This is a genomic window from Pseudomonas viridiflava (assembly GCF_003702045.1).
GTDB classification, from domain to species: Bacteria; Pseudomonadota; Gammaproteobacteria; order Pseudomonadales; family Pseudomonadaceae; genus Aquipseudomonas; species Aquipseudomonas viridiflava_C.
On sequence record NZ_RBTP01000033.1, the window covers coordinates 115,116 to 170,492 of the forward strand.

General features: G+C 58.6%; 55 protein-coding genes, 1 tRNA gene and 1 pseudogene (1 of these 57 cut by a window edge). 30 read left to right on the forward strand and 27 right to left on the reverse strand.

Going from position 1 to position 55,377, the window contains the following annotated elements; translation table 11 throughout:
• From ALP40_RS11595 to ALP40_RS11610, 4 genes are all read left to right on the forward strand, one after another.
• Nucleotides 1-817 carry the 3' portion of a DUF748 domain-containing protein gene (locus ALP40_RS11595; protein ID WP_122208409.1) on the forward strand. 254 nt of this gene lie to the left of the window's left edge, so the window shows 817 of its 1,071 coding nt (coding positions 255-1,071); its start codon lies beyond the left edge, outside the window; it ends in the stop codon at nucleotides 815-817.
• Nucleotides 818-970: 153 nt separating this feature from the next.
• A complete protein-coding gene (locus tag ALP40_RS11600; RefSeq protein WP_025994938.1) occupies nucleotides 971-1,816 on the forward strand; it encodes a MoxR family ATPase in 846 nt (281 codons plus the stop codon).
• Between the two features lie 39 nt (nucleotides 1,817-1,855).
• A complete protein-coding gene (locus ALP40_RS11605) occupies nucleotides 1,856-3,034 on the forward strand; it encodes a VWA domain-containing protein (protein ID WP_122208410.1) in 1,179 nt (392 codons plus the stop codon).
• Between the two features lie 195 nt (nucleotides 3,035-3,229).
• Nucleotides 3,230-3,949: a WbqC family protein gene (locus tag ALP40_RS11610; RefSeq protein WP_122208411.1), complete on the forward strand. Its 720-nt coding sequence runs from the start codon at nucleotides 3,230-3,232 to the stop codon at nucleotides 3,947-3,949.
• Between the two features lie 67 nt (nucleotides 3,950-4,016).
• On the opposite strand, the gene ALP40_RS11615 is transcribed toward ALP40_RS11610, so the two are convergent.
• The 3 genes from ALP40_RS11615 to ALP40_RS11625 form a co-directional block, all read right to left on the reverse strand.
• Nucleotides 4,017-4,541, reverse strand: a complete 525-nt coding sequence (locus ALP40_RS11615; RefSeq protein ID WP_122208462.1) for a DUF2937 family protein — start codon at nucleotides 4,539-4,541, stop codon at nucleotides 4,017-4,019.
• Nucleotides 4,542-4,580: 39 nt separating this feature from the next.
• Nucleotides 4,581-5,369, reverse strand: coding sequence for a class II glutamine amidotransferase (locus ALP40_RS11620; RefSeq protein ID WP_122208412.1), 789 nt, complete (start codon nucleotides 5,367-5,369; stop codon nucleotides 4,581-4,583).
• 76 nt (nucleotides 5,370-5,445) lie between these two features.
• Nucleotides 5,446-5,928 carry an MFS transporter gene (locus ALP40_RS11625; protein WP_122208413.1) on the reverse strand — a complete coding sequence of 161 codons (483 nt, stop codon included), beginning with the start codon at nucleotides 5,926-5,928 and terminating at the stop codon, nucleotides 5,446-5,448.
• 132 nt (nucleotides 5,929-6,060) lie between these two features.
• Here ALP40_RS11625 and ALP40_RS11630 point away from each other — a divergent pair, with 132 nt between their 5' ends.
• From ALP40_RS11630 to ALP40_RS11660, 7 genes are all read left to right on the forward strand, one after another.
• Entirely contained in the window at nucleotides 6,061-8,121 is a 2,061-nt protein-coding gene (locus ALP40_RS11630) for a S9 family peptidase (protein WP_122208414.1), read from the forward strand.
• A gap of 82 nt (nucleotides 8,122-8,203) precedes the next feature.
• Complete coding sequence (locus ALP40_RS11635; protein WP_122208415.1) at nucleotides 8,204-8,680, forward strand: cyclic nucleotide-binding domain-containing protein; 477 nt, start codon at nucleotides 8,204-8,206, stop codon at nucleotides 8,678-8,680.
• A 66-nt stretch (nucleotides 8,681-8,746) separates the two neighbouring features.
• Entirely contained in the window at nucleotides 8,747-9,121 is a 375-nt protein-coding gene (locus ALP40_RS11640) for a YajD family HNH nuclease (RefSeq protein ID WP_024686287.1), read from the forward strand.
• A 238-nt stretch (nucleotides 9,122-9,359) separates the two neighbouring features.
• Complete coding sequence (locus ALP40_RS11645) at nucleotides 9,360-11,093, forward strand: copper resistance system multicopper oxidase (protein WP_122208416.1); 1,734 nt, start codon at nucleotides 9,360-9,362, stop codon at nucleotides 11,091-11,093.
• Entirely contained in the window at nucleotides 11,090-11,983 is an 894-nt protein-coding gene (locus tag ALP40_RS11650; protein WP_122208417.1) for a copper resistance protein B, read from the forward strand. The genes ALP40_RS11645 and ALP40_RS11650 overlap by 4 nt, the downstream gene beginning before the upstream one ends.
• A gap of 49 nt (nucleotides 11,984-12,032) precedes the next feature.
• On the forward strand, nucleotides 12,033-12,533 hold the full coding sequence (locus ALP40_RS11655; protein ID WP_122208418.1) for an RNA methyltransferase: 501 nt from the start codon (nucleotides 12,033-12,035) through the stop codon (nucleotides 12,531-12,533).
• A gap of 79 nt (nucleotides 12,534-12,612) precedes the next feature.
• Nucleotides 12,613-12,993, forward strand: a complete 381-nt coding sequence (locus ALP40_RS11660; RefSeq protein WP_122208419.1) for a DUF2892 domain-containing protein — start codon at nucleotides 12,613-12,615, stop codon at nucleotides 12,991-12,993.
• Between the two features lie 2 nt (nucleotides 12,994-12,995).
• Here ALP40_RS11660 and ALP40_RS11665 read toward each other — a convergent pair whose 3' ends face one another.
• Complete coding sequence (locus ALP40_RS11665) at nucleotides 12,996-13,445, reverse strand: YcgN family cysteine cluster protein (RefSeq protein ID WP_122208420.1); 450 nt, start codon at nucleotides 13,443-13,445, stop codon at nucleotides 12,996-12,998.
• A 212-nt stretch (nucleotides 13,446-13,657) separates the two neighbouring features.
• Between ALP40_RS11665 and ALP40_RS11670 the strand changes: the two genes are divergently transcribed.
• Nucleotides 13,658-14,251 carry a nitroreductase family protein gene (locus ALP40_RS11670; protein WP_122208421.1) on the forward strand — a complete coding sequence of 198 codons (594 nt, stop codon included), beginning with the start codon at nucleotides 13,658-13,660 and terminating at the stop codon, nucleotides 14,249-14,251.
• Nucleotides 14,252-14,414: 163 nt separating this feature from the next.
• Here ALP40_RS11670 and ALP40_RS11675 read toward each other — a convergent pair whose 3' ends face one another.
• From ALP40_RS11675 to ALP40_RS11695, 5 genes are all read right to left on the reverse strand, one after another.
• On the reverse strand, nucleotides 14,415-15,347 hold the full coding sequence (locus ALP40_RS11675) for a D-2-hydroxyacid dehydrogenase (protein WP_122208422.1): 933 nt from the start codon (nucleotides 15,345-15,347) through the stop codon (nucleotides 14,415-14,417).
• Nucleotides 15,348-15,417: 70 nt separating this feature from the next.
• Complete coding sequence (locus ALP40_RS11680; protein ID WP_004879251.1) at nucleotides 15,418-15,711, reverse strand: YcgL domain-containing protein; 294 nt, start codon at nucleotides 15,709-15,711, stop codon at nucleotides 15,418-15,420.
• Entirely contained in the window at nucleotides 15,708-16,841 is a 1,134-nt protein-coding gene (rnd, locus tag ALP40_RS11685; RefSeq protein ID WP_122208423.1) for a ribonuclease D, read from the reverse strand. Before rnd ends, ALP40_RS11680 begins: the two co-directional genes overlap by 4 nt.
• A gap of 140 nt (nucleotides 16,842-16,981) precedes the next feature.
• Nucleotides 16,982-18,622, reverse strand: coding sequence for a phosphoethanolamine transferase (locus ALP40_RS11690; protein ID WP_122208424.1), 1,641 nt, complete (start codon nucleotides 18,620-18,622; stop codon nucleotides 16,982-16,984).
• A gap of 236 nt (nucleotides 18,623-18,858) precedes the next feature.
• Nucleotides 18,859-20,550 (reverse strand): NAD-dependent malic enzyme, encoded by a 1,692-nt coding sequence (locus ALP40_RS11695; protein ID WP_122208425.1) that lies wholly within the window; start codon nucleotides 20,548-20,550, stop codon nucleotides 18,859-18,861.
• A 301-nt stretch (nucleotides 20,551-20,851) separates the two neighbouring features.
• On the opposite strand from ALP40_RS11695, the gene ALP40_RS11700 reads away from it, so the two are divergent.
• Both ALP40_RS11700 and ALP40_RS11705 read left to right on the forward strand, forming a co-directional pair.
• The gene (locus ALP40_RS11700) at nucleotides 20,852-21,499 is read left to right on the forward strand and encodes an HAD-IA family hydrolase (protein ID WP_122208426.1); all 648 of its coding nucleotides are present in this window, start codon (nucleotides 20,852-20,854) and stop codon (nucleotides 21,497-21,499) included.
• A 100-nt stretch (nucleotides 21,500-21,599) separates the two neighbouring features.
• Nucleotides 21,600-22,166, forward strand: coding sequence for a manganese catalase family protein (locus tag ALP40_RS11705; RefSeq protein WP_122208427.1), 567 nt, complete (start codon nucleotides 21,600-21,602; stop codon nucleotides 22,164-22,166).
• A gap of 68 nt (nucleotides 22,167-22,234) precedes the next feature.
• On the opposite strand, the gene gvpU is transcribed toward ALP40_RS11705, so the two are convergent.
• A complete protein-coding gene (gvpU, locus tag ALP40_RS11710; RefSeq protein WP_122208428.1) occupies nucleotides 22,235-22,705 on the reverse strand; it encodes a gas vesicle accessory protein GvpU in 471 nt (156 codons plus the stop codon).
• A gap of 338 nt (nucleotides 22,706-23,043) precedes the next feature.
• Here gvpU and ALP40_RS11715 point away from each other — a divergent pair, with 338 nt between their 5' ends.
• Complete coding sequence (locus tag ALP40_RS11715; RefSeq protein ID WP_122208463.1) at nucleotides 23,044-24,414, forward strand: gluconate:H+ symporter; 1,371 nt, start codon at nucleotides 23,044-23,046, stop codon at nucleotides 24,412-24,414.
• 3 nt (nucleotides 24,415-24,417) lie between these two features.
• On the opposite strand, the gene ALP40_RS11720 is transcribed toward ALP40_RS11715, so the two are convergent.
• Nucleotides 24,418-25,611, reverse strand: coding sequence for a XylR family transcriptional regulator (locus ALP40_RS11720; protein ID WP_122208429.1), 1,194 nt, complete (start codon nucleotides 25,609-25,611; stop codon nucleotides 24,418-24,420).
• A gap of 164 nt (nucleotides 25,612-25,775) precedes the next feature.
• Here ALP40_RS11720 and xylA point away from each other — a divergent pair, with 164 nt between their 5' ends.
• The 4 genes from xylA (at nucleotide 25,776) to ALP40_RS11740 (ending at nucleotide 31,051) form a co-directional block, all read left to right on the forward strand.
• Entirely contained in the window at nucleotides 25,776-27,092 is a 1,317-nt protein-coding gene (gene xylA, locus ALP40_RS11725) for a xylose isomerase (RefSeq protein WP_122208430.1), read from the forward strand.
• Nucleotides 27,093-27,260: 168 nt separating this feature from the next.
• On the forward strand, nucleotides 27,261-28,259 hold the full coding sequence (gene xylF / locus ALP40_RS11730; RefSeq protein ID WP_122208431.1) for a D-xylose ABC transporter substrate-binding protein: 999 nt from the start codon (nucleotides 27,261-27,263) through the stop codon (nucleotides 28,257-28,259).
• 98 nt (nucleotides 28,260-28,357) lie between these two features.
• On the forward strand, nucleotides 28,358-29,914 hold the full coding sequence (gene xylG, locus ALP40_RS11735) for a D-xylose ABC transporter ATP-binding protein (protein ID WP_122208432.1): 1,557 nt from the start codon (nucleotides 28,358-28,360) through the stop codon (nucleotides 29,912-29,914).
• A complete protein-coding gene (locus ALP40_RS11740; protein WP_122208433.1) occupies nucleotides 29,915-31,051 on the forward strand; it encodes a sugar ABC transporter permease in 1,137 nt (378 codons plus the stop codon).
• Between the two features lie 15 nt (nucleotides 31,052-31,066).
• Here ALP40_RS11740 and ALP40_RS11745 read toward each other — a convergent pair whose 3' ends face one another.
• The 7 genes from ALP40_RS11745 to dapA all read right to left on the reverse strand — a co-directional run bounded on the left by ALP40_RS11745 (nucleotide 31,067) and on the right by dapA (nucleotide 35,709).
• The gene (locus tag ALP40_RS11745) at nucleotides 31,067-31,468 is read right to left on the reverse strand and encodes a type II toxin-antitoxin system MqsA family antitoxin (protein ID WP_073164218.1); all 402 of its coding nucleotides are present in this window, start codon (nucleotides 31,466-31,468) and stop codon (nucleotides 31,067-31,069) included.
• Between the two features lie 2 nt (nucleotides 31,469-31,470).
• Nucleotides 31,471-31,773, reverse strand: coding sequence for a type II toxin-antitoxin system MqsR family toxin (locus ALP40_RS11750; protein ID WP_122208434.1), 303 nt, complete (start codon nucleotides 31,771-31,773; stop codon nucleotides 31,471-31,473).
• 240 nt (nucleotides 31,774-32,013) lie between these two features.
• Nucleotides 32,014-32,103, reverse strand: a tRNA-Ser gene (locus ALP40_RS11755).
• 92 nt (nucleotides 32,104-32,195) lie between these two features.
• Entirely contained in the window at nucleotides 32,196-32,906 is a 711-nt protein-coding gene (gene purC / locus ALP40_RS11760; RefSeq protein WP_122208435.1) for a phosphoribosylaminoimidazolesuccinocarboxamide synthase, read from the reverse strand.
• Nucleotides 32,907-32,934: 28 nt separating this feature from the next.
• Nucleotides 32,935-33,693 (reverse strand): MBL fold metallo-hydrolase, encoded by a 759-nt coding sequence (locus tag ALP40_RS11765; protein ID WP_122208436.1) that lies wholly within the window; start codon nucleotides 33,691-33,693, stop codon nucleotides 32,935-32,937.
• On the reverse strand, nucleotides 33,694-34,812 hold the full coding sequence (bamC, locus tag ALP40_RS11770; RefSeq protein ID WP_122208437.1) for an outer membrane protein assembly factor BamC: 1,119 nt from the start codon (nucleotides 34,810-34,812) through the stop codon (nucleotides 33,694-33,696). It abuts the gene before it with no gap.
• An 18-nt stretch (nucleotides 34,813-34,830) separates the two neighbouring features.
• Nucleotides 34,831-35,709 (reverse strand): 4-hydroxy-tetrahydrodipicolinate synthase, encoded by an 879-nt coding sequence (gene dapA / locus ALP40_RS11775; RefSeq protein WP_122208438.1) that lies wholly within the window; start codon nucleotides 35,707-35,709, stop codon nucleotides 34,831-34,833.
• Nucleotides 35,710-36,034: 325 nt separating this feature from the next.
• On the opposite strand from dapA, the gene ALP40_RS11780 reads away from it, so the two are divergent.
• Both ALP40_RS11780 and ALP40_RS11785 read left to right on the forward strand, forming a co-directional pair.
• Nucleotides 36,035-36,598, forward strand: a complete 564-nt coding sequence (locus ALP40_RS11780; protein WP_122208439.1) for a glycine cleavage system protein R — start codon at nucleotides 36,035-36,037, stop codon at nucleotides 36,596-36,598.
• Nucleotides 36,599-36,607: 9 nt separating this feature from the next.
• A complete protein-coding gene (locus ALP40_RS11785; RefSeq protein ID WP_122208440.1) occupies nucleotides 36,608-37,081 on the forward strand; it encodes a peroxiredoxin in 474 nt (157 codons plus the stop codon).
• Between the two features lie 51 nt (nucleotides 37,082-37,132).
• On the opposite strand, the gene ALP40_RS11790 is transcribed toward ALP40_RS11785, so the two are convergent.
• Together ALP40_RS11790 and ALP40_RS11795 are read right to left on the reverse strand one after the other, a co-directional pair.
• Nucleotides 37,133-38,203, reverse strand: a complete 1,071-nt coding sequence (locus ALP40_RS11790; protein ID WP_122208441.1) for an AI-2E family transporter — start codon at nucleotides 38,201-38,203, stop codon at nucleotides 37,133-37,135.
• Between the two features lie 33 nt (nucleotides 38,204-38,236).
• Nucleotides 38,237-38,488, reverse strand: a complete 252-nt coding sequence (locus ALP40_RS11795) for a sulfurtransferase TusA family protein (RefSeq protein ID WP_122208442.1) — start codon at nucleotides 38,486-38,488, stop codon at nucleotides 38,237-38,239.
• 140 nt (nucleotides 38,489-38,628) lie between these two features.
• Here ALP40_RS11795 and ALP40_RS11800 point away from each other — a divergent pair, with 140 nt between their 5' ends.
• The gene (locus ALP40_RS11800; protein WP_122208443.1) at nucleotides 38,629-40,062 is read left to right on the forward strand and encodes a M48 family metalloprotease; all 1,434 of its coding nucleotides are present in this window, start codon (nucleotides 38,629-38,631) and stop codon (nucleotides 40,060-40,062) included.
• Nucleotides 40,063-40,139: 77 nt separating this feature from the next.
• Here ALP40_RS11800 and nadA read toward each other — a convergent pair whose 3' ends face one another.
• The 3 genes from nadA to ALP40_RS11815 all read right to left on the reverse strand — a co-directional run bounded on the left by nadA (nucleotide 40,140) and on the right by ALP40_RS11815 (nucleotide 43,346).
• Nucleotides 40,140-41,198 carry a quinolinate synthase NadA gene (nadA, locus tag ALP40_RS11805; protein WP_122208444.1) on the reverse strand — a complete coding sequence of 353 codons (1,059 nt, stop codon included), beginning with the start codon at nucleotides 41,196-41,198 and terminating at the stop codon, nucleotides 40,140-40,142.
• A gap of 252 nt (nucleotides 41,199-41,450) precedes the next feature.
• Nucleotides 41,451-42,674: a lipase family protein gene (locus ALP40_RS11810; RefSeq protein WP_122208464.1), complete on the reverse strand. Its 1,224-nt coding sequence runs from the start codon at nucleotides 42,672-42,674 to the stop codon at nucleotides 41,451-41,453.
• Nucleotides 42,675-42,710: 36 nt separating this feature from the next.
• Nucleotides 42,711-43,346: a LysE family translocator gene (locus tag ALP40_RS11815; RefSeq protein WP_122208445.1), complete on the reverse strand. Its 636-nt coding sequence runs from the start codon at nucleotides 43,344-43,346 to the stop codon at nucleotides 42,711-42,713.
• Between the two features lie 471 nt (nucleotides 43,347-43,817).
• Here ALP40_RS11815 and ALP40_RS11820 point away from each other — a divergent pair, with 471 nt between their 5' ends.
• The 6 genes from ALP40_RS11820 (at nucleotide 43,818) to ALP40_RS11840 (ending at nucleotide 49,686) form a co-directional block, all read left to right on the forward strand.
• Nucleotides 43,818-44,900, forward strand: coding sequence for a nitronate monooxygenase family protein (locus tag ALP40_RS11820; protein ID WP_122208446.1), 1,083 nt, complete (start codon nucleotides 43,818-43,820; stop codon nucleotides 44,898-44,900).
• 11 nt (nucleotides 44,901-44,911) lie between these two features.
• On the forward strand, nucleotides 44,912-45,301 hold the full coding sequence (locus tag ALP40_RS11825) for a tautomerase family protein (RefSeq protein WP_122208447.1): 390 nt from the start codon (nucleotides 44,912-44,914) through the stop codon (nucleotides 45,299-45,301).
• A gap of 206 nt (nucleotides 45,302-45,507) precedes the next feature.
• Nucleotides 45,508-46,401, forward strand: coding sequence for a DUF1460 domain-containing protein (locus ALP40_RS11830; RefSeq protein WP_259640700.1), 894 nt, complete (start codon nucleotides 45,508-45,510; stop codon nucleotides 46,399-46,401).
• A 377-nt stretch (nucleotides 46,402-46,778) separates the two neighbouring features.
• On the forward strand, nucleotides 46,779-49,049 hold the full coding sequence (gene katG, locus ALP40_RS11835; RefSeq protein ID WP_122208449.1) for a catalase/peroxidase HPI: 2,271 nt from the start codon (nucleotides 46,779-46,781) through the stop codon (nucleotides 49,047-49,049).
• Nucleotides 49,050-49,186: 137 nt separating this feature from the next.
• Nucleotides 49,187-49,354, forward strand: a complete 168-nt coding sequence (locus ALP40_RS25550; protein WP_181113495.1) for a hypothetical protein — start codon at nucleotides 49,187-49,189, stop codon at nucleotides 49,352-49,354.
• A gap of 83 nt (nucleotides 49,355-49,437) precedes the next feature.
• The gene (locus ALP40_RS11840) at nucleotides 49,438-49,686 is read left to right on the forward strand and encodes a hypothetical protein (RefSeq protein WP_122208450.1); all 249 of its coding nucleotides are present in this window, start codon (nucleotides 49,438-49,440) and stop codon (nucleotides 49,684-49,686) included.
• Nucleotides 49,687-49,719: 33 nt separating this feature from the next.
• Here the strand turns inward: ALP40_RS11840 and deoC are convergent, their stop codons facing one another.
• Nucleotides 49,720-50,400, reverse strand: a complete 681-nt coding sequence (gene deoC / locus ALP40_RS11845) for a deoxyribose-phosphate aldolase (RefSeq protein ID WP_122208451.1) — start codon at nucleotides 50,398-50,400, stop codon at nucleotides 49,720-49,722.
• A 101-nt stretch (nucleotides 50,401-50,501) separates the two neighbouring features.
• Here deoC and deoR point away from each other — a divergent pair, with 101 nt between their 5' ends.
• Nucleotides 50,502-51,272 carry a DNA-binding transcriptional repressor DeoR gene (deoR, locus tag ALP40_RS11850; RefSeq protein ID WP_181113497.1) on the forward strand — a complete coding sequence of 257 codons (771 nt, stop codon included), beginning with the start codon at nucleotides 50,502-50,504 and terminating at the stop codon, nucleotides 51,270-51,272.
• A gap of 5 nt (nucleotides 51,273-51,277) precedes the next feature.
• On the opposite strand, the gene ALP40_RS11855 is transcribed toward deoR, so the two are convergent.
• From ALP40_RS11855 to rbsK, 3 genes are read right to left on the reverse strand one after another with little or no spacing between them, the layout of a single operon-like run.
• On the reverse strand, nucleotides 51,278-52,345 hold the full coding sequence (locus ALP40_RS11855) for an aldose 1-epimerase family protein (protein ID WP_122208452.1): 1,068 nt from the start codon (nucleotides 52,343-52,345) through the stop codon (nucleotides 51,278-51,280).
• On the reverse strand, nucleotides 52,342-53,673 hold the full coding sequence (gene fucP, locus ALP40_RS11860; RefSeq protein WP_122208453.1) for an L-fucose:H+ symporter permease: 1,332 nt from the start codon (nucleotides 53,671-53,673) through the stop codon (nucleotides 52,342-52,344). Before fucP ends, ALP40_RS11855 begins: the two co-directional genes overlap by 4 nt.
• Before the next feature lie 29 nt (nucleotides 53,674-53,702).
• A complete protein-coding gene (rbsK, locus tag ALP40_RS11865; RefSeq protein WP_122208454.1) occupies nucleotides 53,703-54,629 on the reverse strand; it encodes a ribokinase in 927 nt (308 codons plus the stop codon).
• 196 nt (nucleotides 54,630-54,825) lie between these two features.
• On the opposite strand from rbsK, the pseudogene pilV reads away from it, so the two are divergent.
• Nucleotides 54,826-55,360: pseudogene (gene pilV, locus ALP40_RS11870) on the forward strand (shufflon system plasmid conjugative transfer pilus tip adhesin PilV); the annotation flags it as partial.
• Between the last annotated feature and the right edge of the window lie 17 nt (nucleotides 55,361-55,377).

Genomic DNA, 55,377 nt, shown 5'->3' on the forward strand with positions numbered 1-55,377 from the left:
GATAGCGGTCAGCTGGCATTCACTCTGGTACGACCACGCCGTTGTCGCAGAGGTTTTATTTGTCGACCCGGAAATCAACTTCGTGGACGGCGGCAATAACAAGCAGGCCTCCCAGACCGGTCAGGGCACGGACTGGCGCACTCAGTTGAACAAGCTTTTGCCGATCACCCTCAACGAAGTCCGCATCGGCAACGGACGTATCACCTTCAACAACTTCAACTCGACGCCCAAGGTAAAAATCGAAGCGGACCGGGTTAACGCCAGCTTCTACAACCTGACCAACGTGGTAGACGTCGAAGGCAATCGCGACGCCAGCTTCGAAGGCAAGGCGCGGCTGCTGGGGCATGCCAATCTGGAAAGCACCGCCCGTTTCGATCCGTTCAACAACTTTCAGGATTTCGACTTTCGCCTCCGGGCCACGGGTATTCAGCTAAAACGGCTCAACGACTTCTCATCGGCGTACGGCAAGTTCGACTTCAATGCGGGCAACGGCGACCTCGTGATCGAGGCTCAGGCAGACAAAGGCCAACTCAGCGGCTACATCAAACCCCTGCTGCGCAATGTCGACGTCTTCAACTGGAGACAGGACGTGGAAGACAAGGACAAAGGTGTGTTTCGCTCGATCTGGGAAGCGCTGGTCGGCACCAGCGAAACCGTACTGAAAAACCAGCGCCAGAACCAGTTCGCCACCCGAGTCGACCTGAGCGGCAGCGTCAATCAGCAGGACATCAGCGGCTTTCAGGCGTTTTTGCAGATTCTGCGTAACGCATTCGTTCAGGCGTTCAATGCGCGCTATGAGAGCAACAAGGACTCCTGATTCACCCCGGTCAAACCGTGACGCCCCATTCAAGAACTGAATGGGGCGTCTGCGTTCACAGGGGTCCGGTGCGCACGTTATAGTCGGGGCATTATTGGCCACTATTACAGCGTGCGGGCACCGCGCCCGCATGTCCTGCGAGAGGATTCATCCATGAAGTTTGAAGGCACCCCGGCCTACGTCGCCACCGACGATCTGAAGCTTGCGGTCAACGCGGCAATCACGCTGGAGCGCCCACTGCTGGTCAAGGGCGAGCCTGGCACGGGCAAGACCATGCTGGCCGAGCAACTGGCCGAGTCCTTTGGCGCCCGGTTGATTACCTGGCACATAAAATCGACCACCAAGGCGCATCAGGGGCTCTACGAATACGATGCCGTCAGCCGCCTGCGCGACTCGCAACTGGGCGTGGACAAGGTCCACGACGTGCGCAACTACTTGAAGAAAGGCAAGCTCTGGGAGGCCTTCGAATCCGAAGAGCGTGTCATTCTGCTGATCGACGAAATCGACAAGGCCGACATCGAGTTTCCCAACGACCTGTTGCAGGAACTCGACAAGATGGAGTTCTACGTTTACGAGATCGATGAAACCATCAAGGCCAAGCAGCGCCCGATCATCATCATTACCTCCAACAATGAAAAAGAGCTGCCCGATGCATTCCTGCGCCGCTGCTTTTTCCACTACATCGCCTTTCCAGACCGCGCGACGTTGCAGCGCATCGTCGACGTCCATTACCCGAACATCAAGAAAGACCTGGTCAGCGAAGCGCTGGACGTGTTCTTCGACGTGCGCAAAGTGCCGGGACTGAAGAAGAAACCCTCGACCTCCGAACTGGTGGACTGGCTCAAGCTGCTGATGGCCGACAACATTGGTGAGGCCGTGCTGCGCGAGCGCGATCCGACCAAGGCCATTCCGCCGCTGGCCGGCGCGCTGGTCAAGAACGAACAGGACGTGCAATTGCTGGAGCGGCTGGCGTTCATGAGCCGCCGCGGCAATCGCTGATCCTCTTCATTCACCCTGCTATGAAAAAGGGCGACAGCCATGCTGCTCAACCTGTTCAACGAAATGCGTGCAGCCAAAGTGCCGGTGTCCCTGCGCGAATTGCTGGACCTGATCAACGCGCTGAAACAGCGGGTGATCTTTGCCGACATCGATGAGTTCTACTTTCTGGCGCGCACCATTCTGGTTAAGGACGAGCGCCATTTCGACAAATTCGACCGGGCATTCGGTGCCTACTTCAATGGCTTGGAAAAACTTGACGATCATCTTCAGGCGCTGATCCCGGAAGACTGGTTGCGCAAGGAGTTCGAGCGCTCGCTAAGCGATGAAGAGCGGGCGCAGATCCAGTCGCTCGGTGGCCTCGACAAGCTCATCGAAGAATTCAAGAAACGTCTTGAGGAGCAGAAGGAACGCCATGCTGGCGGCAACAAATGGATCGGCACCGGCGGCACCAGCCCGTTCGGCTCGGGCGGCTACAACCCCGAAGGCATCCGTGTCGGCGATGCAGGTGAGCGCAAGGGCAAGGCCGTTAAGGTCTGGGAGCAGCGCGAATACAAAAACCTGGATGATCAGGTGGAACTGGGTACGCGCAACATCAAAGTCGCGTTGCGGCGCTTGCGCAAGTTTGCCCGCCAGGGCGCAGCCGATGAACTGGACATCGACGGCACCATCGATCACACCGCGCGCGATGCAGGGCTTTTGAACATCCAGATGCGGCCTGAACGGCGCAACACCATCAAGTTGCTGCTGTTGTTCGACATCGGCGGCTCGATGGATTCACACGTCAAGGTCTGCGAGGAACTGTTCTCGGCCTGCAAGACCGAGTTCAAGCACATGGAGTATTTCTACTTCCATAATTTCGTCTATGAATCGGTCTGGAAAAATAATCTGCGCCGCGGCTCGGAGCGGACATCGACCCAGGATGTGCTGCATAAATACGGCGCGGACTACAAAGTGATCTTCATTGGCGACGCGTCTATGGCGCCGTACGAAATCACCCAGCCGGGCGGCAGTGTCGAGCACTGGAACGAAGAAGCAGGTTATGTGTGGATGCAGCGCTTCATGGCCAAGTTCAAGAAGATTATCTGGATCAACCCGTACCCGAAAGATGCCTGGGACTACACCACCTCCACCCACATCGTGCGTGATCTGATGGAAGGCCAGATGTACCCCTTGACGCTGCGCGGCCTCGAGGAAGGCATGCGTTATCTGGCCAAATGACCCGGACATGCGCCTGACCAAGCCAGTCATCGACTGGCTTTCTTCATGCCGACCAACAGCACGTTGATTGTGTAACTCCGAACTACGCTCAGGTTTCCAATCACCCTTCAGACGGTCAAGTGCTGACTGAGTAAGAAGTTCTGCCGTTACTCCATCGTTTTGCCTGAGCAACCGTCGCGACCTCGCGGGTTACTTATGAACGAAACGCTCGGGATCATGCAGCCGTATTTTTTTCCCTACATCGGTTACTTTCAGCTCATTGCGGCGGTAGAGCGTGGGCTTGTTTTTGATATCGTCAAATACAAACGCAAGAGCTGGATGAACCGCAATCGCGTGCTGGATGGCTATGGCGGCTGGCAGTACATCAAGGTCCCGGTCTGCGCCAAGGACGGCACACTGATCAAAGACGCACGGATCCTTGACTACACGGGCGCACATCGCCGGATCAAGAATCAACTGGAGCACTATCGAGGCAAAGCCCCCTACTTCAAAGAGGTCCTGGCGTTACTCGACCTGACGTTCGCCCATCCAGACACCACTCATCTCTGCGAATTGAATACTCGCTCATTGAAAGTCGTCTGTGATTATCTCGGCCTGCCCTTCAACTGGACCAACTGCTCGGACATGAAGTTTGACCTGCCGCCCATTCAACACGCAGGACAGTGGGCGCTGGAAATCAGCACACGGGTGGAGGCCCGGCAGTACATCAATGCCACGGGTGGCCGCGATATATTCGTCACGAGCGAATGGCAGGAGCGCGGTATTGAACTGCGCTTTCTGGAACCGTCTTCACTGCACTATTGCGCCGAGCCACTCACTTTCATCGAGAACCTGTCGATACTGGACGTCCTGATGTGGAACACGCCGAAGACTGTGCTGGCCTATATACGCAATGAAACAAGGGCCATTGCATAAGTGGTGACCAAACAAGGCTCATCCGACGGCGCGTTCACGGCCGCCGGATGTGCCGGGCGTCTGGAACTCAGCGGTAGTCCCTTTCAAGCTGCGGCTTGCGACGCCCGCCATGCACGACCCAGCCGAGCAGCAGCACGAAACTTTCAATCACCAGCGCCAACAGCAATGCACTGATGATGCCCCAGGCGATGACTTCCGGTGCCAGCAGAACCTGCCAGGTGTAGCCATTGAACGTCTCGCGGCGGATGTCCGGATCGGATGAAGTCGCGACGTAAAACGCTCGGGAATACCAGGGACCTTGCAGACCGAGCCATTGGCGCTCCAGCACATGGGTGCGGGTCAGCAAGGTATCGATGTTATCGGCGTCACTGCGAAACACCGGGTCTTCGCTGTTGCGGTAGTGCTGGATCAGCGCCTGGATATCGCCCTTGAAGAACTGCGCGGCCGTGTTGTTGTAACCCTTGATCGCCTGCTGGGCTTCGATCAGGTGCGCCTCTACACGTTTGCTGTAGTCGCTGATGAAGCCGGGCACCTGAACGCCGAACAGCAAGCCCACCGTGAACAGGACCAATCGCAGATAACTTCGCAGCATGAACATCCCTCTTTCATTGAATTGCGTGTCAATGCGCGCTTACGGCGTAACCGTTTCAGTCGAACCCTTGGCAACGCACTCACCCTTGCGCCACAGACTCCACTGGCCCGGCTCATAGGCGTTCCAGTTTTCGTTTGCGGTTAAAGGCTCGGTGGCAATAACTGTGACCACATCGTGGGGCGTGGTTTCCGCCTGAAAATCAACGATCACGTCAACGTCCTTCAAGCGAGCCGGACCGAAAGGTGCGCGCCGGGTGATCTGTACGAGTTTGGTGCTGCAAAAACAGAACAGCCAGTCGCCGTCACTCAGCAGACAGTTGAATACACCCTTGCTGCGGTATTCGCTGCAGGCCTGGATGAGTGTCGGCAACAACTGCTCGACCTCGACTGGTTCTGGAAAGGCTTCACGCACGCGGTTGAGCAGGTCACAGAATGCCGCTTCGCTGTCGGTATCGCCCACCGGACGATAGAACGTAGCACCAGGGCTGAAGTCGGCCAGTTGACCGTTGTGGGCGAAACACCAGTTACGGCCCCACAACTCGCGCACGAAAGGATGGGTGTTGGACAGACAAACCTTGCCGACATTGGCCTGACGAATGTGGCCAATCACGACTTCGCTCTTGATGGGATAACGCTGCACCAGTTGCGCGACTTGCGATTCACAACTGGCGGCCGGATCCTGGAACAGACGCAGGCCGCGGCCTTCGTAGAACGCGATGCCCCAGCCGTCACGATGCGGGCCGGTATTGCCGCCACGCTGCATCAGCCCGGTAAAGCTGAAAACGATATCGGTCGGGACATTGGCGCTCATGCCCAGTAGTTCACACATGCTCAGGTTCTCGCTTCAAGACATTGTGCAGCGGGTCATGCGCTGCACACGGCAGCGCAGGCCAACGAAGCGGGACTTACAGACGCGGCTCGACCCGTTCGCCACGTGCCGACGCGGCCGGAGCCGGCACAGCCGGCTTGCGGCCATAGCCGTCGTCACGGGCGAACGGTTCGTCCTCGGCATCCACTTCGGCAGGTTCGGCGGCGGGCTGTGGTTGACGGGCCTTACGGTTTTTCTCGATCGGCCAGCGAATCAGCACGAACAGCAGATAGGCGCCGAAGGCGAACATGCCGTACATCGCCAGATCCGAAACGGCGGTCCATACGTTGCTGCCAACCTTGAACATCAGGTCCAGCGCAGTGATCGCCACGGCAGGTGCGTAGGCATCCTTGACAGGGTCAACCAGGGTGGGAGTCAACAGCAACACGGCAGCGATGACTCGCAGCGGCTCCTTGAGGTAGCGCCACATCCAGCCGGTCATCAGAAACCACACCAACAGGCAGCCCAGCGCAGCGAAGGCGTACAGGCTCCAGGCGATCAGATAGTCGTTCTCGGTCATGTCGTCCGTGGTAAGGGAGGTAAAGAGGCGCTTATGATAACGGCTTTTCACTGCCCCGGCTTGCCTGGGTTGTTCAATCGGCGCAGCGTGTCCCGATATTTACTTGATTGACGCCTCTAGAGAGAGCCCCGCATGTCCTTTTCGAATGCAACCTCCAGCGCCCCTGTCGCTCGCAAGGCCGACGGCCCCGACCCCTACGCCTGGCTGCAAAACCGCGACACGGATGAGGTGCTTGATTACCTGAAAGCTGAAAACAGTTATCAGGAAGCACAACTGGCAGACCAGCGCGAATTGCGCGAAACGCTGTTTCAGGAGATCAAGAGCCGCATCCTTGAAACCGACCTGTCGCTGCCCTCGCCTTGGGGCCCCTACCTGTATTACACCCGCACCACACAGGGCGATGAGTACGCGCGGCATTACCGCTGCCCGCGTCCGGCGGACGATTCGAACACCGTGGACGACAGCCACGAAGAACTGCTGCTGGACCCTAACGTACTGGCCGATGGCGGGTTCTTCTCGTTGGGCGCGTTCAGCATCAGCCCTGATCACCAGCGGCTGGCCTACAGCCTGGACACCAGTGGCGACGAGGTTTATCAGCTTTACGTCAAAGAATTGAGCACTGGCCAGGTCAGCAGCCTGCCTTTCAAGGATTGCGATGGCAGCATGACGTGGGCCAACGACAGCCAGACGCTGTTCTTCGGTGAACTGGACGACACTCACCGTCCGCACAAGCTCTATCGCCACACGCTGGGTCACGAGACTGCCGATCAGGTGTTTCACGAGCCGGATGGCCGCTTCTTCCTGCATTGTTTTCGCACCAGCTCCGAACGCCAGCTGGTGCTGTTGCTCAATAGCAAAACCACCAGCGAAGCCTGGGTGCTGGACGCCGAAAGTCCCGAGCAGGCCTTCACCTGCCTGGCGCCCCGTGTAGAGGGGCATGAATACTTTCCCGATCACGGCCTGCTGAATGGCGTCTGGAGCTGGTTCATTCGCAGTAACCAGAGCGGCATCAACTTTGCGCTGTATCACGCGCCCGAACAGACGAGCAGCGTACCGACCCGCGACGACTGGCAGACGCTGATCCCGCACAGCGATTCGGTGATGCTTGAAGGCGTCGGCCTCAACGCCAAAGGTCTTAGCCTGAGTTTGCGCGAAGGCGGCCTGCCGATCATCGAGGTGCGCCCCCAGGACCTGCCGGCCTATCGCGTCCAGTTGCCTGACGCCGCGTACAGCCTGTATGTACAGGACTCGCTGGAATTCGACAGCCCGCGGATTCGCCTGCGCTATCAATCATTGAACCGTCCACCTCAGGTTCGGCAGCTGGAACTGGCGACCGGTGAGCAAGTGGTGCTCAAGGAAACCCCCGTGCTCGGCACGTTCGATGCCGACGCCTATGTCAGCCAGCGTCTGTGGGCGACGGCCGCTGACGGAACGCAGGTGCCTATCAGTCTGGTGGTCAAACGTGAACTGGCCGGTCAGCCGACGCCGCTTTATCTGTACGGCTACGGTGCCTACGGCGAAAGCCTGGATCCGTGGTTTTCCCACGCACGCTTGAGCCTGCTGGACCGTGGCGTAGCCTTTGCAATTGCGCATGTTCGCGGCGGTGGCGAGTTGGGTGAAGCCTGGTATCGCAACGGCAAGCAGGAACATAAGCAAAACACGTTCGGCGACTTCATCGCTTGCGCCGAACACTTGATTGCCGAAGGGCTGACCCGCTCCGAACAACTGGTGATCAGCGGCGGCAGCGCTGGCGGCCTGTTGATGGGCGCAGTGCTCAATCAGCGTCCCGACCTGTTCAAGGCGGCGATTGCCGAAGTGCCTTTCGTCGACGTGCTCAACACCATGCTCGATCCCGAGCTGCCGCTGACCGTCACCGAGTATGACGAATGGGGCAACCCGCAAGAGCCTGAAGTTTACGCGCGCATCCAGGCTTACGCGCCTTACGAGAACGTCAGCGCTCAGGCGTATCCGGCCATGCTGGTGATCGCTGGCTACAACGACAGCCGCGTGCAGTACTGGGAAGCCGCCAAATGGGTCGCGAAATTGCGTGCAACCAAGACCGATGACAACCTGCTGCTGCTCAAGACCGAGCTGGGCGCCGGTCACGGCGGCATGAGCGGACGCTATCAAGGATTGCGTGACGTGGCGCTGGAATACGGCTTCATCTTCAAGGTATTGCAACTGGGCGAATGAACTTGGCTTCAAACGCCTGTCTTACTAGCATCGGGGGCAAGGATATGCCCCCTTCTCTGTAGCCTGATCACAAGACCGAACCATGTCAGAACAACTGTCCAACCTGAATAACGCCATACGCGACATGCTGCTGGACTGCGGCCTGTTCGATACCCTGCTGCCGGGCGATTTCCTGGCGGTGTCCGGTTACTTCAACATCACCGATATTGAAAAAGGCGAGACGATTTTTGCCGAGGGCGACGCCGGAACCTTCATGTGCATCATTCATCAGGGCACGGTGTCGGTGCAGAAGCTCAACAGCGAAGGTCAGCAGGTCGAGATCGCCACATTGCGCCGCGGCCGCGCATTCGGCGAGATGGCGGTACTGGATGGCGAGCGTCGTTCGGCCAGTTGCATCGCTTCGACCAGTTGCCAGTTACTGAACCTGGGGCGTGACTCGCTGGACAAGATGCTGGATGAAGCCCCCAAGGTCGCGGCCAAGATCATCCGTGCGCTGGCCATTTCGCTGTCGCGACGCCTGCGCATGGTCGACGGCCAATTGCTTTCGCAACAGGTGTGAGTTTGCTCATCTGGCGCTAAACTCGCTGACATCTCGCTTTCAACGCGCACACGAACAGGTGACACCATGAGCACGGCCAACCCTCCTTCCAACACTGCCAAGCTGGACCGCATTCTGGCCGACGCCCAGCGCGACCGGGAAATGGGTTACCGCGACAAGGCCCTGCGCATGTACCCGCACGTTTGCGGCCGCTGCGCCCGCGAGTTCGCCGGCAAGCGTCTGAGCGAGCTGACCGTGCATCACCGCGACCACAATCACGATAACAACCCGCAGGACGGTTCGAACTGGGAACTGCTCTGCCTGTACTGCCACGACAACGAACACTCCCGTTATACCGATCAACAGTATTTCTCCGACAGCTCCCTCAGCTCGCCGAAAGCCTCCAAGGCCACGCACAACCCGTTCGCTGCGCTGGCAGGGTTGATGAAGAAGGATGAGTGACGGGCCTCGCTGACCGTTGAGCTCACGAAGGCAATGGTGCGAACACTCTATTTTGCAGCGCTGTATGGGGCTCTTCGCGAGCACGCTCGCTACCACGACGTAGAACGTGGCGCTTCGGACTGGAGCCCGCCTGCAACCTGACTGAAATGTAGTCCCCTCGCCCTCCGCCTTGTGGCCTCCTCCTGCCAATTCGCAGGCATTCTGGCCTGCGACGAACCGACCGAACGGATACGCCATCATGCTTCCCGGAACATCAAGACGAACCTTCGTGAAAGGACTCACCGCAGGCGGATTGCTGGGCGGGCTGGGGCTTTGGCGCAGCCCGGCATGGGCTGCCGCGAGATCCGGTGAACAGCTGGAATTGTCGGGCACAGAGTTCGACCTGTTCATCGGTGAAACGCCGGTCAACTTCACCGGCAACCCGCGCACCGCCATGACCGTCAACGGCGGCGTCCCCGGGCCTCTGCTGCGCTGGCGAGAAGGCGACACCGTCACGCTACGCGTAAAGAACCGGCTCAAGGACACCACGTCCATACACTGGCACGGCATCATCCTGCCCGCCAACATGGACGGCGTTCCGGGCCTGAGCTTCGACGGTATCGCCCCGGACGGTCTGTACGTCTATCGCTTCAAGGTCAAGCAGAACGGCACTTATTGGTATCACAGCCATTCGGGCTTTCAGGAGCAGTCCGGGGTCTACGGGCCGCTGATTATCGACGCCAAAGAGCCGGAACCCTTCAGCTACGACCGCGAGCACGTTGTGATGCTGACCGACTGGACGGACGAAGACCCGATCCGGTTGATGAAAAAGCTCAAGAAACAGTCCGATTACTACAACCAGAACAAACGCACCGTGGGCGACTTCATCAACGACGTCAGCGACAAGGGCTGGAGCGCGACCGTTGCCGACCGCGCCATGTGGGCGCAGATGCGAATGGACCCGACCGACCTGGCGGACGTCAGCGGCGCCACGTACACCTACTTGATGAACGGCCAGGCACCGGACATGAACTGGACCGGCCTTTTCAAACCGGGCGAGCGAATCCGCCTGCGTTTCATCAATGGCTCGTCCATGACCTACTTCGACGTGCGCATCCCCGGTTTGAAGATGACGGTCGTCGCCAGCGACGGCCTGCACGTCAAACCGGTGAGCGTCGACGAGTTCCGCATCGCAGTAGCGGAAACCTTTGACGTGATCGTTGAGCCTGCCGACGGTGCCTACACGGTGTTCGCCCAATCGATGGACCGCACCGGCTATGCGCGAGGCACACTCACCAGCAGGCCCGGTATGAAAGCAGAGGTGCCGCCCCTTGACCCGCGCCCGTTGCTCAGCATGGACGACATGGGCCACGGCGGCATGACTCACGACAGCATGCAGGGCATGGAACACAGCCAGATGGGCCATGACATGCCAGGCATGAATCACAACGCTTCGTCCACAGGCAACAGGCAGTCGCACCCGGACAGCGAGATCGCCAACCCGCTGGTCGACATGCAGGCCATGAGCACCTCGCCCAAACTCGACGATCCTGGCATCGGCCTGAGGAACAATGGCCGCAAGGTGCTGACCTACGCCGACCTGCACAGCGCCTTCGACGACCCGGACGGTCGCGAGCCGAGTCGCACGATCGAGTTGCACCTCACCGGCCACATGGAAAGATTTGTCTGGTCATTCGACGGTGTGAAGTTCTCCGATGCAGAGCCCCTGAAGCTCAAATATGGCGAACGAGTTCGTGTGGTGCTAGTCAACGATACGATGATGACTCACCCGATCCACCTGCACGGTATGTGGAGCGATCTGGAAGACGAGAACGGCCGGTTCAAGGTGCGCAAACACACCATCGACATGCCACCGGGCTCAAAACGCAGCTATCGCGTGACCGCCGATGCCCTCGGGCGCTGGGCGTATCACTGCCATATGCTTTACCACATGGAAATGGGCATGTTTCGCGAAGTGCGGGTAGAAGAATGAAGACTTACGTATTGACCCAGGGCCGGGGCTACCCTCGCCTGCCAATGGCGCTAATGGGCCTCGGAATGATTGTCACGGCGCAGATCAGCGCTGCCGAGATGCAGGGCATGGACCACGGGATGGATCACACAAGCCACGCCATGCCGGAAACGCAGCAGCCCCAGTCCACGCCCGACCAGAGTCGCACGCCGATTCCGGCCCTCACCGATGCAGACCGGGCGGCGGTCTACACCAGTCATGACGGGCATCAGGTTCACGACGCGGCCATCAATTCCTATTTTCTTGCCGAGAAGCTGGAATGGCAGAACGCGAACGACGGCAGTGCGCTGGCCTGGGATCTGTCCGGCTGGATCGGTGGCGACATCGACAGACTGGTGCTGCGCTCGGAGGGCGAACGCGTGAACGGCAAGACCGAGGAAGCGGAAATGCAGGCGCTTTGGGGACATGCTGTCACCCCGTCGTGGGACGTGGTGGTCGGTGCGCGCCAGGATTTCAAACCCGGTGCTCCACAGAGCTGGGCTGCGTTTGGCGTACAGGGTACGGCGATTTCCGATCTCGACGTCCAGGCTACCGCCTTTCTGGGTGAAGCCGGTCAGACCGCTGCGCGGCTAGAGGGCGATTACGACCTGACGCTGACCAATCAACTGATCCTGCAACCCACTGCCGAAATCAATGCCTACGGTAAGGACGACCCGCAACGCGGCATCGGCTCCAGCCTCTCGAGCACTGAAGTCGGGCTCCGGCTGCGCTACGAACTGCGTCCTGAGTTTGCGCCTTACGTGGGCGTGACCTGGAATCGTACGTACGGCAAGACGGCCGACTATGCCCGGGAAGAAGGCGAAGACGTCAACGATGCGCGGCTGGTGGTGGGTGTCCGCATGTGGTTCTGACCTCCGGCAGTCTTGTATACTCGGCGGTTTTCCCCAGAGCACCCTTCCCGTGGCCAACAAACGTTACGCCTGCATCGGTCTGTACAACCCCAAGTCCCCGAAAAACGTCGGCTCCGTCATGCGCGCCGCTGGCTGCTACGGCGTGGCTTCGGTGTTCTATACCGGCAAGCGGTACGAGCGGGCACGGGATTTCGTCACCGACACCAAAAAAATCCATCAAGACATCCCACTGATCGGCATTGAAGACCTCAAGAGCATTCTGCCGCTGGGCTGCATCCCGGTGGCCGTCGAACTGGTTGACGGCGCCAGAGCCCTCCCCGAGTACACCCACCCGGACCGTGCGCTGTATATCTTCGGCCCGGAAGACGGCTCGCTGGATCAAGAGATTCGTGACTGGTGCGAAGACGTGGTCTACATCCCGACCGAGGGCTGCATGAATCTGGCCGCCACGGTCAACGTCGTGCTGTACGACCGCATGGCCAAAGGCATCAATACCCGCTCGGGACCTCAGTTCGGCCGGGAAAAGGTTGAGCCGACTACCGAGCGTTAACCTGAAAATGCATTGAACCAGTCTCAAGGACGGGCAGTCAGTTTCTCTGAACCGAGTGACTACCTTCTGGAGAGCTATCATGCGCGACACCCCAATCATCGAGCGTATCGACACACCCGAGGCTTTTCAGCCGCATCCCGATCAGAACGTCCAGGGCTGGGAGCGCATCGGCTCACTGGCGGGCGGCGTGCTGATGATGGGCAAAGGCGTACGTCGTGGCGGGTTTCTGGGCCTGATTCAACTGGCCCTGGGCGGCGCCGTTCTGGCACGCGGCATTACCGGTCACTGCTCGGCCAAGAGCCTGATGGAAAAAGGCCGTAGCGACTTGCAGAGCGCACGCTCCACCATCGAACGTGCAGGCGCGGAGCTGAGCGAGCTGCAAGCCAATGCCGAGAAAGCGGTGAAGACCGCCACCGTCAACGGCATCGACGCACTGACCGAGCCCAAGGCTGGCATCTAACCTCAGCCGGCACGAAAGATCAGGTGATCCTCCCAGTCGTCCTCGGACACGTTCAGTTCACTGAGCATGCGTCCGGACTGGGAGATACGCTCGTGGTGCACCGCATCACGATCACCGCATACCAAGTGATGCCAGAGCGGCAAGTCCTTGCCTTCGCTCACCAGCCGATAGCCGCAGGTCGGCGGTAACCATTTGAATTCGTCTGCCTGACCGGGCGTAAGCTGAATGCAGTCCGGCACAAAAGCGCGGCGGTTTTGATAGTCCGAACACTGGCAGGTCTTCAGGTCCAGCATCTTGCAGGCGATTCGCGTGTAATACACGGCGCTGTCTTCTTCGTCCTCCAGCTTTTGCAGGCAGCACAGTCCGCAGCCATCGCAGAGCGACTCCCACTCGGTGCTGTCAAGCTGATCGAGGGTCTTGCGGATCCAGAAGGGTTCTACTTTGGCGGCCATGATTCGGACAACGGTATCGGCTATGGAAAAGGCCGCCAGTCTAGTGGCACATCGAGTGCGGGCCAAGCACTTGCGACTGCCGGTATCTGAGCCCTTGTCAGCAAGAAGGCAAAACAGTAGCGTTAGGGCGCTTTCAGTGCGTTTAAAGCGATGCCTGCCGACAACGGCCCATCGAGACTCGCTCCCCTTGCCCTTCGATTTCCAGGACTTTTATGAGCACACACTCTCGCGTCGCAGATCATGCCATCGACCCGCAGTTCATCCAGCGCTGGTCGCCACGTGCCTTTACCGGCGAAAGCATCCCCGAAGAAACCCTGCTGAGCTTTTTCGAAGCGGCGCGCTGGGCACCGTCAGCGTATAACTCGCAGCCTTGGCGGTTTCTGTACGCACGTCGCGACACGCCGAACTGGGAACGATATCTGGGCTTGCTGAACGAGTTCAACCGCAGTTGGGCACAGCATGCTTCGGCGCTGGTGATCGTCATTTCCAAGACCACCTTCACCGCCCCCGGCGCGACCGAAGAAGGCCCGGCCCTGTGGCACACCTTCGATACAGGTTCGGCGTGGGGTTACCTGGCCCTGCAGGCCAGCCTGAGCGGCTGGTACACCCACGGCATGGCGGGCTTCGATCAGGATCTGACGCGCAAAGAACTGAACATCCCTGAAGGGTATGCCCTGCATGCCGCCGTTGCCGTTGGCAAACTGGGCGACAAATCCACCCTGCCGGAATACCTGCAAGGCCGCGAAGCGCCAAGCCCGCGCCTGCCGGTTGCACAACTGGCGGCCGAGGGTGATTTTTCGCTGTAGGGGGACCTGGGGGTTATAGACGTGGGAGTGAGCTTGCTCACGAAGACTGAGTATCAGACGATACAAATGTGCCGTATCTGCCTGAGTCTTCACGAGCAAGCCCGCTCCCACTTACGATGTCATCGCTTGAAAATGAGCGGGCTACCAGGCTCGATTGCGCCCATCAATACCCGCGTGAAAAATCCACTTCTCCGCGTAACGCCTCACCGGCGTTGAACGCTTTCAGGTTCTCGACAAACAGTTCAGTCATGGCCACCGGTGACGTCGGGGCAGAGCTGTGTCCGGTCAGCAGCAGACCGTAAGCAGTCCAGAACGGGTGACGTTGCGGTAAAGGCTCTTGACGGCACACATCGATCACAGCCCCTGCCAGATGGCCTTCCTTCAAGGCTTCGACCAAATCTGCGTCCACCACGGCGGCTCCACGCCCCACATTGATGAACAACGCCGACGGTTTGAAGCTGGTAAACAGCTTGAGGTCGTACAGGTCTTGGGTATCGGGCGTATTCGGCAGCAGGTTGATCACGTAATCCATGTCGCCGACCTGATCGTCGATGTCCGTCAGCGCCGACACCTTGATGAATGGTGCCTGAGTGCGCGCCGCTGAAGCGACGCCGTAAACCTGAACACCAAAGGGCACCAGAAACTCGGCGACTTTCTGCCCGATATCACCGGCACCGACGATCAACGCCTTGCGACCGGACAGGCTCTGGCCTGGGCGGTTATCCCACTTGCGCTCGACCTGACTCATCAGCCGCGCCAGCACCTCGCGCTCGTGGCCTAGCATGTAGGTCAGCAGAAATTCGGCCATGACCTGACCGAAGATGCCCACTGCACGGGTGAGACGATAATCACGGTACAGCCCCGCAGCCAGCAACGGCGTGATCCCCGCCCACGTGGACTGCAACCATTGCGGCTTGTGGCCTTGACGCAACAGGTTGGCCATCAGGTCCGGTTGTCCCAGCCAGACCGGACAGTCGCTGGCCATTCGAGACAGTTCGGCCGAATCGCCGCTGCTCAACACGTCCAGATCAGGCGCGGTCTTGCGCAGCAACTGGGTGTAAATGGGGTAATCGTGCTCGGCAATCAGGACGCGCATGCTTCAAAAACCTTAAAAACGGGACAGACAACCCACGTCAGGCGTGGGCCGCTTTACACATGAAGACCGATTACATCGGATCGTTGCGACGCAGCAGCTCTTCCGGCAAATGCTCGATGTATTCATCTTCGGCCGGTGGCATCTGCAGGTGATACCCCTGGGCGTCGAGGTTCTCCAACACTTTGTGGATATCCTCACGCGCCAGTGCCCGCTCGGGGCTGAGGACCAGATCGAACGCGTGATAGGGGGTGCCGAATGCGGCCAGAAGTTCGGGCGGCACGCGTTTGAGTACGTCACTTTTCAGGACGTACAGGTACATTTCATTCTTCTTCGGGCTGCGATAGATCGAGCAGATGCGCTTCAAGGCTGTTCTCCCGGGGTCGCCAGGCAGTCGAGCAAGGCTTGCCCCATAATTTCACGACGCCAGCCGCGCAGCGAATCAGGCAATTGGTAAGGACCGTCGGGATAACCGCTCTTGAGCAGCGCTTCCAGGGTCTTTTTGCGCAGCATCAGCTCAGGTGCCATGTCCAGCTTTTCGGCGTACTGCTGTCCGATGGCACGCAGACGCTTGAGCGCACCCGCAGCATCGACAGGCAATGGCTCAGGCAACGCGGGCGGCCACTCTTCAGGCGGCACGCTGGCGGCTGTCTTGATCAGCTCAAGCAGAAACTCGCCGTCCTGACGGACCGTGCGTGGATGCATGTCTTCGATGCGGGCCAAGGCCCCAAGGTTGTCCGGTTGAGTCTTGGCCAACGGCCAGAGCGAATGCTCACGCACGATGCGGTTGCGCGGCACATTGCGCGCACGGGCCTGTACCTCGCGCCAGGCGCACAGCCCGCGCAGTACGGCCAGTTGAGCACGAGACAGTTTCCAGGCCAGCTTGGCGTCGCGGTAGACCTCGTACGGGTCAACATCGCGACGCAGGTTGGCAACCAGTTCTGCGCCGTCTTCCAGCAGCCAGGCGAACTTGTCGTCAGACAGGCGCGGACGCAGAAGTATAAACAGCTCGGCCAGGTGAACCGCATCTTCGGCGGCGTAACTGATTTGAGTCTCGGACAGCGGACGCTGCAGCCAGTCGGAACGGGTCTCGCCCTTGGGCAGGTCGATGTTGAGCACCTCCTGCACCAGACGCGAGTAACCCATAGAAAAGCCGAGGTTGAGGTAAGCGGCTGCCAGCTGGGTGTCGAACAGCGGAACCGGCAGGCTGCCGGTCAGGCGCAGCAACACTTCAAGGTCTTCACTGCACGCATGCACAACCTTGATGACATCAGGGTTTTCAAGCAGCGCAGCCAGCGGGCGCCAGTCGTTGATCAACAGCGGGTCGATCAGCCAGGCCCGTGAACCGTCGCCAATCTGCAGCAAGGCGGCAATCGGGTAAAACGTATCAACCCGCATGAACTCGGTGTCGAGCGCAACGAATGGCAGAGACTGCCACTGAGCGCACTGCAGGGCGAGGCTGTCGTCGTCGCGAATCCAATGAATATCGATGGCCACACGGCTCTCCCTTCAACAATGGCGCGCAGTATATATCGCTACAGCGTGTTATCGCGCATCTGTCGTCCCTGTCTTGGGCATCTTCCTGCAAATGGATGATAGACAGGCCTGATTTGCGGGGTGACGACAGTGCGCCCCTTTCACTGAGCGCCGCTCCCCGCTTCACTGCGGCAGCCGGCAAACATGTCCAGGCCCGGGTTATAGACCTTGGTGTCGACTTTCAACAAGCCCAGCATGGAATGGAACAGGTTGTCCTGGCTCAGGGGCGCGTTGCGCTCTTTTGCCAGGCATTGCGGGGTAACGGCAAACGAGCGTTGATAGCTTTCCGACAGCCAGATGAGCATGGGCACGTGTTTCTGCTGATCCGGAGCCAGCAGGTAGGGTGTGCCATGCAGGAACAGGTTGTATTCGCCCAACGATTCGCCGTGGTCGGACAGGTAAATCATTGCAGTGTCGACCTTGTCCTGATGCGCACGCAGGACATCAATCAGGCTCGATAACACGTGATCGGTATACAGCAGCGTATTGTCGTAACCATTGACGATACTGTCCCGGCTGCAATTGTTCAGGGCATTGCTTTCACACACCGGCGTAAACTTTTCATATTCCTTTGGATAACGCTTGAAGTATTCGGGACCGTGGCTGCCCATTTGGTGCAAGACCAACACGGTGTCCTTGTCCAGGCTATTGATAAACCCTTCCAGCCCTTGCAACAGAATCTCGTCCCGGCACTCATGGTTATTGCACAGCAGCGGGTCCTTCAGGTTGCTGACGTCCTGAAAGGCAACCCGGTCGCAGGTGCCTTTGCAGCCCGCCTGGTTGTCACGCCATACCACCTGAATACCGGCACGCTGCAGTACATCCAGTAACCCTTCCTGATTACGGGCTTTAGTGGCGTCGTAGTTTTTGCGGCCCATGTTGGAAAACATACAGGGCACCGACACGGCAGTTTCGGTTCCGCACGAATAAACGTCGGTAAACGCCACCAGACCACTTTCCTTGTTCAAGTTTGGGGTGGTATTGCGTCCATAGCCTAAAATGCCGAAGTTCTCTGCCCGGGCGCTTTCACCCACGACGAGCACCGTCAGTGATTTTCGCGTGTGCGCCGCCCAGTCAGGGGAGCGCCGAGCGTCTTCACCGAGCGTCACGAACGGACGTCGGGCCGACATGATCTGTTCGCTCAAATACCCCACCGACGCACCGATATAATTGCTCGGCACCACCATCAGTCGCAGCTCGTGGTGATTGCGAAACAGCGAAGACAGCCCCTGATAGTTGGCCAGCGCAGCACCGCCGATCACCAGGCAGCAGACAATACCCACCAGCAGTTTGCTGAACAGTTCTCGGTGCCAGCGGCGATAATTGATCGGCGTTTTCCACAACAGCAAAGATGGCAGCACGCCCAGCAGAAGGATGTAGGCAATCAGCTTCAGGGACAGCAGCCCCTGTACCTCGGTGACATTGGTTTCCGCAAAGTTGCGAAACATCCCTGCGTCGATCATTACGCCATATTCAGTCATGAAATAGACCACGCCCGCACTGATCATGAACATCAGGATCAATACCGGCTTGAGCACGCGTTTGAACGCCAGAAGTGTGAGCACAATATTGAAAATGCAAAAAATCATGATGCCGAAGGCCGCGCGCATGGCGATGCCTTTGGGGTCGGAACTGGTAATTGCAAAAAGATGCTGCCAGAGATTGAGGTTGAACCCTAGTAACAAAAAGCCGCTGGCCAGTAACGTCACACTCTCTGGTCGAACACTTCTAATGGTCGGCATCGCAGTCTGCTTATCAAATTAATATGCATCGGGTCCCGCACGAGTCAGGCAACTCCCCCGATGACGCGGACTGTAAGCAGCGCCTTATCAATTTTATGTGAAAAACATGCGACAGCAGGGTTGGATTAATTTTATTTCATCGCGAGACAGTCGGTATTCAGGCAACCCGCTGAAAAGACACGTAAAAAAACCCCGCAAGCATGCTTGCGGGGGCTGTGTCGGCGCGCGTCAGTCAATCAGACCGAGCGGCGGCGATAGGCACGGTAATCGGGCAGCCAGAAGTTACGCTCAATCGCTGCCAGCAACACCTCTTCAGTGGTGTCCAGCGCCAACCCTTCGGCCTGGGCCTCTTTGGCAACGGCCAAGGCGATTTTACGGCTGACCTGCTGGATTTCCTTGAGCGGCGGCAGAACCGCATCGCCCTGCCCTGTCACCATCGGCGAACATTCGGCCAGTGCATTAGAGGCGGCCATCAACATGCGGTCGGTGATGCGCGAGGCCTTGCATGCCACTACACCAAGGCCAATGCCTGGGAAAATGTAGGAGTTGTTGCACTGGGCGATGTGCACGGTGCGGCCGTTGATCTCGACCGGCGCGAACGGGCTGCCGGTGGCTACCAGCGCGTTGCCGTCAGTCCAGCGCAGGATCTCTTCCGGCGTTGCCTCGACCTTGGAGGTGGGGTTGGACAATGGCATGACCAAGGGCTTGGCACAGTGTTTGTGTACTTCACGAATGACCTGCTCGGTGAACAGGCCGCGCTGGCCGGACACACCGATCAGTACGGTAGCGCCAGCGTGCGTCACGACATCAAGCAAGGTCGGGAACGCTTCCGAACCGGCAGTCCAGCCGGCTACGTCAGCGGTTTTCTGTGCCAGACGCTTCTGGAAATCCAGCAGGTTATCCATGCTTTCTGTCAGCAGGCCGAAACGATCAACCATGAAAATCCGCTTGCGCGCTTCGCTCTCGCTCAACCCTTCGATCTGCATGGCCGCGATAATGTGTTCGGCAATGCCACAACCGGCGGAACCTGCGCCGACGAATACGACTTTCTGCTGCCCAAGGGTTTCGCCCTTGGCCTTGCAGGCCGCCAGCAAAGTGCCCACGGCAACCGACGCGGTGCCCTGGATGTCGTCGTTGAAGCAGCACAGTTCGTCGCGGTACTTTTCCAGCAACGGCATGGCGTTGGACTGAGCGAAATCTTCGAACTGTAACAGCACGTCCGGCCAGCGACGCTGCACAGCGTCGATGAACAGGGCGATGAAGTCATCGTATTCCTTGCCCGACACGCGTTCGTGACGCCAGCCCATGTACATCGGGTCATCGAGCAATTCACGGTTATTGGTGCCAACGTCCAGCACGATCGGCAGCGTATAGGCCGGGCTTATGCCGCCACAGGCGGTGTAGAGCGACAGCTTGCCGATCGGGATGCCCATCCCGCCGATACCCTGGTCGCCCAGACCAAGAATGCGCTCGCTGTCAGTAACCACGATGATCTTGATGCGGTCCTTGGTGGCGCTGCGCAGGATGTCATCAATGCGGTCGCGTTCCGGGTAGGAGATGAACAGACCACGGTGCGTGCGGTAAATCTTGGAGAATTCCTGGCACGCCTGGCCGACCGTTGGCGTGTAGATGATCGGCAGCATTTCGTCCAGGTGCGAGTCCAGCAACCGGAAGAACAACGTTTCGTTGTTGTCCTGAATCGAACGCAGGTAGATGTGTTTGTCCAGGTCCGTCGCGCACTGCTTGTACTGACTGTAAACCCGGGTGACTTGCTCTTCGATCGTCTCTACGTTCTGCGGCAGCAGCCCGATCAAATTGAATTCGACCCGCTCTTGCGGGGTAAAAGCACTGCCCTTGTTCAATAGGGGCATTTCCAGCAGTGAAGGTCCTGCGTAGGAAATATACAAAGGTCGCGAAGTGTTGGTCATTTTTTCTAATCGCCTTTTTCGTCTACTCGTTGATTCTGTGCGTCGACCGGGGCGGGCAGCCTGGCTTTTTCTTCTTTTTTTGTTTATATGCCAGTTCTTTCAGGCCATACCGGACAAGATTCGGTGATCTAAGTCAGGGCCACATCTTACTCGCCTGAAGGCGGATTGCGGCATTTTGTCACGCATAGAATGGCAAGATGATGCTACCGATTCGGCAACCGATGCGTTGAGTACCTTGCATCAGGCACGTAGGGCCGGGCATCTTTACCGCTCTCTGCCAACTCATCCTCGCGAGACCAATATGCCTTATCAGAAGCCCTTCGCCGCCTTTCTGTTCGATATGGACGGGACCCTTCTCAACTCCGTGATTGCCGCCGAGCGGGTGTGGGCGAAATGGGCGCAGCGGCATGGGCTGGATGTAGGGACATTTCTTCCGACCATTCATGGCGTCAGGAGCATCGACACAGTTCGTAACCAAAATATCCCGGGCATTGATGTACAGCAGGAAGCCGATGCCATTTCACAGGCTGAAATCGAGGATGTGGACGGTGTGGTTGCGATTGAAGGCGTGGCCGACTTCCTGGCCTCGTTACCCGCTGATCGCTGGGCAATGGTGACTTCCGCGCCCCTCGCTCTGGCCCAAGCGCGCATGAAAGCGGCAGGCCTTACCCTGCCTGAAATCGTGATCACGGCTGAAGACGTAACCCGCGGCAAGCCCGCACCCGACGGTTTTTTGCTGGCCGCACAACGATTGGGCGTCGAGCCTGGGCAGTGTCTGGTGTTTGAAGATGCACCGGCGGGCATCGCGGCCGGCAAGGCCGCAGGCGCAAGCGTCGTAGTGATAACGGCCGCTCATCTGCACCCTTATGACAGGCAGGAACCAACGCTGACCAACTACCTGGATGTGAGCGTTAGCGTCGAAAGCGGGCTTCTCACGCTGGTGGGCTGATGGATCACAGGTCGGTTCACCTGTCCAAAACACTGAACCATGACTTTCCTTTCAGGTTCAGAACTACCGAACAGAGGGTATATGTTTACTGGAGACAAGCATGACCGACCCGACGAACAATACAGTTATGTCCAATCTCGCGTTCTTCGACCTCCTGCTTGAGCAGTTCAGAGGCGCTGAAGGCGAGCTGCCGATGGCAACGGCTTATCTGAGTCAGGCTATCACCGAAGAAGATCCTGCTCACAAGGCGGCGCTCATCCGGATAGCCAAGGAAAAGATCAAGAATGCAAGGGTTCTTGCCTCGATCTTGCTGGAGTTGGCGAAAGGCAGCACCACTAGCCTTTCCGGGATGCCTGACCATAGTGAGTTCAGTACGCTGCTTAAAGGCAAAGGCATTACCAGCAACACCCTGGAAATGACAGAAGCCTCAGCCGAGCAAATGAAGGACAGTCCTCAGCAATCGCCCCCCAAGGTGCGCGACGCAACACAGCTGGATCATTACCTGCGCTCGAACATTGCCACGGAAGAAAAGCAGATAGCCGTGTATAAGCAACTCACATCGCTGACTTCAGACAACCACTTCATCAGCGCGTTGAATCAAGCCAAACGGCGTCAACTCAAGCACTTGAATGAGTTCGAAGCGATGCTGAAAAAAGTCAAACGCTGAACGATTTCCCATCAGAAGCCCCGGCGTTACCGGGGCGTCACGTTCTGTCTGGCAACGCCTTGAAAGCGCTACTTTTTCGCGATCAAGCCAATGGTGAATCCATCTACCGCAGCGATTCTGCCGCGCCAAAGAACACCGGCCTCACAGATTGGGCTTCCATCGTTTGAGTACGTCCGACAGTCTTTCAGGTGGATGAAATGAAAGGCTGGCGTGTCCTGGGCTGAGTCCCCCGGTTTGAACGACAGAATCATCTCCTTCATGGCCTCATCGGTGCCGTTTGAGAACTGGGTAAACGGTGCAGAGATATCTTCGGCCAGTTGTTCGAAATAAGTGTCATGGGAAATCAGATGCCCCGACACCAGATTACCGCCCACCGACAGCGTGACCCCCATTTCCACTTTGGTATTGGCGACGAATTTGACCAGCCATTGCAGAAGCCAGTCAATTTGCTTGCCCTGCCATTGGATATGAGCAATGACATCGTCATGGCTCTCATTGGGAGACGGTTGCGATTGTTGCGTTTGATCGACGTCCGACATCTGAAAGCTCCTGGCTTCACAACACGTGAACCCTAGGTATAGATCAGGTCCGCCGAAAGCGAAACCCGATTGCACGTAATCCGTTTTGAACGACCGGACATCGCACTGAAGATCTGGAATACGGTAACCGGATATTTTTCAGATGATCAGTAAACCTCCCGCTTCAATTTACAGCCCTCTTTAACAACCATTCACGCCGATACCTGTGAAAAATTAACTGCGACACAATGTCGCAATCGGGTATCGTTTGATAAATTGCAACAAATTGTATCAGCTCCTCCGTAAAACGAGCCTTTGCAAACGCCTGAATTGAACCCGAAATCGTAAGGGGGTCCATGTTGGATCTGTCGTCCGCTGCCTGGGTGTTTCACGATACCCGTTTGATTGTCTGCTGCCTGATTGCGATCGCCACCATTATCGTGCTGATCAGTGCCACCAAACTCCCACCCTTTCTGTCGATCCTTGTGGGCACGTTCATCGCGGGGATAGGCGCCGGGCTGCCTGCCGAAGCCGTTGCGAAAGCGTTCAGCAAAGGCGCAGGCGGTATTTTGGGTGAAGCCGGAATCATCATTGCGCTGGGCGCGATGCTTGGGGCATTGATGGCAGAATCCGGCGCTGCGGATCGGATCGCGTCGAACCTGCTGGGGCTAGGCAAGGGCAAGACGCTGCCGTGGGTCATGGCGCTGGTGGCGATGGTCATCGGGCTGCCGCTGTTCTTCGAAGTGGGCCTGGTGATGATGGTGCCTATCATCTTTGTCATGGCGCGCCAGTCCGGTCAGCCCTTGCTGAGGATCGCCATCCCCGCGCTTGCGGGCATGACCACCCTGCACGCCCTGATGCCTCCGCACCCAGGCCCTCTGATCGCGGTCAGTGCGCTGCATGCCGATCTGGGGTTGACCATGCTGTTGGGGCTTTGCGTCGCAATACCTGCCGTGATACTTGCTGGCCCGATTTACGGCAACTGGCTTTCGAAACGCATGCACATCGAAGAGCCTGCCGAACTGGGGCAACTGTTCAGCGCCAAACCCGACGTCAGCCGCCAGCCGAGCTTTGGCATTTCGCTGCTGATCATTCTATTGCCGGTGATTCTGATGCTCGGCAGTACGCTGGCCAAAGTGGCGATGGCCCCTGAAAGCAGTGCTGCGCTCACCCTCAAGTTCCTAGGCGAGCCGCTCGTCGCACTGGGCATCGCAGTGTTGGCTGCGACGGTGTGCCTGGGCTGGGCCAACGGCCTTTCCCGCGAGCACGTCGGCGGGACCCTGCGCAAAAGCCTGGCACCGATTGCCGTGCTGCTGCTGACCATCGGCGCAGGCGGCGGTCTCAAGCAGACGCTACTGGATGCCGGGGTCAGCCAGACCATCAGCAAGGTGGCGGAAGGCGCACACATGCCCTATCTGCTGCTGGCCTGGCTGATCGCCGTAGCGCTGCGTCAAGCAACGGGGTCGGCCACCGTAGCGACCACCACGACGGCAGGCATTCTCGCACCGATGATGGCCGGTCTGGCCCCGGTCGAAGCCTCCTTGGTGGCGCTGGTGATTGGCGCAGGCTCGGTGTTCTTCTGCCACGTCAACGATGCCGGGTTCTGGATGGTGCGTGAATATTTCGGCCTGCAACTGAAGCAGACGCTCTGGGTATGGTCGGTGTTGCAGACCATCGTGTCGGTGGTCGGGCTGGTGGGCACGTCGTTGCTGTGGCATTGGTTGACGTGAGGCTCAGCGGCATGCCCGCCTCTCGCTCCCGCCCTGCTGATACGCCCTGGGCGTGCAACCGAACTCGCGGCGAAATACGGTGTGCAGGTATTGCGCCGAGGTGAAGCCGCATTCGCGGGCGATGTCGGCAATGGCCGAGTCGGTGTTTTCCAGGCCGCTGGCCGCAGCAGCCAGTTTGAAGCGCAGGATCTCGTCGTGAACGCTGCAGCCCCGCACCTTGCGAAAATGCGACTCCAGTGAAGAACGTGACACGCCCACGTAATTTGCCACCTGCGCCGTTTTGATCCCCTGACACGCATACTGGCGAATGAACAGCAGCGCCTGCATCACGTAAGGATCTCCCAACGGTTGGTGCAGACTTGAAGCTTGCACGTTAATCGCATCGGGCGGGATCAGAACCTGTGTGCCGGTGGACGGCATGCCGTGCAACATTTGGTGCAGCAGGTGCGCAGCCGTGCGCCCCATCGTTTCAGTGCCCTGGATCACCGAACTCAAGGGCACACGGGTCAGGGTTCGGGTCAGCGGATCGTTGTCGATGCCGATCAGCGCCACCTGCTCCGGCACGGCAATGCCCGCCGTCAGACAGGCTTGCAGCAACTGCCTGGCCCGGGCGTCGCTGACGGCGATGATGCCAATGGGTTTGGGCAGGCTCTGCAGCCAGGCGATCTGTTGCTCGACGGCGCTGTCCCAGAGCGGCGCGCTGGTCCCCATCCCTCGATAGATATCGACAGGCAAACCATCGCGTTGCAGCAACCTGCGAAAGGCTTTCTCTCGCTCCTGCGCCCAACGATTGGCTTGTGATTCCGGCAGGCTGAAACAGGCGAAGCGCGTCAGTCCGGCCTCGATCAGATGCTCATAGGCCAGGCTTATCAACGCATCGTTGTCCGTGGCCACGTAGGGGATGCCTTTCGGATAAGCCCGCGCATCCTGATAGGAACCGCCCACCGCGACGACCGGCAGTTTGATTCCGGCCAGGGCCTCACCGATCAGGGGATCATCGAAGTCGGCAATGATGCCGTCGCCCTGCCAGCGCTCGATGCCTCGCAAACGACAAAGAAAATCTTCCTCAAGAAACAGGTCCCAGGACGCCCGGGTGCTGCTCAGGTAATTGCCGATGCCGCTGATAATGCCGCGGTCGTAGATCTTGCTGCCGTTGAACAGCAAGGCGATTCGGTGAACCGGGGGTACAGTTTTCATTGTTTTTATACTGACTGGAGAGCGGTGCCTTGGGTTGAAGACTAGGCGCCCGGCGAACAGATCTCAACTCAAAATCGCACTGAGTGTTGGTGACTTTCATAATCAACGGGCACAGGGGCGTTGCTAGTATCGGGACACCGCTCAGAACAATAAGGAACACGCCCATGTCGCATTTCCCCACTGTCGACAAGATTCGTTACGAAGGGCCGGCCAGCGATTCTCCCCTCGCCTTTCGCCATTACGACGCCAACAAACTGATCCTCGGCAAACCCATGCGCGAGCACCTGCGCATGGCGGTCTGCTACTGGCACACCTTCGTCTGGCCTGGCTCGGACGTGTTCGGCGCAGGCACGTTCAAACGCCCTTGGCAGCGTCCGGCAGATCCGATGGAGCAAGCCATCGGCAAGGCTGAAGCCGCTTTCGAATTCTTCTCCAAACTGGGGATCGACTATTACTGCTTCCACGATACCGATATAGCGCCCGAAGGCAGCTCACTGAAGGAATACCGCAACAACTTCGCGCAGATGATCGATCACCTGGAGCGCCATCAGGAACAGACCGGCATCAAGCTGTTATGGGGCACAGCGAACTGTTTCAGCAACCCGCGCTTCGCTGCCGGTGCTGCCAGCAACCCCGACCCCGAGGTATTCGCCTTCGCCGCCGCTCAGGTGTTCAGCGCCATGAACGCCACCCAGCGTCTGAAAGGCTCCAACTATGTGCTGTGGGGCGGTCGCGAGGGTTACGAAACCCTGCTCAATACCGACCTGAAACAGGAGCGTGAACAGTTGGGCCGTTTCATGCGCATGGTGGTCGAGCACAAGCACAAGATTGGCTTCACAGGCGACCTGCTGATCGAGCCCAAGCCGCAGGAACCCACTAAGCACCAATACGATTACGACAGCGCCACGGTGTTCGGCTTTCTGCAGCAGTTCGGCCTGGAAGACGAAATCAAGGTCAACATTGAAGCCAACCACGCGACGCTCGCCGGGCACAGTTTCCATCATGAAATTGCCACCGCGGTTTCGCTGGGTATCTTCGGCAGCATCGACGCCAACCGCGGTGACCCGCAGAACGGCTGGGACACGGATCAATTCCCCAACAGCGTCGAAGAGATGACCCTCGCCACGTACGAGATTCTGAAAGCCGGCGGTTTCAAGAATGGCGGCTTCAACTTCGACTCCAAGGTCCGTCGCCAGAGTCTGGACGAAATCGATCTGTTCCACGGGCACGTTGCGGCGATGGATGTGCTTGCCCTCTCGCTGGAACGCGCAGCCGCAATGGTGCAGAACGACCAGCTCCAGCAGTTCAAGGACCAACGCTACGCGGGCTGGCAACAGCCGTTTGGCAAGGCCGTGCTGGCGGGCGAGTTCAGCCTTGAATCACTTGCGCAGAAGGCGTTCGCCGACGAGCTGAATCCCCAAGCGGTCAGCGGTCGACAGGAAATGCTGGAGAACGTGGTCAATCGGTTTATCTACCGCTGAGCCGGTGCGATGATCACTTCAAAGCCAGGGGCGTGCAGTCACCGCGAGGCGGTTACATTCTCGCGACAAATCTCTGCGCGCAGCGCCTCGCCGTTCTCTACAGTTTTACCGGCAATCCGTTAACCGTCAGGCAGTGTCTTTCAAACAACAATAAAAGGACGCACCACCATGAAACTACGACTCACGCTACTCGCCAGCGCTTTGGCCCTGCTCTCGCTTCCCGTGATGGCCGATTCCGCGCATCCAAAAATCGGCTTCTCCATCGACGACCTGCGCCTTGAACGCTGGTCGCGGGACCGTGACTACTTCGTCGCAGCGGCTGAAAAAATGGATGCCAAGGTCTACGTACAGTCGGCCGATGCCAATGAGCAGAAGCAGATTTCGCAGATCGAAAACCTTATTTCCCGTGGCGTCGATGTCATCGTCATCGTGCCCTTCAACGCCACCGTACTGACCAACGCCGTTGCCGAGGCCAAGAAAGCCGGAATCAAAGTCGTGTCGTACGACCGATTGATCCTCAACGCCGACATCGACGCCTACATTTCCTTCGATAACGAAAAGGTCGGCGAGATGCAGGCCAACGGCGTGCTGCAAGCGGCGCCCAAGGGCAACTACTTCCTGCTCGGCGGCGCACCGACCGACAACAACGCCAAGATCCTGCGTGAAGGCCAGATGAAGGTGCTGCAACCGGCCATCGACAAGGGCGATATCAAGATTGTCGGCCAGCAGTGGGTCAAGGAGTGGAACCCGACCGAAGCCCTGAGCATCGTCGAAAACGCCCTGACCCGTAACAACAACAAAATCGACGGTATCGTCGCCTCCAACGACGCGACTGCCGGCGGTGCCATCCAGGCCCTCGCCGCGCAAAAGCTGGCGGGCAAGGTGCCGATCTCGGGGCAGGACGCTGACCTGGCAGCGGTCAAGCGCGTGATCGATGGCACCCAGACCATGACCGTTTACAAGCCGCTCAAACTGATTGCCTCGGAAGCGGCCAAGCTCTCGGTGCAGTTGGCCCGCAACGAGAAGCCCACCTACAGCTCGCAGTACGACAACGGCAACAAGAAGGTCGACACCATCCTGCTCACGCCAACGCCACTGACCAAGGACAACATCGATTTGCTGGAGAAGGACGGCTTCTACACGAAGGCGCAGATCGCTGGGCAATGAGCGATCAGGCTCGATTGAACGCCTGAGGATGAACCGCAGGGCCGGATGACACCTGTCCTGCGATACGTCTCGTGTTGCCTCTGTGTGAGTGCCTCGTCATGTCCGATTATCTGCTGCAAATGAATGGCATCATCAAAATCTTCGACGGCGTCAAAGCCCTGAATGGCATCGATATCAAGGTCCGCGCCGGTGAATGCGTCGGCCTGTGCGGCGAAAACGGTGCCGGTAAATCCACGCTGATGAAAGTCCTGTCAGCGGTCTATCCCCATGGCACCTGGGAGGGTGAAATCCTCTGGGACGGCCAGCCACTCAAGGCGCAATCGATCAGCGAAACCGAAGCCGCAGGCATCGTCATCATCCATCAGGAACTGACCTTGGTGCCTGACCTGTCGGTGGCGGAAAACATCTTCATGGGCCATGAGCTGACCCTGCGCGGCGGTCGGATGAACTACCCCGCCATGATCCACCGTGCCGAAGCGCTGATGCGTGAACTCAAGGTCCCGGACATGAACGTGGCGCTACCGGTTTCGCAATACGGCGGCGGTTACCAGCAACTGGTGGAAATCGCCAAGGCGCTGAACAAACAGGCGCGACTGCTGATCCTGGATGAACCCTCCTCGGCGCTGACCCGCTCGGAAATCGAGGTGCTGCTGGACATCATTCGCGACCTCAAGGCCAAGGGTGTGGCGTGTGTCTATATCTCCCACAAGCTCGATGAAGTCGCTGCGGTGTGCGACACCATTTCGGTGATTCGCGACGGCAAACACATCGCCACCACCGCGATGGCCGACATGGACATCCCTAAAATCATCACCCAGATGGTCGGCCGGGAAATGAGCAACCTCTACCCCACGGAGCCCCACGAAGTGGGTGAGGTGATGTTTGAGGCCCGCCACTTCACCTGCTACGACGTCGACAACCCGAAGCGCAAACGGGTCGACGACATTTCATTCACGCTCAAACGCGGCGAGATTCTCGGCATTGCCGGGCTGGTCGGGGCCGGCCGCACGGAACTGGTGTCGGCGCTGTTCGGGGCCTACCCCGGTCGCTATGAAGGCGAGGTCTGGCTGGAGGGCCAGCAGATCGACACGCGCACGCCGCTCAAATCGATCCGCGCCGGGCTGTGCATGGTCCCGGAAGATCGCAAGCGCCAAGGCATCATCCCGGACCTGGGCGTGGGCCAGAACATCACCCTCGCCGTGCTGGACAGCTACTCGAAGATGACCCGCATCGACGCCGAAGCCGAACTGGGCAGCATCGACCGGGAAATCTCGCGCATGCACCTCAAGACTGCGAGCCCCTTTCTACCGATCACCAGCCTGTCCGGCGGCAATCAGCAGAAGGCCGTGCTGGCCAAAATGCTGCTCACCAAACCGCGCGTACTGATCCTCGATGAGCCCACGCGCGGCGTCGATGTCGGTGCCAAATATGAGATTTATAAACTGATGGGCGCGCTGGCAGCGGCTGGCGTGTCGATCATCATGGTGTCTTCGGAGCTGGCCGAAGTGCTGGGCGTCTCCGACCGCGTGCTGGTGATTGGCGAAGGACAGTTGCGTGGCGACTTCATCAATCAGGACCTCACCCAGGAGCAAGTGCTTGCCGCCGCGCTCAGCCATCCCGATAGCCATCACCATAATGATCGGAAGACCGCGTAGATGAATCAGGTCAAACAGCTCTTCTCCCGCTACAAAATGCTCGCGCTGGTCATCGCTGTGGCGATCATCTGGCTGTTCTTCAGTTGGCAGACAGAAGGAGGTTTCCTGACCCCGCGCAATCTGTCCAACCTGCTGCGGCAGATGTCGATCACCGGCATCCTCGCCTGCGGCATGGTGCTGGTGATCATCAGCGGCGAAATCGACCTGTCGGTAGGCTCATTGCTCGGCCTGTTGGGCGGGCTGGCCGCGATCCTCGATGTGGTCTACCACATACCGTTGCTGGCCAATTTGAGCCTTGTCGCGCTGTGTGGACTGATGATCGGCCTGGCCAACGGCTACATGACCGCCTACCTGCGTATCCCGTCATTCATCGTCGGCCTGGGCGGCATGCTGGCGTTCCGCGGCATCCTCTTGGGCATCACTGGCGGCACTACCATTGCGCCCGTGTCGCCGGAGCTGGTGTACGTCGGCCAAGGCTACCTGCCACATGCGGTCGGCACCGGCCTGGGCATCGTCCTCTTCGCCTTGACCCTGTTCCTGACCTGGCGCCAGCGCCGCAACCGCGCCCTGCACGGCCTGGCCGCCCACTCTATGGTTCGCGACGCCACACGCGTGGTACTGATCGGTGCAGTGCTGGCCGGCTTCGTCTACACCCTCAACAGCTACGATGGCATTCCGGTTCCAGTGCTGCTTCTGCTGGTCCTGCTCGGCGTATTCAGCTACGTCACCAGCCAGACCGTGTTCGGCCGCCGGGTTTACTCAGTCGGCAGCAACATGGAAGCCACGCGCCTGTCGGGCATCAACGTGCAAGCCGTCAAACTGTGGATCTTCGGCATCATGGGCGTCATGTGCGCCCTTGCCGGCATGGTCAACACCGCCCGCCTCGCGGCAGGCTCACCTTCGGCCGGCAACATGGGCGAACTCGACGCCATCGCCGCCTGCTTCATCGGCGGAACATCGATGCGTGGCGGGTCAGGCACGGTCTACGGCGCGCTGCTGGGAGCGCTGGTGATTACGAGCCTGGACAACGGCATGTCCATGCTGGATGTGGACAGCTACTGGCAGATGATCGTGAAGGGCAGCATTTTGGTGCTGGCGGTTTGGGTGGATGTGAGTACGCGGACGGGGCGGCGGTAGTCCGGGGTTGAAGCGCTAAGCTGTTCGGACTTCGCTCAGAAGCTCGGGGTGTCGATCCAGCAGCCTGAGCAGCTTGATCAATGCAAGGGGCGGTTTCGTCTTGCCGTTTTCATAGCGTGAAAACGCATTGACACCTCCGCCGAAAATTTCCGCCGCCTCGCGCTGATCAAGCGCCAGCTTCTTGCGAACCGTGGTGATGAACGCCGGGTCCACAATCGAAGCGTTCACCTGCTTGTTGAACTCAAGCATCGCAGTGCTGACCCGGGTGGATTCGATCGAATCCAGGATCGCCTCGCCACACGCAGGGCAATAATCGCCTGTCACAAGAGGGATTAAAGTCGATTCGGTTTTGTACACGTATGACATATCACGCCTGTCATGCACCAACTCTGCCGCGCCACAAGATGGGCATTTCATGTTCACAGCTCCTTGAAGGACACGATGAGCACGTCATCAATGACCGTAAGTTTGAGGTAGACCTCTCCCGCAACCGTCTTGCAACGATAAACGTCCTGCCAGATCCGATGGTCCGCATGTGTTGTCATGCTTTTGTAGAAATCTGATGCGGCCAAAGCTCTGACGATCCCGACAATGCCGTCAAAATCGAAGCCCAGCGCCGCGCCACCCATCAGAGCCGAGCGCGTCGAGCGGACCTTCCCCGCTTCAATCAGGCTTCTGACGACAGTCAGTTTGCAGTGAGGTGTCCTTTTCTCAACGCTCAAAAATTAACCTACTTGGTTTAAATTGGCAAGTAGGTTAATTGAGATGACTAGCGCAGGCTAGGCTGGGTTTGTAGCTGGGCGTAACAGAGGTTGTTGATCTGTTCGGTGCGGCCTAAACGATACGGGAAAGATGCGTCAAAACATGCCGGAACTCGTCACACCCACGAATTTGTCTCAACAGCCCTAACAGAACGGAAACGAAAAAGCCCCAGAAGCATCGCTTCTGGGGCTTTAAGTATATGGCGGAGAGATAGGGATTCGAACCCTAGGTACCGGTGAAGGTACAACGGATTTCGAATCCGTCCCATTCGGCCACTCTGGCATCTCTCCAACGGCGCGCATCATAACAGCATCAAGACGTAACGCGAAGCCCTAAGGGCATTTTTTTTCGTGCTATCAAACGCTTGCGTCGTTTTTGCAGCTTAAAGCGGTACACCCAGACGGTTGGCGACTTCTTCGTAGGCTTCGATGACATCACCGAGGCCTTGGCGGAAGCGGTCTTTGTCCATCTTCTTGCGGGTGTCTTTGTCCCACAGACGGCAACCGTCGGGGCTGAACTCGTCGCCCAGGACGATTTCACCGTGGAACACGCCGAATTCAAGCTTGAAGTCGACCAGCAACAGGCCTGCGTCGTCGAACAGCTTCTGCAGGACTTCGTTGACCTTGAGCGACAGTTCTTTCATGCGAACCAGTTGCTCGGCGGTGCCCCAACCGAATGCCACGACATGGGATTCGTTGATGAACGGGTCGCCCTTGGCGTCGTCCTTGAGGAACAGTTCGAAGGTGTACGGATCGAGCTTGGTACCTTCTTCGATGCCCAAGCGCTTGACCAGGCTGCCGGCAGCGTAGTTACGTACGACGCACTCGACCGGGATCATGTCCAGTTTCTTGACCAGGCATTCGTTATCGCCCAGCAGTGCGTCGAATTGGGTCGGAACGCCCGCTTCTTCCAGCTTCTGCATGATGAAGGCGTTGAACTTGTTGTTCACCATGCCTTTGCGGTCCAGCTGTTCGATGCGCTTGCCGTCGAACGCCGAGGTGTCGTTACGGAACAGCAGGATCAAGCGGTCAGCGTCGTCGGTCTTGTAAACCGACTTGGCTTTGCCGCGGTAGAGTTCTTCACGTTTTTCCATGATGGGCTCCGCTTGCTAAGTAGTTGGGCTAGGCGATGTGTCGCCAGTCGAGCCCTGAATCTTGATCGGCCAATTGTAGCCAGTCCGGGTCGCACCCAAGGGTGTCGACAAAACATTGCCGGGCCAGATGCGGCAGGTTGTTCTTGCTGCTGAGATGAGCCAGCACGAGGTGCTGCAAGCCCTGCCATCCCAGTTCGCTCACCAGGTTGGCAGCCTGATGGTTGTTCAAATGTCCTGTTTCACAGCCCACGCGCTGCTTGAGGAAGACCGGATAATGGCCTCGGGCAAGCATGTCGCGGCAGTGATTGGCTTCGATCATCAAGGCATCCAGGCCGTGATAACGCTGCAGCACGTTCGGGCAATAAGACCCAAGATCGGTCAACAAACCAAAGCGGCGCCGACCATCATTGAAGACGAATTGCGTGGGTTCGAGCGCATCGTGCGAGACGGACACCACATCGATGTCCAGCGCACCAACCTGTAACCGCTCGCCACCGGTCAACAATCCCGCTGCTTCGACCGGCTTGCGCATCCCGCGCAACGTGCCGCCGCTGAGGTAGACCGGCAAATTGTAGCGTCGAGACAGCAAACCCACGCCATGCACATGATCGGCATGTTCGTGGGTCACCAAAATCGCGCTCAGTTGTTCGCCAGCGACACCCAGACGAGCCAGGCGCCGCTCGGTTTCCCGCAGGGAGAAACCGCAATCGACCAACACGTACGTATCGTTGCTTGCGACCAGCGTGCCGTTGCCACGGCTGCCGCTGCCCAGAACCGCGAAGCGCACTTAACCCAGGTTGTCTTGAATAACGCTCAATACGCGGCGGGCGACATCTGCCGGCGCAACGGTATTGATGTTCTTCTCGACCGTGACCTGAACGTTGTCACCCACCTTGCTCAGGCGAACCTGATAGCGCTCGGCACGTGCATCGATCTCTTCCTTGCTGGTCTTGCTGCCGAACATGCGGCCGAAGAAACCAGGCTCGTTTTCAGGCTTTTGAGCCTTCTCTGCGAGGTTGATGTAGTAAAGGCCCAGACTGCGGTTGATGTCTTCGACACGCCAGTCACCCTGGTCCAGCGCACGGCCGACACTCGACCAGGCACGATCCAGATCGGCACCCAGGTTCAGGACCGGGTTGCCGCTGCCGTCTTCACTCAGGGCAACACGGCTTGGAGTATCGAAGTCACGCGCTGCCAGGAGGGAAATGGAACCGCCCTTCTCGGCGTTGCGGCTCATGCTGGCCAGCAGATCGTCGGTCAGCGCGGCATCCAGGCCCAGGTTGGTGGTGCGGTTCGGGAACGCCACATCGGCGGTGCTGCCTGCCGGACGTTCGACGCTGACCACATACACTTCACTGGTGTTGCGCTGCACGCCCGGTTCGATGCGAACCCGCACGCGGGTTTGCGAATCGCTCGAGACGCCGCTGGCCGTCAGACGCTTGGCCACCGAAGCGGACAATTCGTCGAGGCGCTGCCAGGAGGAGCTGAATTCGCCGGTCTGCGGACGCTCTTCTGCGATGCGGAAGCCGTTGTCTTCGAAGTACTGATGCGCAACCGGCCAGACTTCGGCAGGTTGGCGCTGAGCCAGGATCCAGTGAGCGTCACCGCTCTTCTGCAGACTGAAATCGCTCGAGTCGGCAGTCGTTCCCAGCGGCAGCGGACGCGGAACGACGTATTCACCGTCCTTCTGCGTGCTGTCGGCCACGTTGCGCGGAATCGGCAACAGCGGGTCCAGGCGTTTGACGCCCGTGACGTCGGCGGGCACCTGCATCGGAGCCGTCTGGGAGGCCTGAAGGTAATCGCTGCCGCGATCGCGGAAGTAACCGTCTTCACCCCACAGCCAACCGCAACCACTGGTGCTGGAGATAATCAAGGCAAGTGCAGAAAGTCCGGCCAATCGCTTCATTGCGTAATGCTTCCTCAATTAAACCAGGACGCCGGACTGGCGCATGGCCTGTCGCAGCGGTTCGTGACAGGCTTCGCTGAGCCAGGTGAGCGGCAGACGGATACCGTCAGGCATCATACCCATTTCATGCAAGGCCCACTTCACGGGGATAGGGTTGGATTCGATAAACAGTGTGTTGTTGAGCGGCATGAGCGTTTCATGAATCGCCCGGGCTGCTTCGGCATCGCCACGCATGGCCGCTGCGCACAGATCGCTCATGGCGCGCGGGGCAACGTTGGCCGTGACCGAGATATTGCCTTTGCCGCCCAGCAGCATCAATTCGACAGCCGTGGCGTCGTCACCGGAATACACCAGGAAGTCGCTGCTGACGCCGGCAAGAATGTCACGGGCCCGCTGCAGGTTACCGGTGGCTTCCTTGATGCCGATGATGTTCTTCACGGCAGACAGGCGCACGACGGTTTCCGGCAGCATGTCACAGGCGGTACGGCCTGGCACGTTGTAGAGAATCTGCGGAATGTCGACCGCGTTGGCGATGTGGCTGAAATGCTGGAACAGGCCTTCCTGGGTCGGCTTGTTGTAGTAAGGCGTCACCAGCAGGCAAGCGTCGGCACCTGCAGTCTTGGCATTGGTGGTCAGTTCGACCGCTTCACGCGTTGAATTGGCGCCTGTGCCGGCAATCACCGGAATACGGCCTTTCACCTGATCGACCACGCGACGGATGACTTCGATGTGTTCGTGCACATCGAGCGTCGCCGACTCGCCCGTGGTGCCGACGGCAACAATGGCGTTGGTGCCCTCTTGCAAGTGGAAGTCCACCAGTTTGCTCAGGCTGTCCCAGTCAAGACGACCTTGTGCATCCATCGGTGTGACCAGTGCCACCATACTGCCCGCAATCATGCAACCGCTCCTGCCGGAAAAAGAGAGCCGTAATGGTACTGGCGCTATCATGCTTGTACAAGCGAAGTACCGCGCTCTGAGCATTCCCCTGAGCGATGGTTTTCGCTACCCTTCGTCCTTTGATCGGTACTGGTCACCTGCGCACCTCGCTCAATCGGTCGAATTTGTCGCCAGAAGCCCTGCCCCAGCGCACTCCAGCCCAGCATTGGCTTTGTCATGCAGGCAAGGCGTGCCGGGGCCAAGGTCGGCATCCGGCGCTCTCGATTGTCGAAAAAGCCCCGCAAGTCCAAAAAAGTACCGACCGCTCATCGTCTAGGAATGCTGCATGTCGTCCACCCCCACAGTTCGCGAACAATTCCTTGTCATCAGTGCCCTTGGCGCAAATCCCATGGAGCTGACCAACGTCCTGTGCCGAGCCAGCCATGAAAACCGCTGCTCGGTGGTTACCTCGCGCCTGACCCGCCACGGCGAGTGCAGCGCACTGATCCTTCAGGTTTCAGGCAGCTGGGATGCTCTGGCACGCCTTGAAACCGGCCTGCCGGGTCTTGCCAAGAAGCATGCGTTCACGATCAGCGTCGTGCGCAGTGCTACCTCGGAGAGCCGCCCGGAAGCCCTGCCCTATGTGGCCTACGTCAGTTCGGCGTACCGCCCGGACATCATCAATGAGCTGTGCCAGTTCTTCATCGACCACAACGTCGAACTGGAGAACCTGATCTGTGATACCTATCAGGCCCCGCAAACAGGCGGCACCATGCTCAACGCCACCTTCACCGTCACGCTGCCCGCCGGTACGCAAATCAGTTGGTTGCGTGATCAGTTCCTCGACTTTGCCGATGCACTGAATCTCGACGCGCTGATCGAACCCTGGCGCCCACAAGCCCCGATGTAAGGAATTCTCATGGCCGTTGCAGTAGATCAATCCGTTCCCGACTTCCAGGCTGCCGCCACCAGCGGCCAGACCGTCACCCTGTCCGAGCTCAAGGGCCAGCAGGTCGTGATCTATTTCTATCCGAAAGACAACACACCAGGCTGCACGACGCAGGGTCAGGACTTTCGCGATCACATCGCGCAGTTTCAGGCCGCCAACACCGTAGTGCTGGGCGTGTCCCGTGACAGCTTGAAGACCCACGAGAACTTCAAGGCCAAGCAATCGTTTCCGTTTGAGCTGATTTCAGACAAGGACGAAGCGGTCTGCCAGTTGTTCGACGTGATCAAGCTCAAGAAGCTGTACGGCAAGGAATACCTTGGCGTCGACCGCAGCACCTTTCTGATCGACAAGAACGGTGTGCTGCGTCAGGAATGGCGTGGTGTGAAAGTGCCGGGCCATGTGGCCGAAGTACTGGCCCAGGCTGAAGCCCTGAACAAGGCCTGATGTGAAACATCGCTGCGGCGCGCAATGCACCGCAGCGATGCTCAACTAACGCTACAGCAAGGGCGCCACGGTTGGCTCGTTGCGCGGCCAGGCATCGAGAACGGCCTTGAACAGGGTCGCTAGCGGAATTGCGAAGAAAATCCCCCAGAAGCCCCACAGCCCCCCGAACAGCAGTACGGCGCAGATAATCGCGACCGGATGCAGGTTGACCGCTTCGGAGAACAGCAACGGCACGAGCACGTTGCCATCCAGCGCCTGAATGATGCCGTGAACCATCATCAGATAGATGAACTGATCACCCCAGCCCCACTGAAACAGGCCGATCAGCGCAACAGGCACGGTCACCACGACTGCACCCACGTAAGGTACGACCACCGAAATGCCCACCAGCATTGCCAGCAGCGCGGCGTAGTTGAGCCCCAGTGCAACAAACGCGATATAGGTCACGCCACCACAGATGAAAATCTCGATCACCTTGCCACGGATGTAATTTGCGATCTGGCGATTCATTTCTTCTGCGACCCGGTTGAGCAACGCGCGCTCACGCGGCAGATAGCCCCGCGCCCAGCGTCCGATCATGCGGCGGTCCTTCAGGAAGAAGAACACCAGAATCGGCACCAGCACCAGATAGATCATCAGGTTGACCAGCAGCGGCAGGCTCGACAGGGAAAACGTCACGGCCAGTTGTCCGAACTTGCCGATCTCGCCACGGGCCACTTCGATCGCCTGCAGCACTTGCTCATCGGACACCAGATGCGGGTAGCGCTCGGGCAGCAGCAGTAACAGCGATTGCCACTTGGCAAGCATGCCCGTCAGCTCGTTGAACAGCGTGATCAGTTGATGCCAGAGCAGCGGAACCAGCACCAGCAGGAAAACCAGCAGCGCACCGATGAACAAGGCAAACACAAACCCTACTGCGGCCACCTCCGGAATACGAAAACGCTCCAGAAAATTGACCACACCCTGCATCAGAAACGCCAGAACCAACCCGGCAAGGACCGGTGCCAGCATGCCGCCCAGCGTAAGCACCAGGGTAAATGCCAGAAACAACAGAACGGCCAGCACCACGGCTTCTTCGTCAGAGAAGTAGCGCTGCACCCAACCGCGAAGCACATTGAACATCAAACATCCTTTTTTGGAAAAAAGTCGCGGGCATCAGGCCTTGCGCAGCCAATAACGATAAACACCCGCCTCCACTTCTTCATGCACCAGTTCATGACCAGCCAGGCGAGCGAACGTACGGAAATCACGCTGAGAGCCGGCATCGGTCGCAACGACCTTCAGCACAGCCCCGCTGGCCAGACGATTGAGTTCCATTTTGGCCTTGAGCAGGGGCAGCGGGCAGTTGAGCCCGGAGGCATCAAGCTCGGCGTCACACGCCTCGGGGCGTGCTACTGGGTCAGACATCGTTTCTCTCCTGGCAGACACATCGAATTACAAAGCAGGCCGCAAATGGCAGTGCAGGCCAGCCAGCAAGAATACCTCACTCTGGTCAGCACGCCATTTAGCCAGCTACAGTACAGGTTCTTAAGAAAAGAGCTTCGTGCATGAATTTTTTGCGTCCTACACTGCTCACGCTCGCCTGCCTGTTTTCCGTGCCGAGCATGGCCGATGACCTGCCATCCCTTGGCGACGCGAGCTCTTCAATCGTTTCTCCCGAGCAGGAACACAAGCTGGGCCGTGCCTGGCTGGGCCTGCTGCGTGGCCAGGTCAGCCAGCTCTCGGATCCCCAGCTCAAGGATTACGTCGAGACGTCGGTCTATCGTCTGGCCGAAACCAGTCAGGTTCAGGACCGTCGCCTCGAATTCATTTTGATCAACAGCCCCCAGTTGAACGCTTTCGCCGCACCCGGCGGGATCATCGGCGTCAACGGCGGCCTGTTTCTCAACGCTCAGACCGAAGGCGAGTATGCGTCGGTCCTCGCCCACGAACTGGCTCACTTGTCGCAGCGCCACTTCGCCCGGGGCATCGAAGCGCAGCAGCGCATGCAAGTGCCGGTCATGGCGGCGATGCTCGCCGGCATCGTGATGGCCGCAGCAGGTGCCGGTGATGCGGGTATCGCGGCTATTGCCGGTTCGCAGGCCGCTGCCATTCAGGAGCAGCGCCGCTTCTCGCGCCAGAACGAGCAGGAAGCCGACCGCATTGGCATCCTGAACCTGGAAAAAGCCGGTTACGACCCACGCAATATGCCGACCATGTTCGAGCGCCTGATGCGTCAGTATCGATTCGATGCAAGGCCACCCGAGTTCCTGCTGACTCACCCGGTCAGCGAGTCGCGGATCGCCGACACCCGTAACCGCGCCGAACAGGCCAAACCGGGCGGCAAGGAAGACAGCGTGCTGTATCAACTGATGCGGGCACGCGTTGCGCTGATCTATGAGGAAACCCCAGGGATCGCCGCCAAGCGCTTCCGGGCGCAACTGATGGAAAACCCGAAATCCGACGCGGCGCGCTATGGCCTGGCCATCGCTCAGATCAAGGGCGGCCAGCTCAACGAGGCGCGTGAGGGCCTTAAGCCTCTGCTGGAAAAAGCGCCGAACGACATCACCTACAACCTGACGCAGATCGACCTGGACATCACCAACAACCGCCTCGCCGATGCACAGCAGCGGGTTGATCGCATGCTCACGCTGTACCCCAACAACTATCCGCTCAACAACGTGCGCATTGATGTGCTGCTCAAACAGAACCGCACTGCCGAAGCCGAGAAAGGCCTGGAAGCGCTGCTGAAGACGCGTCCCGATGACCCGGACATTTGGTACGTCGTGGCAGAAACCCGGGGCCTGAATGGCAACACAGTGGGCCTGCACCAGGCTCGCGCTGAATACTTTGCGCTGGTCGGCGATTTTCGTCAGGCCATTCAGCAACTGGACTTCGCCAAGCGCCGAGCCGCCAACAACTTTCAGCTGGCGTCACGGATCGACGCACGACAGAAGGACCTGATCGAGCAGGAGCGCATGGTCAAGGACATGATGAACTGACAGCACCATACGCCCGGCCCTGAAAACAGAAAGCCCGACCATTGAGTCGAGCTTTTCGTGTGTTGCGCCAATACCCGTCAGGCATTGCCCGCCTGTTTCATGCGCGCCGCCCGGGTGAAATCGAGCATGCGCTGCAACGGACGTACCGCGTTGGGTATCACTGCGGGGTCGACGAATATCTCGTTAGTGCCCTCTCGCAGGCACTGCAAGGTGCGTTCCAGCGTGTTCATCGCCATCCACGGGCAGTGTGCGCAACTGCGGCATGCGGCGCCATTGCCCGCTGTCGGCGCCTCAATAAAGATCTTGTCCGGGCACACCTGCTGCATCTTGTAGAAAATGCCGCGATCGGTGGCCACGATGAAGGTTTTGTTCGGCAGGCGTTGCGCGGCAGCGATCATCTGGCTGGTCGAGCCCACGACGTCGGCCAGTTCGATGACCGCCTCCGGCGACTCCGGGTGAACCAGAATCGCAGCCTCGGGATACAACGCCTTCATGTCTTCCAACTGCTTGGACTTGAATTCCTCGTGGACAATGCACGCACCGTCCCACAGCAGCATGTCGGCACCGGTTTCACGCTGGATATAGCGCCCCAGGTGCTTGTCCGGCGCCCAGATGATCTTTTCGCCGTTGTCCATCAGGCTTTCGACAATTTCCAGCGCGCAACCCGACGTCACCACCCAGTCGGCACGGGCTTTGACCGCTGCCGAGGTGTTGGCGTAAACCACCACAGTGCGCTCCGGGTGCTGATCGCAAAACGCCGAAAACTCGTCCACCGGGCAGCCCACATCCAGCGAGCACGTGGCTTCCAGGGTTGGCATGAAGACGCGCTTTTCCGGGTTCAGGATCTTGGCGGTCTCGCCCATGAAGCGAACGCCCGCCACCAGCACCGTACTGGCGGCGTGGTTGTTGCTGAAACGCGCCATTTCCAACGAGTCGGCCACGCAGCCGCCAGTCTCCTCGGCTAACGCCTGGATCACTGGGTCGCAGTAATAGTGAGCCACCAGCACCGCATCCTGCTTCTTGAGCTCGGCTGCGATTTCGGCGCGGTAATGCGCCTGCTCTTCTGGGCTCAACGCCTTGGGTTGCTTGGCATCGAGATGCGCTTGTACCAGAAAGCGTTCGGAAATCTGTGTCATGTTCGCGGGACCTGAAGGCGCTTGAGCGCGAAAGGCAAGTTTACACCCGAAAGACAGGCATTAAAAAAGCCGACGGTCCTCATTGTGATGAGACCTTCCGGCTCTTGCGCAGGGAGTGGTCCTGCGTGTGAAGGCGGGGCAGATTCTAACTTTAAAAAACTGATTTAACAGCAGTTTTGGAAAGGTCCCGCACGATGAGAATAACTCGTATTTTGGGGCGCGGTAGCCGGGCACCTTTACAACAGCAATTGTCTAAACGCGCGGTATGACGGTCTTGCAGTTACCCGTCATGTACTCGCCTGAAAATGCCTTGCGAACAAACTTCACCGAATCGACCAGCGACCCGTTAACTGTTCCCGAATGATCCAGCTCGGGATAAAAATGCCACTCGATCCGACTGCCTGCTTTACAGGCATCCGCCACCAATGCAGTTTGCTGGGCAACGGAAACATCGTGGTCCTGCCCGCCTGTCCCGATAAAGACTGCAATATCCGACTTCAACGTCGGATAGGCGGAGGCGAGATTGATCTTGTCGAGAATCGACGCGGGTGAACGTTTGAAGCTGTTGTCGAAGGTGAGTTTGTCCGAAATGACCCTGCGCTCAATGGCATGCAGACAGGCAGTCTGGCTGAGCTGGAATGCGGGTATTGCGCGCTCACTCAAATAATCGGTGGGTACGAAGGAGGGATCGAGCAGCACGCCGGTCCTCAGCCTCAACAGGTTATAGGAAAGCGTCGAAGGTGTTGATCCGCCCGCCCTGCCCGGTCGTTTATGCACACCGGCGTAAGGCGTGCCTGTGGCCACGACACCCACAATGTTCAGCTCTGGCGCATACGTTGCGGCATAAACCGCCGTAGCGAAAGCCGCTCGGCCACCCTGCGATTGGCCGAATACCACGATCCGTTTCGAAAGGTGGAAACCGGAACCCTGAGCCGCTCGAATACTGTCGAGGATGTTGAACGCCAAGGGGCGGCTGAGCCCGTAAGGATGGGGCCCGGGCATGCCGAGCCCTTGATAGTCGGTCGCGACCACCGCATAGCCTTGCGCGAGCCATTCATTCAAATAACGGGTGTCACGCGGACTGCGCTCTGCAAACGATGGAGCACAAACATCAGCGCTGCCCACCGTACCGTGCGCCCATGCCATCAGCGGCCAGCCATCCGGTGGCGGGGTTCCTGCGGGTATGAATAAAGCGGCGGAGACAACGACCTGCCTTTTGCTGTCGAGGCCGTCAGTCGAGGTGTACAGGAACCGGTTATTTACGGCTGCATTGCCAAGGCTCTCTGGTGCAGGCAATGGCTCGGCTCGAAGCATCTTTCCGGGCACTGCCGGAACGCGACCGGTCCATGCATAGAAGCCAGGCATCGCCTCCTCACCTGACGGATTAACGGCGGCATCGACGCCTCCGATTTGCAGCCCTAAAAGCAAAATGAACAGCGCGCTTAAATACGCCCGGTCTGACGGGTGACGTGACATGTCGAGATACCGCAGCGTCTTTTTCCACATGCATCCCTACGCCGCTTTCGATTTGAGCGTAAACAGACTGGCGCCAAGCAACATGAACGATGCGCCGAAGATGCGATTCATCTTTTGCATGCGTGCTGGTGAGTTCAGGTATTTTTTGATCACCTGCGCAAACATCGCGTACAGGAAGTGAGAGGTTACCGCGCATGCCGCAAAGGTGGCGACCATCAGGGCAAGTTGACTCATGGCCGGGTCATTACCGTGGATGAATTGAGGCAGAAATGCGGCGAAGAACAGAATGGCTTTAGGATTGGTGATTGCGACGGACACGCCGTGCAGGATCAACTTGCCCACCGAAGCTGTTTGCACGACCTTCTTGTCGATACCGTAATAAGCCGTGTCACGAGTACGCCATTGTTTGATGCCTAAAAAGACAAGGTAAGCCGCACCGGCCACTTTAAGCACCATAAATGCCGTCGCCGAGGCTGCCAGCAACGCCCCAAGACCGGCAATGGTTGCGGTAGACACCACCAGCAATCCGAGCGCATTGCCCAACGAACCGATCATCGCCCGACCTGGTCCGTAGGCCAGCGAGTTGGAAAGCGCCATGATGACAGCAGGACCGGGCGTCAGCGTGATCAACATTGCAACCAGCGTGAAAACCAACCATTCGTGTAGGGTCATGACGCGCGGCTCCAGACTTATTTGAGATTTCAGGTACGCTCAAGGAGTCGAGACATTACCAAGTCGCAGCCTTGTCTGTGTAGAAATTCGGTCAATGACTGTTGTTTAAGATTGATCATAAAAAACACCCGGCATTGCTCATGCGCACAATGCCTTAGCCAGGCTCGGATCAGCGACTTAACGTTTTTTCATCCACGTATTAAGTTCGTGCTCAGAACTTCAACACCAGGCCGCTGCATCGGCTCATTCAAAGGCTATTGATGTCCGGGGCATGACTGGACGTCGACATGACAGGGGGCCCCATTCGGCGTAATCACCTTGAGTCAAAACGACAAAATCGCTAGGCGCCAGCAGTCTTTAAGACCGCGTCAAAAAGACTCGGATAACAACCTTGCGGTTGATTCATAAGGATTATTCAGGTGGCACGCCTGTTGCTCCATAGATAACAACGTCCGATCATCTGGAGTCGAAATGTCCTGCACCGATTTATCGCATCTTCTGGGAATCGAACATCCCATCATCCAGGCGCCAATGGTAGGCGTATCCACGCCCGCGCTGGCTGCGGCTGTATCCAATGCCGGTGCGCTTGGCTCCATCGGCCTGGGTGCCAGCAATCCCGATCAGGGGCGCAGCCTCATACGTCAGACAAGGGCACTGACCGCCAAGCCATTCAACGTGAACCTGTTCTGCCACACACCGGCCATTTTCGATGAAGCGAGAAACCAGGCATGGTTAACGCACATGGCCAAAACGTTCGCCGAGTTTGACGCCGAACCACCCCGGACGCTGCGCGAGATTTACCAAAGCTTCATTGATGATCGAGCGATGCTGGAAATGCTGGTGGAGGAGCGGCCAGCGGTGGTCAGCTTTCACTTCGGCGCACCCTCGAAAGAGTGGATCGCCGAACTCAAACTGGCCGGGATATTCACGATGGGGTGTGCAACCACATTGCTCGAAGCCAGGCAATTGGAGCATGCAGGCATTCAGGCGATCGTCGCTCAGGGCTACGAAGCAGGCGGCCACCGTGGCGTATTTGACGACGCGCCCGGGCAGGATCATGAACTGGGGTTGTTCGCGCTGTTGCGAATCATCAGCTCATCGGTCGACTTGCCGGTGATTGCGGCCGGGGGAATCATGGACGGTGCTGGTATAAACGCCGCTACGGCGCTCGGCGCCAGTGGCAGCCAGCTAGGCACGGCTTTTATCCTGTGCCCGGAATCGTCGGCCAGCCAGGAACATCGAGACGCTCTCAAAACAGCCAAAGCCCACAGGACGCGCATTACCCGTTGCATTTCGGGGCGTCCGGCCCGCGGGATCGTCAACCGCTTTTATGGGGAAGCGCTGGATGCAAACATCCCTCGCCCGGCCGAATACCCACTCGCCTACGACCTGGCAAAAGCATTACATGCAGCCGCTGTTGCCAAGGGCTGCCATGACTTCGCGGCTCAATGGGCCGGGCAAGGCGCCCCAATGGCCAGAGAGATGCCCGCCGCACTGCTTGTTCAGACCCTCGTTCGAGAAATGCATGAACACCCAACCTCATCCGCTGTTTAAAGGTAGCCGATATGCCACTGCTCAAAATCGATCTCATCAAAGGCCGCTCCGACGAAGCATTGGCGACACTGCTGGAAACCGTTCACAACGCAATGGTTGAAGCCTTTCAAGTTCCGACAAGGGACCGCTACCAGATTGTGACTGAGCATGAGCCGTCACGAACGGTCATTCAGGACACAGGGCTTGGATTGACCCGGACCAACGATGTTGTCGTCATTACCGCGATCAGCAGGCCACGCTCGGCTGAAATGAAGCAGACGTTCTATAAGCTCGCGGCTGAAGGGCTGGCGATGAATTGTGGGGTGTCGCCACAGGATTTGATGATTTCTATGGTCATCAACAGCGATGAAGACTGGAGCTTCGGGCTGGGGCGAGCGCAGTTTTTGACCGGAGAACTATAAGCCCGAGCCAGGCTTGAATCGCCACGCTGGCTCGATGAAATCCGACGTGGCGATACGTATCACACCCCCGATGAACCTTAAACAAATTTTCACTGCACACCTGTCCGGAAAGCCTGCAATGTGAAGCGATAACTGCCTCTCTGATACGATCGGGCAATGAGCCGAAACTCGCTCAGTCCTCAACAATGCTGGCATGGATATAAGTGATAGTGAACCAGACACGAAGAATAGCGCTGCTGGCATTAACGACTGCGCTACTGACGGGATGTGTCGTTTCTCAAACCCATGCGCTAAACCCTGCGCCTATGGATCATGCAGAACTGCCCCACCCCGGCCAGGCCAATCTGGACGCTTACACATCAAAGGAAATTGATACAGCACTGGGCGCAGAAGCCAACGACAACACTCTTGCTACAGGTCAGCGAACCAACGATGTTTCAGCCGTTTTTCTAGGAACGCCTTATCGCGCAAACATGCTGCAGGGGGCGAACAGCACGCCGGAACGACTGGTCATTGATTTCAGAGGGCTGGATTGTTTTACGTACCTGGAATATGTGGAGGCGCTGAGAGCATCCACGTCAAAACACGATTTCATAAACCAATTAATTCAAACCCGTTACAAGAATGGCGATATCGGCTTTTTGAGTCGCAGGCATTTCTTCAGTGACTGGGCTGGCAACGGCACACTCGGCCTGGCAGATGACATCACGGCTCAAACAAGCCCCGACGCAGTAACCGTTGAGAAAAGCCTTAATAAAAAAGCCGATGGCGGCGCTTACCTCCCAGGCTTACCCATTGTTAAACGTACGATCACCTATATCCCCAGCAAACGCATCGGCAAGAAGGTGCTCAGTCGTTTGCAGACCGGCGACTACATCGGCCTCTACACGCCGCTTGCGGGACTAGACGTAACCCACGTCGGCTTTTTCATCATGACGGACAAAGGCCCAGTCCTCAGGCACGCATCGTTAAAAAAGGGAAAGGTCGTCGACCTGCCCTTCCTTGAGTACGTGTCACAGAAACCGGGGATCATCGTTTACAGACCTAAAAAACAGCCAGGCCAACGTGATGCTCATGGGAACGTACTGCGAGTGGGTTGACGCCATGCAGTCCTGCGCATGGCCTTACAGAACCGGACTCTGTGCCCAAAAGCCAATGCACCCACAGTCTGCCTATCGAACCTTAATGTTCTTTCTATTAGAAATCTTTACGAAGAAGGCTAATCTGGTGAGGCGTCGGCGAAAGCCGTGCGGTTTTACCCTGATTGATGAGATAAAAATGAGCTCAAGCTTGCCGGGCACGTTGTGAGTTCGCCTCGCAGCCATCTGTTCACCGCAAGGCAAGGTATCTGCAAGCCGGCTTGGCCGTTGACCTAATGGTCAGCCTGAATCCAGAACTAATTGAGTTTCGTCACTACCGTCTGAAGTCCCCCGAGTGGACTGGATGGCCGCATGCAATGAAAAAAGGTGTATCAAGCATGTCAACTGAATCGAAGTGCCCCTTCAACCACGCTGCTGGCGGCGGTACCACTAACCGTGATTGGTGGCCCAAGCAGCTGAATCTGAAGATTTTGCATCAGCATTCCGCGCTCTCCGACCCGATGGGCGAAAATTTCGACTATGCCAAGGAATTCAAGAGCCTTGATTTCGACGCGGTCAAACAGGACCTGCGCGATGCCATGACCCAGTCTCAGGACTGGTGGCCAGCAGACTTCGGCCATTATGGCCCGCTGTTCATTCGCATGGCCTGGCACAGTGCCGGGACTTATCGTACAGGTGACGGTCGTGGCGGCGCAGGTGCCGGTCAGCAGCGGTTTGCGCCGCTCAACAGTTGGCCCGACAACGTCAGCCTGGACAAGGCACGTCGCCTCATCTGGCCGATCAAGCAAAAATATGGCCGCAAGATCTCCTGGGCCGACCTGATCGTGCTTACCGGCAACGTCGCGCTGGAGTCGATGGGGTTCAAGACATTCGGTTTCTCCGGTGGCCGCCCGGACGTCTGGGAGCCGGAAGAAGACGTGTACTGGGGCTCCGAGACCACCTGGCTGGGTGGCGAGGAACGCTACGGCGCGCAGAAGAAAATGCAGCAACCGGGCGACGGCACACTGGTGGCCGAGCCGGAGAATCACACGAACGAAGAAAGCCGCACCGATAAGGGCGAGCGGAATCTGGAAAACCCACTCGCCGCCGTGCAAATGGGTTTGATCTACGTGAACCCGGAAGGGCCCGAAGGTGTTCCCGATCCGGTGGCTTCGGCCAAGGATATTCGTGAAACCTTCGGTCGCATGGCAATGAACGACGAAGAGACCGTGGCGCTGATCGCTGGCGGTCACGCCTTCGGCAAAACCCACGGTGCAGGCCCTGCCGACAACGTGGGTCCGGAGCCGGAAGCAGCAGGCCTCGAAGAACAAGGCCTTGGCTGGAGAAACAAATTCGGCAGCGGCAAGGGTGGCGACACCATTACCAGCGGCCTGGAAGTGACCTGGACTTCGACGCCCACAAAGTGGAGCAACGAGTACCTCGAAAACCTTTTTGGCTTCGAATGGGAGCTGACCAAGAGCCCCGCAGGCGCGCATCAGTGGACGCCGAAGAACGGTGCAGGCGCCGGCAAGATTCCGGACGCCCACGACCCGAGCAAGCGTCATGCCCCCAGCATGCTGACCTCCGACCTGGCGCTGCGTTTCGATCCGGCTTACGAGCAGATCTCCCGACGTTTCCTGGCCAACCCCGATCAGTTGGCTGACGCATTTGCCCGTGCCTGGTTCAAGCTGACTCACCGTGACATGGGCCCGCTTGCCCGCTACCTCGGTCCGGAAATGCCGACTGAAGAGCTGTTGTGGCAAGACCCGATCCCGCATGTTGATCACGCGCTGGTGGACGATCAGGACGTTGCCGCGCTCAAGGCCAAGATTCTCGCTTCGGGCCTTTCGGTCTCGCAGTTGGTTTCGACAGCATGGGCAGCAGCCTCCACCTTCCGGGGCTCGGACAAGCGCGGCGGTGCCAACGGCGGACGCCTGCGCCTGGCTCCTCAGAAAGATTGGGCCGTCAACCAGCCAGAGCAACTGGCCGGCATCCTGAACACCCTTGAGGGTATTCAGTCGCAATTCAACGCAGCCCAGTCCAATGGAAAGAAGGTTTCTATTGCTGACCTGATCGTACTGGCGGGTAACGCTGGTGTTGAACAGGCTGCAAAAAATGCAGGCCAGCACGTCACGGTTCCATTCACACCGGGCCGCGCAGACGCCTCTCAAGATCAAACCGACGTTGAGTCGTTCAGCTTCCTTGAGCCGATTGCTGACGGCTTCCGCAATTACCAGAAGGGGCATTACAAGGTTTCGGCCGAGTCGTTGCTGGTCGACAAGGCGCAACTGCTGACCCTGACCGCACCGGAAATGAGTGTGCTGTTGGGCGGCCTGCGGGTCCTGAACATCAACGCAGACCAGAGCAAGCACGGCGTGTTCACTGATCAGCCGGGCACCCTGACCAACGACTTCTTCAAGAACCTGTTGGACATGGGCGTCGAGTGGAAAGCAACGTCGGGTGCCAACGACACCTTCGAGGCCCGTGATCGCAAGACCGGCGCAGTCAAATGGACCGGCACCCGTGTCGATCTGGTGTTCGGTTCACATGCTCAACTGCGTGCGATTTCCGAGGTGTACGGCAGTGCGGATGCACAAGAGAAGTTCGTCAACGACTTCGTGGCGGTCTGGACCAAGGTCATGAACCTGGATCGTTTCGATCTGGCTTGATGCCTTCGGCCTAGGCGCTGTGCGAAAAGTCTGCGAACGAAAGTCAGGTAAAGAAGCGGAGTTTACGGGTTGTAAATGAGCGTTCCGCGCCTGCTTTTAACACAGCATCACGCAGTCACTTATCGTACAGAGCCTGCATGTTCAAGAACGCCTCCATCAATGGAGGCGTTTTTTTATGGTGGCTATATCAAGCCACGTTTTTACCACAGGACATCAGCCAGCCTAAAATCCGCATGATCAACCTGAAGATCGGTGGGATGAAGACGATGGATCGGCGTCGCCTCAACTGCCGGATGTCGGGTTAAGCCGGTCAGCCCGTTCAAACGCGAATGAACTGTGAGGCCCTCGCGGGGACTGAACTTAACATCCCCTTGAAGGAGCTAACCCCATGAACAACGACCAACTCAATCAATACGACGCCGAGCGCCTTCATCAGCGAGTAGCGGCCGAATTGGGCATTACTGCCGACGAGCTGACCACCTGGATGATCAACGATATCGAACGCGTGACCGAAGGCGGCGAGGAAGTCGGGCACATGGTGGTATTCCGCGAGTCGACCCCTGCGCAGATTCTCGACCGGGTTCAGCACAAGCAAAGCCATTTCACGGCCATGACTGGCGTGATCGATCTGCGTTAAGTGCTGCGGGCTTTGACGTCAAAGTCCGCAGACTCAATAGCCTTTCCCCGTACCCGCCCCTGTCACGATCGCAATACCGGAACTGGTGCCCAGGCGTGTGGCACCGGCTTGGATCATCGCTCTGGCTGTAGCCACGTCCCGCACCCCGCCAGACGCCTTGACGCCGATGTCAGGGCCTACCACACGGCGCATCAGCGCCACATCCTCGAGCGTCGCGCCACTGCGGCTGAAGCCGGTGGAGGTCTTGACGAATGCCACGCCCAGGTCGCGGCAGATTTCGCAGGCACGTACCTTCTGCGCCTCATCGAGCAGGCAGGTTTCCAGGATCACCTTGAGCGGCACCTTGCCACAGGCCTGCAACACCGCGGCTATATCGTCGCGGACCTCATCGAACAGGCCGTCCTTGAGCCAGCCGATATTCAATACCATGTCGATTTCCTGAGCTCCGGCGGCGATCGTCAGGGCTGCTTCCGACGCCTTGCTGGCACTCAGCCCGGCCCCCAGCGGAAAGCCCACCACTGCACAGACCTTCACGGCAGACCCGGCCAGTTGTCGAGCGGCGAAAGGCACCTGGCTGGAGTTCACGCACACCGAGTAGAAGCCGTGCTCTCGGGCTTCCACGCAAAGTGTGGCAATCTGCTCTCGGCTGGCATCCGCCGCCAACAAGGTGTGGTCGATGGTCTGGGCCAGTGCAGCGGGTTCTAGCGAATTCATCAAGGGATTCCTGTCATCAGTAAGACACTTGGGTGGGTACCCATAAGTTATAAAATTAACACTTGGTGTTATTCTAGCGACACCACCAACGGATTGCCGAGATGCCCATGGACGTCAAGAAAACCGACCGCATCAAACAGATTCAACAGGCCCTGCAAGATCAGAAAGCCATCCATCTGCGGGAGATGGCGGCGCTGCTCGATGTGTCCGAAATGACCTTGCGCCGCGACCTCAGTCGGCACCCCGAGCAGTTACGGCTGCTGGGCGGCTACATCACGCGTGCCCACGATGATCCCGAACCGGGGGATTACCGGGTCAGCGAGCAGGGCACCCGCCATGTCGAAGAGAAGCGCCGCATCGGCAAGCTGGCCGCCACTTTCATACGGCCCGGCGACACAGTGTTTTTCGACTGTGGCACGACGGTCCCCTTCGTGGTCGACTTCATTCCCGACGAGCTGGAGTTCACCGCGGTGTGCAACTCGCTCAACGTGCTGCTCAAGCTGCAGCAGAAACCCAACTGCAGCATCGTCCTGTGCGGCGGCATATTCCACCGCAAGAACCAGGTGTTCGAGAGCCATGCCGAAACCAGCATCCTCGATGGCGTGCGCATGACCTGGGCCTTTGTCTCGGCGGCCGGGGTCAGCCTGGACTACGGTGTCACTTGCTTCAATTTCCACGAGGTGGAGGTCAAGCAGAAAGTCATGCGTCAGGCCCGGCAAAGCCTGCTGCTGGCCGATCACTCGAAGTTCGACGCCGTACGCACCGCGCACTTCGGTGCCTTGAGCGATTTCCATTGCGTGATTAGCGACAAGAAAATCCCGCGTAGCTACCGCGAGACCATCGAGGCTAGCGGCACCCAGCTTGTGCTTTAGAAGCATCACGGTTGCAGCGTCCGGCGTTCGAGGGCATTCAGATAACCGGTGGTCAGGCTGAACTCGGCGCTGGCACCGGGCGCGAGGCTGCGCACATTGCCTTTGGCGAGTTCGGCGCGGTAGCCCTCCGGTTCGCAGGTGGCTGGCAGGACGAAGGCCGCCACCTGCTGATCGGTGTTATGCAAGATCCAGCGCGCAGCATGTTCAAATTGCCGGGGGCTGTAGCGAGTGTAGAACGCCGCGCCGTCGGGATGATCAAGGAAGAAGTGCGCCTGCCCTTGAGCGTCGCTGCGCACGTTGTCGAAGAAGCAGACGATTTCCGGGTCATACAGCGTCGGCGAGTCGAGTACCTCAAGGCGAGTTGGCTCCTGGCCAAGTTCAGCGATATAGGTGCTCCAGGCCGGCGTCGGTCGCACATGGGCCGGCACGCTGGTGCGCACCCGTGTGTTCTCGCAGCCCAAGGGTTGGGTGAGCCGAGCGCCGTCGACGTAGGCGTAGTTCATGTGCGCCATGTACATCAGGTCCATCGCCTTGCCAGCCAGATTGACCACCTGCATGCCGATCTCGAACAGCCCGCTGGCCGGGCGCAGGGTCACGCTCGGGCTGGCCCGGTAATGGTCACCGAAGCCCTGCACGTATTCGCAGGTGCCGCCGAGGCGTAGATAAGCGCCGTGCTCGTCTTCGCCTACTTGCAGCCAGGAATCGTCCATCGGCGCGCAGGGCATTTCGCCGTGCAGCGCATGATCATCCTCGGGCCCCGGGCAACCGTTGCGCAGCAGGCCGCTGTGAAACATGAAACAACCATAGGTGCCGATCACACTGGCACTGGGCCGCGGCTGGGCGAACATATTGAGCATGGTCAAATCAACGCCGTCGAATTCGGCCGACCAGATCATTTGCCCCTGCCAGGGCAGAATCACCAGCTTGCCGCGACTGTTTTCCAGTGACAGCGCCTTGACCCCGCTGGGGTAAGTCCAGGCACGCACGTTGAAATTCGCCGACTCAAGCAGCAGCCGACTGGTCTGGTCCCAAAGCTGTGGGTAGAGCGGCAGACGCAACGGTTCGTTACTCATTTCGAAACCGCCATTGCCGAGCCACCCGGCACCAATTGCGGCTGACGCATGCAGCGTACTGCGTACATCACGATCACCACGAAACACAGCAGCGGTACGCTATAGGCAATCTGCATGTTGCCGCCATTGGCATCGCTGAGCAGGCCTTGGAAGATCGGCATCACGCCACCGCCGACGATGCTCATCACCAGCAACGAGCCGCCGACACCGGTGTCCTCGCCTAGCCCATCGATGGTCAGACCATAAATGGTCGGCCAGCAAGGTCCGAGAAACACACTCACACCCACGGCGGCATACACCGCGGTGATGTTAGGCACCAGGATGGTGTAAGCCAGCAGCACGATGCACAGCACGCCATACACCGCCAGGACTTTAGCCGGGTGCATTTTGCGCATTAGCAGGTTGGCGACCATCTTGCCGATAAAATAGGCGGCAAAGGTGGTCAGCAGAAACCACGAGGCACTGCGCTCGTTCATGCCGCCCATTTGCATGGCCAGACGAATAGTGAAGCTCCACACCCCGACCTGCGCGCCCACGTAGAGGAACTGCGCCAGTACACCGAAGCAGAAGCGCGGATTGCGCCGCAGGCGGCCGAGGCTCTGGCCGATGCTGGTCCGCGGTTCGCTGACGGCGCCGTTGCCCTTGCACGCCGGGAAGCGGGTGATCGCGATCAGAATGAACATCAATATGAGTACCGCGATCATCCATTTGTACGGCAGCAGGGTCGACTGGATCATTTGCAATTGCTGCGCCGCCGCATCGCTGGCGCTCATGTGGGTCAACTGTTCGCGCGTGGCATCGGTGTCTTTGAACATCACGAAGCTGCCGACGTACACCCCGGTCATGGCGCCGAATGGGTGGAAGGTCTGCGAGATGTTCAGACGCCGCGTGCCGGTTTCCCGCGGCCCCATCAGTGTCGAATAGGTGTTGCACGCGGTCTCGAGGAACGAAAGGCCCGCGGCGATGACGAACAGCGCCATCAGGAACATGCCGTATTTGGCGGTCGACGCCGCCGGAAAGAACAGGGCGCAGCCGAACAGGTACAGCATCAGGCCGATGAGGATGGTGGTCTTGTAGCTGAAGCGACGCACCACAAGTGCCGCCGGAATGGCGACGAAAAAGTAGCCCAGGTAGAACGCCGACTGGACGAAAGCGGTCTGGAAGTCGCTGAGCAGGAAGGCCTTCTTGAAGTGTGCGATCAGCACGTCGTTCATGCTCGCGGCCGCCGCCCAAAGGGCGAAGATGCTGCAGAGCAGAAGGAACGCGAACCAAGGCGTGCGGTTCAGATAGAACCCGTCAGGGGTTTGTTGCAGCGCAGGCTTATTCATTATTGTTCTCCGCGAGATGCTGGTGAGTGTCAACTGGCCGATGCATCGAGGAAGCGCGCAAACGTTGGCGCATCGGGGTAAGAAGATTGAGTGCCGAGGCCGGTGACTGAGCAGGCGGAGTAGGCCACCGCCTGGTGCATGGCTTGGCGGATATTGCCGTCCTGGCTCCAGTGCCGGGCGAAACAGCCAATGAACGCGTCACCGGCACCGGTGGTGTCACGCGCCTGAACCCTGACCCCAGGTACCTGCCACTCGCCTTCGGCGCCGACGTACAGCGCCCCTTGTTCGCCCAGGGTGACGATGACGTGGCGTACGCCCAGCGCGACCAACTGGCGTGCAGCCTGAGCCGCTTCCTCGGCGCACGTCACCGGCTGGCCACTGATCAGTGCCAGCTCGCTCTCGTTGGGGATCAGGAAATCCAGCTGTGCCAGGTGCTCGCGGCTCAGGCCGGCCAAAGCCGGGGCAGGATTAAGCAGCACCGCGATGGCATGCCGGCGAGCGAAGTCGATGGCGTGGTAAACGGTCGCCAGCTCGATTTCCAGTTGCAGCACGATCAATGCGCAATCGCGCAACTGCGCCTCGGCACGGTCGATATCGGCCGGGCTCAGGTGGGCATTGGCGCCTTTGACGATGAGGATGCTGTTGTGGGAGTTCTCCTGAACGAAGATCGGCGCCACGCCGCTCGACACGCCCGGCACCCGTTCGACGAAGCGTGTATCAATGCCCAGCCGTTGAAAATTGGCCAGGGTGGTATCGGCGAACGCATCGTCGCCGACCTTGCTGAGCATCAGCACGTCGGCACCCAGCAGCGCCGCTGCGGCGGCCTGATTGGCGCCCTTGCCGCCGCACCCCATAGCAAAACGCGGTGCTTCGAGCGTTTCGCCCTGGGCGGGCATGCGTTCGATGTAAGTGATCAGGTCGACCATGTTGCTGCCGATGACTGCAATCTTGCTCATTGTTATTGTGACCTCACCAGCACCGATGGAAGCCTCAGCGGCTATTACATGTGTTATTTAAATAACATTTTTTGTGAGTATTCAATCTTTATTTTTGATGTGAACTTGCACTCTCCAACCACCGGCAAGGCGTATCGATGGACGTTCAGGATCGGAGACAGAGAAATCGCGCTATTGAATCAGGAACGGCGTCATCATGGCGGAGCCGTTGTTCGGCCTGATCATCGTTGCCGTCATGTCGGCCATTGGTGTAACGCTGATGGCCAACCAGATGGACTCACAGAGCTACCAGATCGCGGCTCAGCTACAGCAGCAGGTCGCTGATGCAGCCAAGTATTTGAAGGACAACTTCGCAACCGTCTGTGCCTCGGCAGGACCGACCACGCCTGTGACGACCACGCCGCAGATGCTGCGCAACACCCACTACCTTCCCGCTGGTTTCAGCAACACGAATGCCTTCGGTTTCGTCGGATATGGTCACTGCCGGAGGGAATGTCGACATATCTGGAACAGTAACTGCCCAAGGCAAGGTGAACGCAGAGGGTGAAATATAGGCAATCGGTCAACGCCGCTGCGAATCTCACCGCTGCCGCTGCTCATGTTTCGGAGGAAATGTGACAGGAGGATGGTTTCGACTACAGGGCGACACGGGTTGGTAACGCGAGAAATGGGGCGGTGACTGGCACATAAGCGACTCCGACTGGGTCCGAGTGTTCGCAGACAAGAACGTAAGCGCTCCATAAACCTC

What these genes read in the sequence shown, in the direction of transcription:
- ALP40_RS11620 (WP_122208412.1), bottom strand. Translation starts at nt 5,369, where the DNA reads ATGTGTGAACTACTGGGCATGAGCGCCAATGTCCCGACCGATATCGTT.
- rbsK (WP_122208454.1), bottom strand. Translation starts at nt 54,629, where the DNA reads ATGAGCAAGATTGCAGTCATCGGCAGCAACATGGTCGACCTGATCACT.
- ALP40_RS11745 (WP_073164218.1), bottom strand. Translation starts at nt 31,468, where the DNA reads ATGAAATGCCCATCTTGTGGCGCGGCAGAGTTGGTGCATGACAGGCGT.
- ALP40_RS11690 (WP_122208424.1), bottom strand. Translation starts at nt 18,622, where the DNA reads ATGCCGACCATTAGAAGTGTTCGACCAGAGAGTGTGACGTTACTGGCC.
- ALP40_RS11600 (WP_025994938.1), top strand. Translation starts at nt 971, where the DNA reads ATGAAGTTTGAAGGCACCCCGGCCTACGTCGCCACCGACGATCTGAAG.
- ALP40_RS11840 (WP_122208450.1), top strand. Translation starts at nt 49,438, where the DNA reads ATGAACAACGACCAACTCAATCAATACGACGCCGAGCGCCTTCATCAG.
- bamC (WP_122208437.1), bottom strand. Translation starts at nt 34,812, where the DNA reads ATGAAGCGATTGGCCGGACTTTCTGCACTTGCCTTGATTATCTCCAGC.
- ALP40_RS11615 (WP_122208462.1), bottom strand. Translation starts at nt 4,541, where the DNA reads ATGCTGCGAAGTTATCTGCGATTGGTCCTGTTCACGGTGGGCTTGCTG.
- ALP40_RS11740 (WP_122208433.1), top strand. Translation starts at nt 29,915, where the DNA reads ATGAATCAGGTCAAACAGCTCTTCTCCCGCTACAAAATGCTCGCGCTG.
- deoR (WP_181113497.1), top strand. Translation starts at nt 50,502, where the DNA reads ATGCCCATGGACGTCAAGAAAACCGACCGCATCAAACAGATTCAACAG.
- ALP40_RS11605 (WP_122208410.1), top strand. Translation starts at nt 1,856, where the DNA reads ATGCTGCTCAACCTGTTCAACGAAATGCGTGCAGCCAAAGTGCCGGTG.
- ALP40_RS11795 (WP_122208442.1), bottom strand. Translation starts at nt 38,488, where the DNA reads ATGTCTGACCCAGTAGCACGCCCCGAGGCGTGTGACGCCGAGCTTGAT.
- ALP40_RS11820 (WP_122208446.1), top strand. Translation starts at nt 43,818, where the DNA reads ATGTCCTGCACCGATTTATCGCATCTTCTGGGAATCGAACATCCCATC.
- ALP40_RS11665 (WP_122208420.1), bottom strand. Translation starts at nt 13,445, where the DNA reads ATGGCCGCCAAAGTAGAACCCTTCTGGATCCGCAAGACCCTCGATCAG.
- purC (WP_122208435.1), bottom strand. Translation starts at nt 32,906, where the DNA reads ATGGAAAAACGTGAAGAACTCTACCGCGGCAAAGCCAAGTCGGTTTAC.
- ALP40_RS11825 (WP_122208447.1), top strand. Translation starts at nt 44,912, where the DNA reads ATGCCACTGCTCAAAATCGATCTCATCAAAGGCCGCTCCGACGAAGCA.
- ALP40_RS11650 (WP_122208417.1), top strand. Translation starts at nt 11,090, where the DNA reads ATGAAGACTTACGTATTGACCCAGGGCCGGGGCTACCCTCGCCTGCCA.
- dapA (WP_122208438.1), bottom strand. Translation starts at nt 35,709, where the DNA reads ATGATTGCGGGCAGTATGGTGGCACTGGTCACACCGATGGATGCACAA.
- nadA (WP_122208444.1), bottom strand. Translation starts at nt 41,198, where the DNA reads ATGACACAGATTTCCGAACGCTTTCTGGTACAAGCGCATCTCGATGCC.
- ALP40_RS11635 (WP_122208415.1), top strand. Translation starts at nt 8,204, where the DNA reads ATGTCAGAACAACTGTCCAACCTGAATAACGCCATACGCGACATGCTG.
- gvpU (WP_122208428.1), bottom strand. Translation starts at nt 22,705, where the DNA reads ATGTCGGACGTCGATCAAACGCAACAATCGCAACCGTCTCCCAATGAG.
- ALP40_RS11855 (WP_122208452.1), bottom strand. Translation starts at nt 52,345, where the DNA reads ATGAGTAACGAACCGTTGCGTCTGCCGCTCTACCCACAGCTTTGGGAC.
- xylG (WP_122208432.1), top strand. Translation starts at nt 28,358, where the DNA reads ATGTCCGATTATCTGCTGCAAATGAATGGCATCATCAAAATCTTCGAC.
- ALP40_RS25550 (WP_181113495.1), top strand. Translation starts at nt 49,187, where the DNA reads ATGTTCAAGAACGCCTCCATCAATGGAGGCGTTTTTTTATGGTGGCTA.
- ALP40_RS11810 (WP_122208464.1), bottom strand. Translation starts at nt 42,674, where the DNA reads ATGTCACGTCACCCGTCAGACCGGGCGTATTTAAGCGCGCTGTTCATT.
- ALP40_RS11815 (WP_122208445.1), bottom strand. Translation starts at nt 43,346, where the DNA reads ATGACCCTACACGAATGGTTGGTTTTCACGCTGGTTGCAATGTTGATC.
- fucP (WP_122208453.1), bottom strand. Translation starts at nt 53,673, where the DNA reads ATGAATAAGCCTGCGCTGCAACAAACCCCTGACGGGTTCTATCTGAAC.
- ALP40_RS11640 (WP_024686287.1), top strand. Translation starts at nt 8,747, where the DNA reads ATGAGCACGGCCAACCCTCCTTCCAACACTGCCAAGCTGGACCGCATT.
- ALP40_RS11675 (WP_122208422.1), bottom strand. Translation starts at nt 15,347, where the DNA reads ATGCGCGTCCTGATTGCCGAGCACGATTACCCCATTTACACCCAGTTG.
- ALP40_RS11790 (WP_122208441.1), bottom strand. Translation starts at nt 38,203, where the DNA reads ATGTTCAATGTGCTTCGCGGTTGGGTGCAGCGCTACTTCTCTGACGAA.
- deoC (WP_122208451.1), bottom strand. Translation starts at nt 50,400, where the DNA reads ATGAATTCGCTAGAACCCGCTGCACTGGCCCAGACCATCGACCACACC.
- ALP40_RS11645 (WP_122208416.1), top strand. Translation starts at nt 9,360, where the DNA reads ATGCTTCCCGGAACATCAAGACGAACCTTCGTGAAAGGACTCACCGCA.
- ALP40_RS11695 (WP_122208425.1), bottom strand. Translation starts at nt 20,550, where the DNA reads ATGACCAACACTTCGCGACCTTTGTATATTTCCTACGCAGGACCTTCA.
- ALP40_RS11610 (WP_122208411.1), top strand. Translation starts at nt 3,230, where the DNA reads ATGAACGAAACGCTCGGGATCATGCAGCCGTATTTTTTTCCCTACATC.
- ALP40_RS11800 (WP_122208443.1), top strand. Translation starts at nt 38,629, where the DNA reads ATGAATTTTTTGCGTCCTACACTGCTCACGCTCGCCTGCCTGTTTTCC.
- ALP40_RS11785 (WP_122208440.1), top strand. Translation starts at nt 36,608, where the DNA reads ATGGCCGTTGCAGTAGATCAATCCGTTCCCGACTTCCAGGCTGCCGCC.
- katG (WP_122208449.1), top strand. Translation starts at nt 46,779, where the DNA reads ATGTCAACTGAATCGAAGTGCCCCTTCAACCACGCTGCTGGCGGCGGT.
- xylA (WP_122208430.1), top strand. Translation starts at nt 25,776, where the DNA reads ATGTCGCATTTCCCCACTGTCGACAAGATTCGTTACGAAGGGCCGGCC.
- ALP40_RS11625 (WP_122208413.1), bottom strand. Translation starts at nt 5,928, where the DNA reads ATGACCGAGAACGACTATCTGATCGCCTGGAGCCTGTACGCCTTCGCT.
- ALP40_RS11720 (WP_122208429.1), bottom strand. Translation starts at nt 25,611, where the DNA reads ATGAAAACTGTACCCCCGGTTCACCGAATCGCCTTGCTGTTCAACGGC.
- ALP40_RS11780 (WP_122208439.1), top strand. Translation starts at nt 36,035, where the DNA reads ATGTCGTCCACCCCCACAGTTCGCGAACAATTCCTTGTCATCAGTGCC.
- ALP40_RS11700 (WP_122208426.1), top strand. Translation starts at nt 20,852, where the DNA reads ATGCCTTATCAGAAGCCCTTCGCCGCCTTTCTGTTCGATATGGACGGG.
- ALP40_RS11705 (WP_122208427.1), top strand. Translation starts at nt 21,600, where the DNA reads ATGACCGACCCGACGAACAATACAGTTATGTCCAATCTCGCGTTCTTC.
- ALP40_RS11630 (WP_122208414.1), top strand. Translation starts at nt 6,061, where the DNA reads ATGTCCTTTTCGAATGCAACCTCCAGCGCCCCTGTCGCTCGCAAGGCC.
- xylF (WP_122208431.1), top strand. Translation starts at nt 27,261, where the DNA reads ATGAAACTACGACTCACGCTACTCGCCAGCGCTTTGGCCCTGCTCTCG.
- ALP40_RS11670 (WP_122208421.1), top strand. Translation starts at nt 13,658, where the DNA reads ATGAGCACACACTCTCGCGTCGCAGATCATGCCATCGACCCGCAGTTC.
- ALP40_RS11660 (WP_122208419.1), top strand. Translation starts at nt 12,613, where the DNA reads ATGCGCGACACCCCAATCATCGAGCGTATCGACACACCCGAGGCTTTT.